Raw genomic sequence first — 57671 nt, 5'->3', positions numbered from 1 at the left:
GACACTCCATTCACTCATTTATTGATCAATCAGCTGAAATTTGCAGCGCTCGCTTCAGCATATCTTTACTTGCTTCCAATGCAGTAGCATTCGCTTCGTAGGTTCGCATCGTCAACATCATGTCTACCATCTCGTCTGCCATATTCACATTCGGTTTGGTGACATATCCATTCTCATCTGCGTCTATATGTGTCGGGTCATATTCCCGGATGACTGCTGTTTCATCGGAATCGATCGCAGTCGGGCGCACCCCGAAGCTCTTTTCTGTCGAACCGTTAAGTCCGGGATTCGTTGTCCTTTTTATGCTCTCCTCGAAAGAAACCGTCTTCTTCAAATACGGTCCGCCTTCCTCCGTTCGAGTCGTATTGACATTCGCTATGTTCGTAGATATGACATCCAACTTCAATCGTTCCAAACTAAGACCGCTTGAGTTGATGTGCAGAGAATCAAAAATGGACATTTGTTCGTTTAACCCCTTTCATTTTCTAACTGGATATTGCAGTATTAAGGAGTCCATACTTTGCATTCAATTGCGTCACAAGCGCGTTGTAGTACAGACTATTTTGGGCTTGATTCGCCATCTCCATATCAATATCTACGTTGTTGCCATTTTCTTTAACCGCAGTATCTGTCCTTTTTGTCACAAGCGGATCGATTTTAGATAGATCATCGAAGCCAATATGCAAGTCGTTCGTTTGTTTCATGGACAGACTTTGATTTGCCTGAACTAAAAGCGATTCAAATTGCACCTGTCCCACTTTATAATTATCTGTATTTACATTCGATATATTGCTCGAAATAACCTCTTGCCGTGTAGAAGCAGCATTTAATGCATTTCTAAGCAGATTGTAATTTATGTCATTCATTCAGCGCCCCCACCTCACGTATCATTTCGTTCACACTTTATTCACATTCATTACATCAATCTTATTCATTATACACCACTTTACAAATATTTAAACATCGTAATTTTATTCAATCCATTCTTCGTAAATTTTTTTGATAACCAACGATTTAATACTATTATCGATGCAAAGTACGAAGGTGTAGAAAAACAACCCTCAGAGAATAGCAATTCCAATATATTGTTTCTTCACTTTGGAACTTACCGCTTTCAAAGTACCTTACTTTTCGTATTTTAATTGAAGCATCTGTAGGTTATGGCAGAAAATTGATCTAACTTTCGATCCCATTTTTGGCCCTGCCCATATATTTCCCAAATACCAGTGGGAATACATAATAAACCTCAATCTGACATGATTAAGTCATCACAACACGACCATATCAGATTGGGGGTTCTATCAATGGCTACACAACATGATAAAAAGGTGAAGTTCAACTCTAAAATGACGGTTTCAAATACAGACGGAAATTTATTTAGCGACTCTGGACCGATTCTCGTCAAAAACTTTGCGGACTCCCCTAATTATTATGACCTAGATTTGTCAGAGCAGTGCGTTGATATTGTATTTTATGAACCCAATAAAAAAACAGTCTTAATTATAGCCAGATATTTTCAAAAAACGGCAATCAACATCCTTACGGGGCAGCAATTCTTTCTCTAAAGAAATATATTATTTGTTAATTAAATTATAAAGAAGAAAAATATAATCTAATTCAATTAGTCGTATAATACTAAGAAGACAATAAGGCGGAAACAACATACCCTTCTGCAGCTTGCCAATCTCGAGTAGGATAATAACCTTCCATTCATGTCACTGCCTCACATACACTCTTGGAAATTCGTGCAGTAGGAACTCGCTTTATTGCGCAAGATTGTTCATTTCCATGCTGTACGCACAAAAAAATAGAGTATGCGCGGGGCATCCTCTATTGCAATTTTTTTATTAAACTTCAATCCACGATGCTCTCAAATCTTGCATAATGAGGCAACACTTTTTCACTTGCTCCGCATCTTTATCGATGTTCGCTTTTATCAACGCTGCTTGAAGATGTCCATAAATTGCATCAAGTTCTTCAGCGATTGCTGCACCGTCTTCAAAATTCAAGGTTCCCTTTAGTTCCATAACGATGTTCTGGGCCTTGATCAGATTGATATGCGCATTTTCCATTTTCTTGTCCAGGATCGCTCGTTCCGCCAAATTCATGAATTTGATGCAGCCATCATAAAGCAGGACGATCAATTTCTTTGGCGTTGCAGTCATGACTTGGTTCTGAAGATAAACATTCTGCTTATTTCTGTTATACATTTTTCTCTCCCATTCACATGCCTCTATCAACAAAAACCGGCGTTTTCTTCAAGTATAAATAGCTTTCGATGATGCGGCTTTTTTGATTCACTTGTTTTGCTTGCTGAAGCAGTTCTTCTTTATTATTCCTTAAAGTATACAGCACTAATTTCTGTTTTTGAATAACCTTGATGAGCAAATCATTTTCTGATTTTGAAAATGGGCTCATGCCTTCGATACTATCGAATCTTTGGAGAGCAGCGGTATGCTCTTGGTTTTTTTCGATTATTTTGATTCCCTGCATCGCTGTGCCATCCCATGAATCAAATAATTGCTTCATTTCAAGTAAAATATCCAATCTTTCCTTAGCGAAATCTGCATCCTGCATCTTTCACGACACCCTCTCTCCTCCGTGATCATTAGTCATTGGAACTCGTTAGCTGGCTTGATAAGTAAGACATCTGCGACTCCGCTTGCATCATCGCCGTGTCCAAAGCCGTAAACATCTTGACGTAGCGTGCCCGCTGCGCTGCCATGCGTTCATTGAATGCTTCTATCTTCTTGGCGATGTCGTCCATTGCTTTATCATAGGTCTTGTTTTTGGCAGTGATCATCCCGTCTTTGGAATCGACAAAGCTGTTTACCACAATCTGAAGCTTTTCGGCCAAGCCGACTTTCTTCTTATCGGTGGTCCCGTCAACCGTAATGCTTCTGCTGAAGAACGAAGCGACACGTTCAGGTTCCTTGGTGATGACTTCCTTCAGTTTGGTTTCGTCGATGCTGGCTTTGCCGTAGCGATCGACCGAAATGCCTAGCGATCCGATAAAATCATATTTTTGTACTTCGTTCGGGTTGGAAGGATCTACTTTTTGGATTTCCACTCCGCCCGTCAGCATTTGTCTCAGGTTGGATTGCAGACGCAGCAATGTGCTGTCTCCGCTGAGCGCTCCCGACACATTGGTCTCGGAAGATGGATTGCCGACCGACAGTTTTTCCGTGATGAAGCTCACAGTCGAGTTGTATTGCTCGATGAAATCTTTCACAACCTTCAGGGTATTGTCTGTGTCATCGGCAACCGATACGGACACTGAGGAGCCCGCTGTAGTTGCTTTCAGATTGAGCGTCATCCCTTCGATCGCATCGGCGATCGTGTTGCTGTTGCGCTCAAGCGTGATCGTATTGTTGACGGTAACTCTGGCCGAAGTGCCGGTAACCAGGGTGGCTTGTGCGCCACCGGTCGCGGCGGGGTTCAGGGCTAATTTATCAGCCAAATCGGTCGCACTGGTAGCGGAAATCGTCCGGTCGCCCATCTGCGCATCAGTAAGCGATAAGCGGCCATCGATGATGGTGGCGGATATGCCACTGTCTTTCGTTGTTGCGTTGATTTTTGTGATTATGTCCTTCAATGTATCCGTGCTTGCAACAGTGATGTCCGCTTGTTTCAATGTCGTTGGACTACTTGAACCGATTTCGCTCGTGTCCTGACTCGCCAGCGTGAAGGTGCCCTCGAAACCTAAGGCTGTGGTGGTTGTTTGGTCGGTCGTCAGGATTTGTCCGGAAGTCAATCGAGAGGCGCTTGCCAACCTTTCTACGGTGATTTCATAATTACCGGAAACGGCATTTGTTGCGGCAGTCACCGCGAGTTTCGTTTCATCGGAACTCGTAGTTTTTTTTGAAAAGAAACTTTTTGGATCCATCAAAGCATCCATTTTTGTGTTCAGGTTCGTTAATCTTGTTTGGATGTCCGACCAGGCTGTTTTTTCTTTGGTTAAGGATTCTTTTTGGTTATTGTATTGGGTCAGTTTACCGGATTGCGCGGCAATCAAGGAATCGATTGTTTCAGAAGTGATTCCTGAATAGGAACCCAAAAAATTGATACTGTTGGATACACTCATTTTTTCACTCCGTTCTATACTGAGAGCATGGTCTTATTAGTGAAGCTGGCTGGTGCCGCTATACGACATGATAGTATTTTTATGCTTATAAAGCAATCAAAGGCCAGCCATATGGCCGGCCTTTGATCGGAAATGATTATTGTAGCAAAGAAAGAACTGATTGTGGCATTTGGTTCGCTTGCGCCAACATCGAAGTTGCAGCTTGCGCCAAAATGTTTGATTTCGTGAATGAAGTCATTTCTTCAGCCATGTCAACGTCAACGATACGAGAGTTTGCTTCAGACAGATTTTCTTTAGTAGTGGAAAGGTTGTTGATTGTGTGATCCAAGCGGTTTTGGTTCGCACCCAAACTCGCTCTTTGAGTTGACACTTTTTCAATTGCACCATCAATAGTACCTATAATTGTATCAAAACCAGCAGCGTCAGTAGGCACTGTAACATCTACTTTACCAGCAAGGTCAAGTCCTGCTGCCGCAGTTGACATATCAGAAATTGTAACAGAAATATTTTGATCCGCATTTGCACCAATCTGGAATGAAAATACTTTACCTGTAGCACCACCATTTAAAAGACTTTTTGTATTGAATTGTGTATCTGTTGCAATGCGTTCAATTTCTGAAGTTAGAGAAGTAATTTCAGTTTGAATTGCAGAGCGATCCTTATCCGTATTAGTATCGTTTGCTGCTTGCACTGTAAGATCTCGCATACGGTTTAGGATGCTGTGTGTTTCTGTTAGTCCGCCTTCAGCTGTTTGGATTAAAGAAATACCATCTTGTGCATTGCGTGTTGCTTGCGTCAAGCCGCTGATTTGGTTCTTCATTTTTTCCGAGATAGAAAGTCCAGCAGCGTCGTCCCCTGCTTTGTTGATACGCAAGCCTGAAGATAGTTTTGCTAATGAACCTGCTTTTGAAGAGTTTGCTGCTGTCAAGTTTGAATATGTATTCATTGCTGCTGTATTTGTTCCGATTCTCATGTGTATTTCCTCCTAGTGTGTTTTCGTTTTGTTAAGGCCTTGCCTATATATATGTAATCGGAGCGGGTCTGAAATAGTTAAGCATTATTTTGCTGAATTTCAAAAAAAAATAGACTATCTTAAAGATAGTCTAAAATATTGGTCTGGAGAATCTTGGTGCCCATGGACAGCGCTGCCTGGAACGCTTGCTGTTCCATCGTGAATTCCATATACTTCTCGGCCAGATCCACATCTTGTTTGTTGGAACGGATCGACTTGAGGTTAATGTTTTCGGAAGTGTTCCGCTCTTGCGCGGATTTCAGCCGGTTGGAGATGGCGCCGATTTCGGTCCGCATATTGACGACATTCTCGGTCTCCTTGTTGGAGCGCGCAAGCAGTTTTCCTGCGAGGGATTCGGTATCGTTCGCATCCAGAGCTTTCAGCGCATCCGCAAGAAACGTGCCAAGATCATCTTTTTCTGCAGGAGTGCCCTGTTCATTCATCAGCTGTCTGCCATCCGTCTTCAGTGAGACATCCACGCCGGTCGCGATTGTACGGGTTAAGTCGGCTTTTACCGGTATGACGTTTCCGTCTGCATCCGTCCCGTCCTGCGTTCCTTGATATTGGATGCCGGTCATCTGCCCATTAGCATCCCGACTGATTTCGAACGGTTTCGTGGTTGTGTTCATACCAGAGAAGACATACTTTCCGCCAAAATTCGTGTTCAATGAATCGACCATTGTACTGATTTCGTTTTCCATTTCGACTTTGATGGCTTGACGGTCCGAATCCGACATTGTTCCGGTGGAAGCCGACTGTATCAGTGTCGTGATCCGTCTGAGTGAATTGGTAGCATTTTCCAGCGCGGAATCCTGCATATTGGTCCAATCGACTGTGTCCGCAATCGTTACGGAAAACTCTTCATTTTGGATCAGGCTGTTGTTCAAATTCATGATCTGCGATGCCCTTAGTGGATCATCGGATGGTTTGCTGATTTCCTTCATCGAAGACAATTGGTTATTGTATTTTTCCAACTTGCCTTGGCTTCGATTAATGCTTTGGATCATGTTCGTTGCGGTTATTCTGTCCGTAATGCGCATGTTTTATACCCCCGTCCGATTGATCAAAGTGTCCAGCATCTCGGAGGTGACGGCCAACACCTTAGCGTTTGCCTGAAATGCACTTTGGAATTTCATGATGTTCACAACCTCTTCGTTGATGGAAACGCCGGAAATGGAACTCTTCCTTTGCTCAAGGAAGGAAACCACTTCATTTTGGTTCTCCATCATGAAGTCGGCCTGTTGCTTCGAAATCCCCACTCGGGTGATGATGTCATTGTAAGCATCTGCTGTAGTAGTGCCGTTGGGTTGCGCTGTAATCTTCAGTGTATCCGCATCAAATTCGAGCGCCTCTTTTGAGGAATACTGCAGTGCCTTCGACTGGATGTCGGCAATCGCCCGCGCCCGGGTACCGTCTCCGGCTATCTGGCCCGTAAGGGATTTCCCCGCAACAATCTTGTTTGGGTCCTCCGTGATGGCGGAATTCACTTTCAAGTTGGAAATGACATTATCCGGATCATCGCCTAAATCAAAAAAGGGAATCCCGATCCCGTTGTCGCTGTGGACTAAATTGACCGCTTTGGCAACAGTTGAGACTAGTTGGTTCAATTCTTTGATCCCACGGTCGATCTCCACCAAAGCTTCCTGCGAACCGCTGATGTGGCCGCTTCTGCTGGATAGCTCCGTAAACTTGGTAGCCCCGTCCTCTGCCGTTTGCTGCAGCAACAACGTTCCGGCTGGGAAAGATTCGGATGATTCGACCGTTTTCGCCGTGCTGCCATTGGTCGAGATGAGCGAGCCGTCATCGGAAGTGGCGCCGATTGCCACACTCAACACTTGGCGCTTATTTGCTCCGAGAATAACTTCTCCATCAATGCTGATGAAGGTACGCTGGTATGCATCCGTCTTCACTTCCACCGAAGTGATTCCTGAAATCTCCTCTACCAGCTTATCCCTTTGGTCCAATAACGTATTCGGCATCTCACCTTTTGTGACTACAGAAAAAATTTGCTCGTTGATTGATTCCAACTGCTCGACTTTAGTGTTGAAGTCCAAGACTTTTTTGGAAATAACCTGAACAGTACCTTCTTGAAGACTGTCCAGTTGCGAACCCATATGGGAGATCGTATCCGTCAGTGTTTGTGCCTGTTGACTGACCATTGTTTTGGAAGTGGTCATTTCAGGATTGTTTCCCAAGTATTTCCAAGATTCATAGAACTCCGTCAGTTTATTGTTGAGTCCTGTTTCAGAAGGCTCATTGAAAACAGATTCCAATTGGCCCAATACATCTGCTTTCTGCGTGAATTTTTCCAAGGAAGCATTTTCTGTGAAAGATTGCTTCACTAAATAATCGTCAACAATCCGTGTGACGGATTCCATTCGCACGCCTGTGCCAAGTTGGCCAACGCCGGAAAGCGTGTATGGGTTGCTGGCAACCAAATTCACCCGTTGTCTGGAGTAGCCATCTGTATTGGCGTTCGAAATGTTGTTGCCTGTTGTCTGCATTGCCGCCTGAGCTGCGCTCATGCCGTTCGTTCCTGCATTTAATATGCCAAATAACCCTGCCATGATACCTCCACCTTAAATTGATTGATTGAACAGACCTGCATTTTTGGAAGGGGACAGTTGTCCTTTCCTGGAATATGTACGGGAGCTTTTTTCCATCCCATCCGATAAAGCAGTCAAAATGCTGTCATGATAACTGATTGCTTGTTTTGTCAACAAAAGATTGCATTCCTGCAGCTCCTTTATTTCGTTTACTTCTTTTTCGATATCAACACGGCTGCATTCTTCAAAAGATGCTTCTTCCAAATGGGACAAAAAAACCTGCTTTTCGGTGACAATATTATTGAATGCAACACTATCATTCGCCATCAAAGCTTCCTTTTCACGCTGCAAGGTTTCTTTGAGTGCTAGCAACAACGATAAGCCATTTTGTCTGGTTTCCATTATTCCGAGCCAGCCCCTTGCTCTTCCATTGCTTTCATCATGCTCGCTGCAATTTTTTCGGCACTCACTTTATATGTACCGTTTTGGATTGCTGCTTTTATCTCTTGGGCTTTGGCGCTAGGGGCGCTATCGATTGTCTTTTCAGCCAAGCGTTTCGCTTCTTCAGAAATCTCGACTTTTACCGCCGCTTCATTTACTCTTGGTTTAAGCGGTTCAGCCTTTATTGTTTCTTTATGTGATGTGTCCTTTTGGATTGCTTTCAGGTAACTGTTATAGCCGTTGCCGATTTTCATGCAACTCACTCCTTTTTCACTGGTTAGTATGTATCTATCTTATTGTATCCACATCACTATTGTCGACCACTTTGCTGAAAAGTTAAGTCAAAATCCAGAAAAAGCCCAAGATTGACAAATAACAATGAAAGAAGGATGCTGACCAAACGTGGCTAATATGGAAACATCTCCTTTGCCTCATCTGTCGGGCGTTCGCCCAGGATGGTATCGCAAACTGTCGAGAGATCACGCATTTGTCGACTGAACGTATATAGAAAACCGCGAAACAACCGACAGATCGTTCCTCTGTCGGCTGTTCGCTCAGGACGGTTTCCCGAACTGTCGAGAGATCACGCATCTGTCGGCTGAACGTTTACCGAAAACAGCAAAACAACCGACATACAGCTACCGGTAAGGCCACAAAAAAAAGAAGAGTCCGGCTCATTGAATTACGAGCTGGTCCCTTCTCTTCCTATAACGTTTCGATGCGTTTTTCTTTGCTCAGAATGTTTGTGATGCGGATACCGAATTTTTCGTTGATTACTACAACTTCGCCTTCAGCGATCCGCTTGCCATTCACATAAATGCTCAAAGGTTCTTCCGTCAGTTTGTTCAGTTCGACAACAGAGCCCGTACCCAATGAAAGGATATCTTTGATCGTTTTCTTGCTTTCTCCCAGCATCACGCTGAATTCTAACGGAACATCCAGTATCAGCTCCAGATTTTGCGGAAGATGCTGTTTGTCGGATTTATGCAATTCTTGAAACGCAGGTTTTTGAATCGGAACCACATCTGCTGCTGGCTGCAAAGGTGGTTGCGCGGGACGCTCTTCGTGCTTCCGTTCGACTGGCGCAAGCACTTCCCCTTGATCCGCCAACATGATTTCAGTGATTTCTTTGACGGCGTCCATTGTGAACACTTGCATGATTTCACTCTGGAGAATGCCTTCAACTTCCAGTTGGAATGCGATCAGACAGACATCCGCATTCAGATTATCCACACCGATGTCAACGTTGAAATGCTCCTTATCATCAACCAAATGCACTTCCGGAGGCAAAATATCGATCATCTTTCCTAGCATAGTCGCCATGGCCGTTGCGGAAGAACCCATCATCTGGTTCATTGCTTCACCGACTGCGCTCAGTTCCAATTCTGTCAGTTCCGTGCTGGTTACTTGACCGTCACCGCCCATCATCAAATTGGCAATGATCACCGAGTCCTGCGCATCCATCAACAAGAGATTGTTCCCTGTCAGACCTTTTTTGAAGCCGATAGAGGTAATAATTTTAGGCTTGACAGCAGCATCTATCACCTGACGAATGCTTTTGACGAATACTTTGGGTGTTGTGATGTGTACTTTATGACCTAAAATTTCGGACAATGTCGTAGCCGCTTGGGACATAGAGATGTTACCGACTTCCCCGATAATATCGCTCTCCATTTGGCTGATGGTTGTGGATGCAGCAGCTGGCGCTTGGGTTAATTCACTCATCATGCGATCGATTTCTTCTTGTGTTAGTTTTTCCGTGCTCATTTAATCAATGTCTCCTCCGATATAGTGTAATACCTCAACCGCCATTTTATTCCCCAGTACACCAGGTTTCACCAAATAACTTGGCAGATTCTCGATGGACATGACCAATGGCTCGTGTGTGAGTTTATCCAAGGTGATGATATCACCCAACTCTAATTGTAAAAAACTATCCATCGATACGTTGGTCTTCCCAAGCAAAACCTCTACGGACACCGAAACAGATTGCAGATTTTTAGTCAAGTTGTCTTTGTCTGAAGGATCCATCGTGCGGCCTGAATGGAACCAATTACGAAAACTCAACTTTTCCAACATGCTCTCAAAAAAAATATACGGAATGCACAAGTTGATGAATGTCTGGTCCTCCAACAATTCAATGATGAACGTAGTCATGATGACAGGTTCATTGGGGGACATCGTCTGCAGCAGCTGTGCATTCGTTTCCATTGCTTCCATCTTCACGTTCAACTCTACGATATCCCTGAAAGCCAACTGTAGTGCATGGCCAAAATTACCGACCACTTCTTCCAAAATGGCAATCTCAATATCCGTAAAGCTGTCTTTGCCGTTTCCTGCATCCGATAGTCTTGTATCCGGACTGCCGCATAACAACTGCAATAACTGCAGACAAACTTGAGAATTGATCTCGACAATCTGCATACCTTCTTGTGGTTCCGAGCGGAATAGACCCATCAAAGTAAAGTAAGGAACAGAATGCAAAAACTCATCAAAACTGATTTGTTCAATCGAAGCAACTCGTAGCGTAACAGTTGAACGCACCTGAGTTGTTATTAAGTTACTTGCAATCTTAGCATATTCCTCGAGCAACATCGTTAAAGTCGTCATATATTCTTTCGAAAGCCGTGCCGGCCTTCTGAAATCATATGTCTTGATCTTAACGGGCTCTGTTTCCTCTACTAGTTCAGTGTCAATTTCTCCACTTTTCACACTTTCCATCAACAAATCTATTTCCTGTTGAGATAGAACTTTACTCACGCTTACCCCTCATTTATAGAAAATAATGCTTCCATACTTATTAAACTGATCATTTTGTTGTTTAATCTGATGATGCCTGCTACTTCCTTTGCATTCGTGTAGTCAGTCATTTGTATGTCGTGTGAATCAATTTCCGAAACAGATTCAACAGAGTCCACCGCAAAAGCAACTTTTTTATCGTTGTTCTTCAAAATGATGATACTATTGTAACACAGTTCTTCTGTTTCACTAGTGTTACTAAGTAATTTATACAAATTAATCAAAGTGATGGCATTCCCTCGGATATTGATCAATCCTTCCACCCAGTATGGTGCTTTCGGCACATGGCTAGAAGGCAATTCCTTGACTATTTCTTCGACATCTTCAGTAGATATAGCATAATACTTTTCTTTTAAAGTAAAGACGATTATTTGCATGTTGCCCTCCTGATCAAATGACTTTATCCAATGCTTTGATGACGCGATCTGTGTCGAAAGGCTTCACGATAAAATCCGCAGCCCCCGCTCGAATGGCATCCATTACCATACCTTGTTGTCCCATGGCGCTACACATCACCACTTTCGCATTGGCATCAATCACCTTGATTCCTTTTAATGCCTCAATCCCGTCCATTTCTGGCATCGTAATGTCCATTGTTACAATTTCAGGACGAACTTCTTTATATTTTTCGATAGCTTCGACACCATTCTGCGCTTCTGCCACGACACTGTATCCATTCTTTTCCAGAATATCCTTCAGTTTCATTCTCATAAATGCTGCATCATCAACAATCATTACACTTTTTGCCATAATCAATTCTCCTTTTCAGTTGTGATTCCATTTAATAATTGATCTAAAACGCCTTGCTTTGGGATAAAATACAAGGAGGCATCCAGGCGTTCTCCCAAATAAGAAAATTCATTCTTTATGATGAACAGATTTTCTTCATAAACACCTTGCTCCATGTAGATACTGCTGATGATCGCGCCAAACATATCCTCTATCATAAAAGGGACGCCTGTCATAACGGTCACATCAAACACTTGCGAAATTGCATTTAAAAAGGTGTTGACGATAATGTTGACCAGTTCGATAAAAGCGGAGGTGGCCATTTCGTGATCGCCCTGCATCTCACCCAGCATCAAAGACACCAGTTTGTCAGCTTCCTCTTCTCTGATCACAAACAAAAACGCGCCTTCCAGTTCTCCATGAATCATCGTAATCGCAGCATTCACGCTGCTCTCATCGGACATGATCCCTTCAAACAATTCGGAATAGTCCATTGTTTCCACCAACGGCATCGTCATTACGACTGGGTGATTGATCAACTGTGATAGACTTGTCGCTGCGTTACCTCCACCTATCGAGAAGAACTCGGTTATGATGTCCAATTGCATTTCTGAATAGTCATTATACATAGACGCCCACATTTCTTTCGTTGCATATTGCGGTGATATCCAAAATCAAAATGATACTCCCGTTCCCCATGATAGTCGCTCCCAAGTACTTATTGATATTTTTCAGTTCTTTGCCTAATTCTTTGATGACAATTTCTTGTTGGCGAATCAGATTATCCACTGTCAAAGCGTACAGGCGTTCATCTATTTTAACGATTATCAGATAAGGTTTTTCTTCCACTCCGGTATGGATGTCCAAACTATCCTGTAGGCGAATGACCGGAATCGTCTCATCTTCAAAATAGTATACCTCACCGGTGTGCGTCTGGACAATCTCTTCCGGCTCAGGGCGAATCACTTTTCTGACAACCCCCAGCGGCAAAGCAAACTGATCCGTTCCAATGGTAACAAGCAAGGCTTGGATGATCGACAACGTCAGTGGCAAACTCATCCGGAATGCCGTTCCTTTATCGACTTCACTGATGATCTCAATCGTACCGCCTAGCTCGTTGATTTTCTGCTTCACAACATCCATGCCAACGCCCCGTCCGGAAATATTGGTCACGTTTTTTGCGGTGGAGAAGCCTGGATGGAAAATCAATTGTTGGATTTCCTTATCGGATAAATGGTCAGTTTCGATCCCTTTTCGGGCAGCACTTTCTTTGATGACTGACGGATTCACCCCTTTGCCATCATCGGAAACTGTCAGGAACACTCTGTTGCCTTCTTGATACGCTGTTATCCGGATGATTCCTTTTGGATTTTTTCCTTTTGCGGTTCTGGCTTTAGGCGTTTCTACTCCGTGGTCCACCGCATTCCTTAGAAGATGGATGAGCGGCTCACCCAGTTCTGATACGACGGTCTTATCCAGTTCCGTATCATCGCCTTCGATGACCAAATCGATTTCTTTTCCGAGCTCGTTGCTCAGGTCACGGATCATTCTGCCGAATCGATTCGTGACGACACTGAGAGGTTGCATGCGGATCTTGAGCACCAAGTCCTGGAGATCCGTCGCAATCCGGCTCACTTGTTCCAACGGCTCGCGTAATTCGGACCTTTGTAAGTCATCATTGATTTCTTCCAAGCGTGTACGATAGATGACCAATTCGGATACGAGATTCATAAAGGAATCCAATTTTTCGATATCAACCCGTATCGACTGATTCATCGCGCTACTATGATTCGTTGTTTGTTTCGGCTTAGCTATAATTGTTGTCTTTATTTCTGTCTCTGCATTGTGCTCATCTGCTTCAACATCAGCAGTCTCTGTGTTGAGGTCCTCGGCCGTTATTTCGTGAATGACTACGCCTTCTATTTCACTGGTTTCCAGAATCTGTTCTTCGACAGCCGCTTTTTCTGTCTTAGTCAGGTAGACGATGGTGAACTCATTCCCAAAATCTTCGTTTTCCATCGTCACAACATCAGGCTCGGAATAAAGAATATCTCCGTTCTTCTCCAGTTTATTGATGACCACATAAACTCTGGCATTCTTCATCATGCTGGTCTCATCTAGCCTGACCTTGATAAATAATGCATGGTAGTTTTTCTCGTGGGCATCGCGGATGACCGAAATATCTGAGGAATCAAGTTTTCCCAATGCAAAATTCGGATCATCAATTGTCATCTCGTTTAAAGTGGGTTCGCTGACTGTCTTATCCTTTGGTTCTGCTTTTTTGATTGCCAAAAGATTGTCCAATTTGTTTTTGAGCGTTGCAGTATCCTGCTCCTCTTCATTCCCGGCTCTAAGATCTTCCACAATTGCGGAGAGCATATCCAGACAATCGAAGATCAACGTAACGATCCCTTCGTCTGCAGCTAACTTGCCCGTTTTGAGCAATTCAAACACGTTTTCCATTTTGTGCGTCAATTCCGCCATGGTTGTATAGCCCATAGTAGCCGCCATACCTTTAAGCGTATGTGCTGAACGGAAAATCTCATCCAAAATACTGACTTTTTCCGGATCGTTTTCCAGCTCCATCACTTGGTCATTCAAATTTTGCAGATGTTCATCGGTTTCTTCAAAGAAGAGTTCCCTGTATTTACTATTATCGTCCATTGAATCCCAGCCTTCCTCTCGTTAGTCCGCAGCTTTACTTATTTACATCTTTTCATATAGAAATGCAGCTACTTTTTTTAGTCCGTATTGTTCAGGTTTGTATACAGACTCAGTAGCCCCTATAAAGAACAATCCCCCAGGCACTAACGAATCCGCGATGTTTCGGTATATCTTTTCTTTCACTTCATTCTTGAAATAGATTGTGACATTTCTGCAGATGATGGCGTGGTAGCCTTTTTCGTAGGAATCCAGAATCAAATCATGTTTTTTGAAATGCACTGTTTTTTTGATGTCATCCGACAACACATAGCGGTTATTCTGCTCGGAAAAATAGAGTTTCTTTTCCGTAGGCGGAACGTTCTGTACTTCCAATTTGGAGTACGTTCCAGCCTTAGCTTTTGACAAAATGGTTTCATCTATATCTGTGGCGATTATTTTGCTGCTGGCAGTGAGCTTGTTTTTTTTCAGAATCATAGCGATCGAATAAGCCTCAGCTCCCGTTGAACAGGCTGCACTCCATACTTTCAAGGCTTTGAATTTCGAGGAGAGTTTGTTGATGAATACTTCTTCAAATTCTTCAAATATTTCCTTGTTGCGATAGAATTCCGTCACGTTGATTGTGATATAATCCAAAAAACTCTTTTTTATATTTTCATCGGTTTCGATCATTTTGGCAAATTGCTTCAAATCGGTTGCTCCGGATTTTTTCATGATGGTCTCAATCCGTCTTTGTAATTGTCCTTCTTTGTATGCTATCAAATTCAAGTGCAACGTTTTTTCTGACCAAGCATAAAACCAGTTAAAATCCAACATTTATTTCCTCCCGCCTAGTACTTGGTTTAGCGCATCTGTCAATTCTTCCAGATTGACTACTTCGTCGATCACCTTATTCTGGATGGCATTGCCGGGCATGCCGAAAACCAAGGAAGATTCTTTGTCCTGAGCGAAGGTATATCCTCCATTAGTCTTTATTTTCTTTAGACCTTCCGTACCGTCTTTCCCCATACCGGTAAGCACAACCCCAATCAGGCGGCTCCCGTAACTTTCGGCTGCTGAGCTGAAAAGATGGTCCACAGCTGGCCTTACGCCATGAATTTTATCAGTTTGCGACAGTTGAATGCGGCGATTTTTCACTGTCATATGATGGTCCCCCGGGGCTACATAGGCCTTTCCGCCCTCAACCGGCATGCCGTCGTAAGCCTCAACAACCTTTACTGGCGATACCGCGTCCATTCGTTGCGCAAATGATGCAGTGAATCCCTTGGGCATATGTTGCACAATAAAAATAGGCACATTGATCCCTTCCGGCAAGTCCTTCATCACTTGTAAAAGCGCCCGTGGTCCACCTGTTGATGCTCCAATCGCCAAAGCCCGCACGGCATTGGGACGGGATTTATTTGGATTTGATCCCTCATCGTTGCTCCGGGGAGCTGTCATTTCTTGTGTTCTGTTGAAGAACTGTTTCATGACAAATTCAATTTGCTTTTTAAAAGACTCTCCTTGATTTTTTATGTCCGCAGGCTTTTCAATAAAATCAATCGCTCCAGCTTCCAGCGCTTCAATCGTAATTTCTTTGCCGCTAAGCGAACTCATCATCATCACAGGTATATCGTAACTCTCTTTAATGACCTTCAATGTCTCGAGGCCGTTCATTCCAGGCATTTCAATGTCCAACGTGATCAGATCCGGATTGAACTGTTTTATTTTTTGAAAAGCTTCTTGGCTGTTCCTTGCTGTCGCGACAACATTCAGCCCATCGATTTCGGATATTTTCTCTTTTAATATCTGTCGCATGAATGCTGAATCATCCACTAATAAGATATTTATTTCCATTGCTGTTCCCCCCGTTGACTGTTATAGATCAAAAATTTCTCGATTCCCCATCCTAACTTTCACTTGAAGCGTGTGAAGATCGAAGAACATGGATCTCCCCATCGAACCTCCTGTATGATTTGCCAGAATAGGGATCCCTTGTTGTTTGAGGATGGTTTCAACAGCCGCTATATTGCGTAAGCCGATATTCGCTTGAGGCGTATTCAAAGAGTTTTTGAACATACTTGACCCTCCAGCTATTTTCGCAACCAATCTTCTTTTTGGTGTTTTTTTGGCAAGCTCTGAAACCATATGCGGAATGGCCAAATCGGCAAACTTTTCGATCTTTTTTTCCCCGTTGAACATACTGCTGTCCGGGAGCATAATATGGCTTAATCCGCCTACACGGGTAGTTGGATCATAAATCGCTATGCCTACACATGACCCTAGCCCGATGGTAAACAAAGACTGTGGTGCTTCCCCGATTTTGTAATCAGAAATCCCGACCTTTAGTTCTTTTTCCAAAGTACGTAATCAACCCCTTATTGAACTTAACCCGTTATCCATTTAATGCAACTAACTCTTCCATGCCATCAGAATGGAATAAAGCATTGATGTCGATATGGATGATGATGTCAGTATCCGTCTTGAATAGGTGCTCGATATATTGGACTTTATTTTCGACATTACCGTTTACGGTCGGAAGTTCTTCATCGAATTCACTAACTGAAACGACACTGTCCACCGCAATTCCAAATCTCAGTTCATTGTCCGATACCACAATGATTTTGGAGTTTTCCGTAATCTCCATATCGTTATCGAAGAGCCGCTTGCTCAGATCGATGATAGGCATGGTGGTCTCAGCGTATTGGATAACACCACTGACGTACGGTGAAGCTTCCGGAATTAGTGTTAACTTTCCTAATGGTAATATTTTCTCAATGATTTCAATTGGAATGGCGAATTGCTGTTGGCTACAGATAAACACGATAAATTTTTTCATGATGTGACTCCCATCAATTTTTTGGTATATGATTAATACTATTTATGATTCTGGTATTCTTATCTTAATCGGCAGACTTTTGAAATTATTTAGTCCTTCTGCATAATTACAGTTCTTCATAAAGAGCAAAAGAGAGGCAACTGTCTTATTAAGAACAGTTGTCTCTCTTTTCTAGGAATCAATTTTATCACTGGAACTTAAAATGGTTAACAATCGCATGCAGCATTTCTGCCAACCCGGAAATTTGTTCCGAATTGATGGATACTTCTTCCATCGAACTGTTGATCTGCTGTGTAGCTGCAGAAGTTTCTTCGACACCAGCTGCCGACTCTTGAGAAATGGAAGCTATTTCTTCTATTGCCACGCTCATACTTGCCGTATTTTCCGTCAGACTGGACATTTTGTCGGAAACAAGCAGAATATTCTGGATCATACTATTTAATGAACTTTCCATTTCATTCAGCACATCTGTTGTTCTTTGAATTTGTTCTGCTCCTGCTTTAACCTCCGTATATCCTTGCTCCAAGGATACACTCACATCTCTGGACTCGCTCTGAATCTTCCCGACAAAGCCCGTAATATCTTTTACAGAAACTGCGACTTGTTCCGATAATTTCCGGACTTCATCAGCAACGACTGCAAATCCTCGGCCATGTTCCCCAGCTCGGGCAGCTTCTATGGCTGCATTAAGAGCAAGCAGGTTAGTTTGATCTGCAATATTTTGAATCAATCTCACCAGCGTAGTGATTTCTTGCGTTTGGAATTCCAAAGATTGCATTTTGCTTACAGCTTGTTTCATGATTGTTTCTATTTTATCCATTTGTTGACTTGATAAATCCATCAACTGTTCGCTCTCATTTGATTGATCGATCACCTGACGAGAAGCATCCGCAATAATCAAAGAGTTTTCGTTAACGACTTTGAATTCTTCATTAAAAGTTTCCATCACATTTGCAAGTGCACTAGCATTGCTTGCTTGAGCCTCAGACCCCGTTGCCAATTCTTGCATGGTTAAAGCAACTTGTTCAGACCCAATTTTCACTTCATTTGCAGATTGAGTCAATTCTTGACTATGACCTGCCAGTTGTTCGGAAGAATCCAGAATATTTACAACAATTGCTGTTAATTGTTCATGCATCGTGTTGGTCGCAATCGCCAATTCAGCCAGTTCATCTCGGCCTGATATTTCTATCGGTTCGACATTTAATCTGCCATCAGCAATTGTTTCCATACGTTCCTTAATCAACTTGATTTTGCTGGAGATTTCATTTGAAAGTAAGAATGCAATTACAACACTCATAATTACAGCAGCCCCCGAAAGTAAAACAGCGAGTCTTAGCGAATTTTGCCCCCTCGTGATAATCTCATGGCCATTTTTATCAATCGTCTGAACTTTTTGATCAATCATGGCGCTTACAGATTCAATCTGCTCTCGAATGACAGGATCCGCAACGTTCACCATATTAAACACTGCTGCTTCTGTATTTCCTGCTTGATAAGCTGCAAGAACTTCTGATTCCATTACTTCTGCCCATTGGTCATTCGCTTCAAATAACGCGGTTATTTCTTTTGAATTGTCTACAGCCAGTATTTCTGCTTGGGCAACCTTACTCTCTTCAGTAAATTGTGTAAACATATCCTTGAAAGCCACATCTCCGGTCATTAAGTATGCCCGTGCTACCGCAATTCTTTGGGAAATCAGAAATTTGAACTCTTCACCGCTCTCTAAAACAATTATATCCTCTTCGATGATGTCCTTGGTGTTGTCATTGATTTCTTTCGTCGTTGCGTAACTATTGACTCCTAAGACTGCTATCAAAGTGATGATAGTGAAATACCCAGCTAACAATTTTATGCGGATACTTTTAAAATTCAATAATTTTGTCAGATTTATCTTCTTGCTGTTGCTCATGATATTGCTGATAAAAGTTTCTCTTACTTCCAAATTTCCCACTCCCATTTCTATGATACTTCTATTTCCCTATTATGTAATCGGTATCTTTTTGATTATGTTTATATCTGAATGGATATTTTATTGCAATAAAAAGATCCATAACCCTTAACGAGTATGGACCTAAGTAAAAATTCTTAAATTGTTCAATCTGCTTCGTCGTTCAATATCGCTTCCCTGCGCTGGAATTGATGCTCACTGAGTGTTCTGAAGTGGTGCTGCAGATCGGGATCATCGGTCCTGTCGGCCATCTCCAGAAGCAGGTGCCCGTTGATGTCGAGGTCGCAGAGCGTACCGAGTGCGGTCTGGACTTTCTTCATCTCTTTGATGATGTCCTTGTCCTTCTCGCCCAAGATCGGTGCGAGGTAGGTCGCGGCGTAACGCAGTTTTTTGGCGTTGATGCGCAGGCTGTGGGTCTGTTCATGGTTTGAGAAATCGACTTCTTCCCACTTGCGCATCAGGCGTTTCTTCATTTTTTCCAGCTTTTTGATTGTCGATTTTTTCTGCTGATCATCATCCAAGTTGATGGATTTCAAGTAATGGGCCGTAGCGGCTTCCGCATCGAGAATGCGTTCGGTGAGAGCACCGCTCGTGATCAATTCATGGATGCTGTCCTGTTCGCCTTGGCGTTCTTCCATCAGCCAAGTCATGACTTGGCCGTCCTCGGCCAACATGTCCGGATACAACCCGCGCAGTTCGCGGCATTCTTCCATCAGCACATCCAGCTCACGCAGATAGCCAAACGTGGTGGCGATTTCGCGCCAATCTTCGCCCGCTTCCCGGTAGTATTTCTCCTCGCCGTTCGCTTTGTTGAAGTTCAACAAAGCCCGCAGTTGGCGGATTGCGACGCGCAGTGCATGGGCCGATTCCGGCTCGACGGAATCCTGTTGGTAAGCGGCATAGGCGTGCTGAACCCCGGCTATTTGTTCGTTGATGATACCGGCGTACAACGTGTCTTCACCATCACACGGGTCGTATTTCGACGACCCTTCATGTTTATCCACGGCATGCATTTTGTCGGCGGTGGCTTCGTGTTTGCGTTTCGCCGATTTACCCGGCGCCAAAAGCCACTCCAGATTGCCGATCGGGTCTGCGGTCATGTCGACCGTAAAGAAAGCAACCGCCCCTTTTTTGAACGGAATCGCGGCACCGATCAATTCTTTCGTCCAGCTGCTCATATAAGGTTCGTGCCCGACAAGCACCAAATTGAAACCCTCGTCTTCCTGTTTCAACGCATCCATGAAGGCTACGAAATCGCCGGTCTCCAAAAATTCCTGCGGTTGGATCACTTCGACGGCAGTGGCTTCAGCCACCAATTCAGCAGTCTGACGCGCCCGAACCAATGGGCTTGTCCATATCTTCAGGTTTCCGCTCTCGGTCAGCAAGGGTGCGATGTCAGGCAGAAACGCAGTCAGTTCCTCCACGCCTGCTTCCGTCAGTTTTCTGTAGAAGTCATCCCCTTCAGGCGTACGCTCTTCCGCGATTCCATGCCGAATCAGTATCAGTTGTCCTCCCATACTGCTCATCCTCCTTTATTTTGGTGTCCCAAATACGGATATCACGCCCCGATTTGTAACCGTTCTCTCATTGAACAGTATACCATTTTTCGCCAATGCATGTGAAAAAAAATCCGTCTCTTTTTCAGAAAGAGGCGGATTAGCCGAGGCTTGTTGAATTATTTTGGGATGAATTTACGTCAGTTTCATCTTTTTCCATTTGCCGGACCGGAAGCGCATCGCAATCAGGAACCAACGGATGATCTGATCCAGCATGACGGCCAGCCAGGCCCCGAGGATGCCGAGTCCGAGCACCTGCACGAAGAAGGTGGCGGCTGCGACGCGGATGATCAAAATCCCAAGGAAAGTTGAGATCAGCGGGAAAATCGTATCCCCTGCCCCGCGCAATGAACCCGCGACGATCAGCTGGTGCGACTGGAAAGGCTGGGTGATGGCCGCAACCCGGATGGCGATCGCGGCATTCCGGATGATTTCCGGATCACTGGAATAGAAGCCGACGATGTACTCGGCGCCGAAAAAGAAGGCCACTCCGAGGATCGCACCCCACAAGCTGCCGATTTTACCGGTCCGCGAGGCATATTTTTCTGCCAGATTTGCGTCACCGGCACCCAATGCCCTGCCGACCAAGGCTGACGCCGCAATACCGAAGGCTTGTCCGAGGGTGAATGACAGGGACAGAATATTCATGCCGATGTTGTGGGCGGCAAAGACGACGGTCCCCAAGCCCGACACGATCTGGATGAACAGAATCATCCCGGCACGCAGCGCCAATTGTTCCAGCGCTGAAGGCAGTCCGATTTTCGCCAAACTTTTCATCGTTTTCATCGAAAACTGGAAAGGATGCGCGAAGGAAAAATTCAGCTTGCTCTTGCCGGATCGCAGGTAACGGATCAGCAGGAAATTGGCCACTAGGTTGGCGATAACGGTCGAAATCGCCGCCCCCTCGATGCCAAAAGCCGGAACCCCGAAAAGTCCATAGATCAGCAAGGCATTGCCGATGACATTCAGGAAATTCGCTTGCAGATTTACGCCCATCGGAATCTGTGTTTCGCCGATTCCGCGCAAGGAACCGGAAATGCTGAAATTGAAGGATTGCAACAAGTAACTGATGCAGATGATGCGGAAATAGAGCCTGCCGACTTCGACTGTATCGGACTGCGCGCCCATAAAGGCCATGATCTGATCGGAATAGACAAAGGCGGCCAGGGCCAATGGGGCGGAAAGGATCATGCTGATGATCATGACATGCTTCATGACGTTTTCCATCCGGTCGTGTTTTCCAGCTCCGAAATAGCGGGCGATCAAGGCTGTGCCTCCGATGTTCAACGCCTGCACTACGGCCAGCCCGAGGAACAGCGGTTGGTTCGTCACCCCGACCGCCGAAACGGCCGCTGCAGCATAGGCATGATCCGCGATATTCCCCAGCATCATCATGTTGATCATCCCGAACAACGAACTCAGGACCAGTTCGATCAGAACCGGCCACGCGATGTTCATGATTTCCTTGTTGATTGGACTTTTCAGCTGTTTTATGCCCGTTTGCTTCTCTTCACCCATAATCAACCTCCTACGACTCGTGCTCTGATGCAAAGTTCCGAACACTCACTTGTCCATCCTAATTCTTTCTTCAAGTATAGCATATTTTTGAGCAACTATTCTTCTCAAAAATTTCTATTCAATAAAGTTGCATAAACTGCCTATCCTTTTCATACGGGCAACGAGCGATCAAACAGCTTGTAATTTGCTTATAATCCGCAATGCACCCTTACTCCGATTCCGCTGCAGATTCGACAATCGAAAAAAGCATGCCGCTGATCCGATTCGGGACCAGCAACATGCTTTGGTGCAGGCTGTTTTGTTCTTTTTAGGCAATCTTGCCTTTGGAAGCGCCGTTCCCTTCCTTGCGTCGTTTTGCGAATTCTGCAGTCGCAGTGAAAAGGACATCGGTCGATGAATTGAGGGCTGTCTCGAATGAATCCTGCAGGACGCCGATGATGAATCCAACACCGACTATTTGCATAGCCACATCGTTCGGGATGCCGAACAAGCTTGCCGCTAACGGGATAAGCAGCAGGGAGCCACCAGCTACACCCGATGCCCCACAAGCACTGACCGCTGCCAGGATACTAAGGATGAGGGCTGTTCCGAAGTCCACTGGGATGCCCAAAGTGTTGACCGCTGCCAAGGTAAGGACGGAAATCGTAACCGCAGCGCCGGCCATATTGATGGTCGCGCCCAGCGGAATGGATACGGAGTAAGTGTCCCTGTCCAGTCCCAAGTCATCACACAGCGTCATGTTCACGGGAATGTTAGCAGCCGAACTTCTTGTGAAGAAAGCTGTGATGCCACTTTCCCTCAAGCATCTTAAGACAAGCGGAAACGGATTGGAACGGATATAGATGTATACGATGATCGGGTTAACGACCAAGGCCACGAACAGCATACAACCAATCAGTACCGCAAGCAGTTTCCCATAGCCCAATAGAGCGCCAATTCCGCTAGTTGCGATGGCATCGAAGACAAGGCCCATGATCCCTAAAGGAGCGAAGGCAATGACGATCCTGACCATTTCTGTCAGTGCATCAGAAACATTGGACAGCATCAGCTTGGTTGAAGCTGCGGCATTCTTCAAAGTAAAGCCGATCATGAGGGCCCAGGACAGAATGCCGATATAATTGGCATTGTAGAGCGCCTTGACCGGATTGTCCACTACGTTCAGGAGCAGCGCCTTCAGTACTTCCACCACACCGCCTGGAGCGGTGACATCCTCAACGCCGGCGCCCAATGTCAAGTTCACCGGGAAGATGAAGCTTGCGGTCACTGCTACGAGTGCCGCCGACAAAGTCCCTAAAAGATAGAGCCCGATGACGGATTTCATGTTCGTCTGTTGGCCTTTTTTGTGTTGCGAAATCGCGGATGCAACCAAGAAAAACACTAGCATTGGAGCGATCGCTTTTAAAGCGCCGACAAACAGAGAGCCAAAAATGGTGATTGGCTGCGCTATATCGGGAATTGTTACGGCAAGGATGATACCTATGATAAGACCGGCGATTATACGTTTGACAAGGCTCAGCTTGTACCAGTTATTCAATAATTTATACAATTTCTTATTCCCCCTGATATTTATGCAAAAGTAACAAAATAATGAGTACACAGAACTGTATATTACCATAATTTAATCCATCTAGGAACAAAACCTTTAAATTTTCGGGACAAGATGCTCATTCAACAGAACCAATTCCCGAAGCTGTTTCTGCATTTTATGATACTTTTTGAAAAATCCCCTTTTCCAAATCTTCAAAAAGCGTTATAATGTCATTTATGGAGAATTACTCAAGTCCGGCTGAAGAGGACGCACTCGAAATGCGTTAGGTGTCGAAAGGCGCGCGGGGGTTCGAATCCCCCATTCTCCTTAAAAACTTTTAAATATTGTCCGACAAAAGGCCAGCACTCCCGAAATGGGGTGCCGGCCTTTTGTTTTGTCGAAATAAACTTGTTTCCCTCTAATTTATGTTGACTTGGAGTCCACTTCAAGTGCTAGTCTGAAACAAATGCGGATCGATTCCGTTCTGAAGACTACCGAAAGAAGGTTGCGTAATGGTAGAAGAAATGAAATTGTCGATTGACGGCATCGCCTACACTGCCGACATACTAGACAAAACGGACACAGACTTTTTTGGCTTTCAAGGTCCGATTGAGCTTCAATTGAAAAGATATGCCGATCAGGAATACTACGCGCACCGTTGCCGAAGCCGTTCCCGATTTCGGGCGTGCCTAAGCGCACTGATAATCATTCCATCTGATTTTCAGTGCGCTTTTTTGTCCTTCCGTTCGAAATCGAATAATTAATAATGCTGTTACAGCAACGTTGGTAATAGTTATTTGATACTGTATAACTTATTCAGGTGGGATATAGCCTATTAATACAATTACGGTAGAAGTCGTTTATAGTCCTATAAGACTATAAACGGTGGGAATCATGATATCCATGGAATAATATAATTACATTCGAAAGTAAAACGTTGTTTTCTGTTTCCTTGTATTTTTCAACAAATACCAAATAGAGGGAAATTATTTTTTGATGAAATGGCATGCTCTGCATGACCTAAAATGAATGGAGTGGAATGATGGGGAAAAAAATAAGTCAAAAAAATCGGGAAACGCGGCGGAGAATCGCTAAGCTGATAGGCATACCATTACTGCTATTCGTATCCGGCATTACGTTGCTTTCCTTGGCTTTTTTTGATAATGTCTCCTACGCTTTTTACATATCGCGGATGTTTTTCCCACAAGAAGTCGCCATTGCTCAGACGAATTTGAGCGACAGCAGTACTGGTGTGGAGGAGACAACCACAGTGACCCAACTCTCTTTTCCGAAATACGGGGATGAATACGGGACGTTGAGCGTGGATGCGGCAGGCATCGTCTCGCCAATTTTCGTCGGCGACGGTGCAGCCCAATTGTTAGATGGTGCCGGCCAATATTATGGTTCCGTTTTTCCGGGGGATATCGGAAAAACCGTCATCACAGGGCACACCAATTCGGTCTTCAAGAGGCTGGATGAAGCGCAGATCGGTGATGAAATCCGCCTGGAGCTGACCTACGGAACCTACGTGTATGAAATCAGCAACATCGAAATCAAGAGCAATACCGACGAAAGTATTCTGGCACCTTCCGAAGAGCAAATTTTGACTTTGTACACTTATTATCCTTTCGATTACATCGGCAACACATCTGACAGATATGTCGTGACTGCAAAATTGATCGAAGGCAAACCACTATCGGAAATAAATTTTTAAGGAGTCTCGCGATGCAAAACATAAAAAAAATCAGCAGAGCGGTCCTCAGCTTCCTCCTGATGTTTGTAGTGGTTGCCTTGATCGGAGTCATCTTCATGAAACAGGTGCTGATGAGCGCAAGCGACCTCAATAAGCAGTTGGAAGAAAGCTCCTATTACATCAAAGTGGAAGAAAGCTTGACCGCTGAATTAAAGACGTTGAGCCTGGAAACTTCCATACCAGAGGAAGTCTTCGTGGGAGCCGCGATGCACCAAAATAGCCTGCAACAACTTGCCCGCACGAACACTGAACAAGTTCTCAACTACCTGATTGACCCCGACGCAACTTACTCTACGACGACCGCTCGCAGACTATTCGCGGAACCCGTGACGACTTATGTTGAGGGTTATGCCGCAGAGCAAAACCAGCCGTTCGATGAAAGCATGCAAGCGCAGACGGATTATATCATTGATGAAGCCACCGCCATTGTCGGTAGCCACACTATGCTGTTCAATCTGGATAACGTTATTGCTTTCCCGCAATTCCAGACCGCCCGAAAAATGTTACAAACCGTTCTTGCTTATTTCTATCTCGTTCCTTTGGCCTTCTTTTTGATCGCCGGGGCACTGGTCTGCTTGAACTGGAAACTGCCTCACCGCTCTTTGATCTGGATCGGCAGCGGTTTAGTTTCCGGATCTGCCTTCGTCATCATCCCAGCAATTGTAGCATTGAGCCTTGACATCCCGCAGCGAATCACAGTTTCAACGGATTATATCAACACCGCCCTGCGCGCGTTGGCTATGCATTACACTACATTTTTGTTGGTCACCGGGGCAGTGGTCTTCTTTTTGGGGATAGCCTGTCTTGTTGGCTACAATCAGATCAGCAAAGCCAAGCGAGCGGCCTACCGGCAGCATCGCGACTATGGGACCGAAATGAAACAATACTGATTCAGCATCGGAAGACAGATACATTGAAAGGAGGTGAAAAATATATGAAAAAAGTTATCGTATCTCTTTTGTTTGCATTCGTATTGTTTGTCGGAGCGCAACCATATGTTGCTGCTGCAACTGAAAATGATATCATTAAAACTTTGGTAGCCACCAATCTACCATCAAATTATGTGCAGCAAGCAAAAAATTATTTAAGGTCCAATGATGTGACTGCTGAAGAAGCGGATCAAATCAATGTCCACATAAATAATGCACAAGCTGTAGTGAATGCACGTGGAGCGAAAAGTATGAATCAGCTTACTAAAGCTGATAAACAAGCCATCCTGGCTGAGCTTACTGCAACTGCTGCTGTATTGGATATTACTGTTACTGTGACTTCAAAACAAGTCGTTTTCAGTGGTGCAGACGGCATTGTTGTCGCTGCTTTCCCGACAAAGGGAAATGGCGTAAAATAGAGTGGAAGCTTAGGCACACCTCGCTGAGTTTGCATAAACGCTTGTAAAATACCCCCGCATAGAACGGAGACTCCATCATGGGTCTCCGCTATGCAGGGGTGTTTTTTTTCGTGGTATGGATACAGTCTAGGGTCGAGGAACCCACCTCATTCAGAATAGCCCTCCAGAAAAATCCCGGTAAGCAGCCTTTATTTCAGCATAGAGATCTGGGTAGGCTTCACTCAAGGAGGACAGGATTCCGATCGCAAGCTGCGAGCTGTGGATCGTCTGGATTTTGTGGACGCGGATATATGAGACATCCGCATTCAGGCTCAGTTTGGGGTAGCGGTCCTTTTCGACTTTGATGTCGTGGACGGGATCGATGTTCTGGCTAGCGGACACTTTCGAAATCGGAAAGGCCGTGAAGTCGCACGGCAGCGTATCGTATTCGGCACCGATGATCAGGAATGGGCGCGATTTGAAGGCGATTTTGTCGGTTTCAAGGTCATGATAGGCAAAACGGGCCTTGACGATGGCACCGATGTAGGCTTGCGTTTCGTTCACGGCTCCAGCACCTCCCCCTTCGAATTCCTCCAGTTCATCCAGATAAACATCAAACAACGTATCATACAGCCGCACTTTTTTTGCATCCGCGAGGATATCCGCAAGTTCCAGCAGTTTGGGTTTGGGTTCGGTTGCTTCTTCCGCGACACCTGGTCTGCTGTTGCGCCAGGATGTTTCGCGGCGCGCCAAATCCGCCAAATACCAACCTTCATACTGTCCGTACGCAAATACGATGCGGTCGAGGATGAACTGTTCGCGCTCCGTCAATTTTTTCATTTCCAACGGTTCGAAGGGATCGTAGCCTTCCTCGAAGAAGAAATGCAGGTCCGGCAGCACCGGCCCTTCTTCCCAGCCTTCAATGCTTTCCTCGAACAACGGCTCTCCGACCACCGCCAGGCATTCCCGCTGCGCGAAATATAGCATCGTCTGCAGCTTCAGCTCGTTGTTGCCGAACCGGGCTGCCGTATGGTTTTCGTAGGAATAGACCAGATACCTCGCCAGCTGACTCAGTTTGGGCATAACGATTTCCCCTTCCCCACATCCTTTTTTTGTTAATGCGCCTTGTTATTCATTCTGCAAAATATTTTCCCCAGACGTCCGCCAAAAAAGCACCCGCATCGGTCTGGACGGCCAATTGGAAGGTCAGCGACTGCGGCACAGGCGTCCGGTTCAGCAGGACGGCGTAAGGGCCTTTGAAATAGCGGACGAAGCTCGCGGCCGGGTAGACGGCCAACGAGGTGCCTATGACGACCAGCATGTCTGCCGCGCCGATTGCCACGGCCGCGCGCTCCATCGCCTCCTCGTCGAGCATTTCGCCGTAGAGCACGATATCGGGGCGCACCATCTTGCCTTGGGGATTGCGTTGGATGCCTTCCGCGTCCATGCTGATTGCGGAGGCATCGGCGGGTTCGCCCGTGTCGAACGTCCGCCATCTCGCCCCGTTGCCGTGCAGTTCGATGATTGCGCTGCTGCCGGCGGACTGGTGCAGATTGTCGATGTTCTGGGTGACGATGGTGACTTCTTTCCCTGTATCTTCGAGCGCCGCAAAGAAGCGGTGCGCGGCGTTCGGAAGCGGTGCGCGGCGTTCGGAAGCGGTGCGCGGCGTTCGGAAGCGCCTGCGAAAAATCGAAATGCTCCGCATAATTGCGGAAGAAAAGCTTGGGGTACGTCTCCAGGAAACCGATGCTGAGCGTTTCTTCGCCAGTGAAATGGCGGCCGCTCAGCCTGTCGAACAGCCCGCCCGCCGAACGGAAATCAGGGATGCCGCTCTCTGTGCTTATGCCCGCTCCTGTGAAGGCGACGATGCGTTGCGATTGGCGGATCATCTCCGCGAAACGTTCTTTATCGTTATTCATGCCCGGGCTCCTTTCTTTTGTTGTTATTACTGCTTTTATTATAGCTTTCGGAAGGGTTGACTGGGTACTATTTCGCATTATGGGTAGGGTGGGATTTGTTGGGGTGTTCGGATTCGGATAATTGCTTGCCCTCTTGGCTGTTCGGCATTCATTCTCTCCACATCAGCCGACGACTCTATCCCGACGCACATAACCCTCTTCTTATTGGCCGATATATTATTACAAACGCATCCCCTTCCATCCGAATAACGTTTTCATCCGTTTGCATACTCCAACTTGCCGACTGTTCCCCTTGATTTATCCGGTGAACAGAATTAATATATATGGTATGAGAAACAAACCGACAGCACAACATCTAGTGTTTTCGCCATAAATGAAGGAGTGATTATTGTGGATGCAACAAAGACCACATTTAAAGCAGGATTCGAAAAATTGAACAAGGACATCGAGCGGTTCCCGCATGTGTTTCCGATCACCGAAGATATGCACGTGACTTATGAGGGCGTGTCCCGCCTCGTCATGCTGGATCGCTACTCCTACAAAGATTCCACCAAGGAGACCCTGTCAGAAGGGGATCTCGTGATTCTGACGGTCAAGGAGGATCCGAAATATCCGGCCCGCGGAACAGGAACCGTCCTTTCCGTAAACCACAAGGAACAGACTGTCCGCATCAAAGTTTCCGAAGAATACCAGCACAACATCGACGATTTTGAAGTCGAGGAAGGCGGCATCGTGACGCGCCGGATCCTGACGCTGGACAAACCGCTGGAGCTTTTCTACGAACAGATTGCGATGCGCAATGCCCATGGTCTGGCCGAGGTCGAAATCACGCCGGAACTTCGCCATGAAGCGTTCCTGAAGTTCTACGAAGAACAGAAAGCCTTGAACTTCATCCCGGCCGGGCGCGTGCTCTACGGCGCAGGCTCTGGTACCGATGTCACCTATTTCAACTGTTACGTCATGCCTTTCGTGCCCGACTCGCGCGGCGGCATTTCCGATCACCGCAAAAAAGTCATGGAAATCATGAGCCGTGGCGGCGGCGTCGGCTCGAACGGTTCGACGTTGCGCCCGCGCCACACAATAGTGAAAGGCGTCAACGGGCGCTCTTCCGGCTCCGTTTCCTGGATGGACGACATCGCCAAGCTGACGCATTTGGTCGAGCAAGGCGGTTCCCGTCGCGGCGCGCAGATGATCATGCTGGCCGACTGGCATCCGGATATCTTCGAATTCATCATTTCGAAGATGCAGAATCCGCGCATCCTGCGCTACATCATCGAAAACTTCGAGGATGAACAGATCCGCATGCTGGCGAAGGAAAAACTCCATTTCACGCCATTTTCGTCTAAGGACATCAACATGTACACAGGCATCGTCAACTACAAACACATTCCGGGCCATGGAGGCTTTGACGCCTCGGTCATCCATGAAGCCGAGAAAAAACTGCGCGATGGCGGCACCTACACTGTCAACAATCCTGAGTTCCTGACCGGCGCCAACATTTCCGTCTGCATCACCGACGACTTCATGGACGCCGTGATGAGGGGTGAAGAATATGCGCTGCGTTTCCCGGATGTCGAACATTACGACGCGGACGCGATGGCGCACTATGACGCCGAATGGACCAACTGCGGCGATGTCCGCGAATGGGAAGCTACCGGCAACGCTGTCCGCACCTACCGGACCGTCAAAGCCCGCGAATTGTGGCGGCTGATCAATGTCTGCGCCACTTACGCGGCAGAGCCTGGCATCTTCTTCATCGACAACGCCAACAAAATGACGAATGCGGTCGCCTATGGTCAAAAAGTCGTCGCGACCAACCCTTGCGGCGAACAGCCATTGGCAGCTTATTCCGTCTGCAACTTGGCCGCCGTCAATCTGGCTGAAATGGTGAACAAGGACCTGCAGATGGTCGACTTCGCCAAATTGGAACAGACTGTCCGCACCGGCATCCATATGCAGGACAACGTCATCGACTCCACCCCTTACTTCCTGGAGGAGAACAAAAAACAAGCGCTTGGCGAACGCCGGATTGGCTTGGGGATCATGGGCTTGGCGGACATGCTGATCTATTGCGGCGTCCGCTACGGTTCACTGGAAAGCCTGCAGCTGATCGATCAAGTATTCGAAACGATCGCAGTGGCGGCCTACGAGGAAAGCATCGAATTGGCGAAGACGCGCGGCAGCTTCCCGTTCCTGGTCGGGCAGACCGGAAAAGAGACGCAGATCCTGCGCGAGCGTTTCATCAACACTGGCTACATGAAAAAAATGCCGCAGCACGTCCGTGAAGGCGTCCTGAAATACGGCATCCGCAACTCGCACTTGTTGACGGTGGCGCCTACCGGATCGACTGGCACGATGGCCGGTGTTTCCACCGGTTTGGAGCCCTACTTCTCGTTCACGTATTACCGCAGCGGCCGTCTCGGCAAATTCATCGAAGTGAAAGCAGATATCGTCCAAGAATATCTGGATCGTCATCCGAATGCCGATCCGAACCAGTTGCCTGATTATTTCGCGACCGCCATGACGCTTGCTCCTGAAGAGCACGTCGATGTGCAGACAACGATCCAGCGCTGGGTCGACAGTTCTATTTCAAAAACGGTGAACACGCCGAAAGGCTATACCGTCGATCAAGTCGAGAAAATCTACGAACGTCTTTACTTGGGCGGAGCCAAGGGCGGTACGGTCTACGTCGATGGCAGCCGCGATTCGCAGGTGCTGACGCTGAAAGCCGAAGAAAACGTTTGGGATGACGAAGCCAAGCTTGAGGAAGAGAAAGAGCACGTCAAAATCAACAAGGACAAGACTTTCCTGGTTGATTCGATAGCCAATCTCGCATCCACCGATGTCACGATCGGCAACGAAATCGGCGACACCTGCCCGATCTGCCGACAAGGTACGGTCGAGGATCTGGGCGGCTGCAACACATGCACGAATTGCGGTGCACAGCTGAAATGCGGATTGTAAACTAATCAAATGAAGAACCCGTCTGATTTTGGACGGGTTCTTCTTTGTGGTTTGCCGACAATCGTGCTTTACTGCTCGTCTTGCGCTTCGGTTGTCCGATAAACGCAAAATATTGGACAACCGCGTCGCACTTGGAGCACTGCTTGTCCGATAACTATAAAATATCGGACAACCACAAAAAAGAGCTGCCCAATGCGGCAGCTCCAGTCTTTAGCTTCATTATTATTCTCCGTCCGAAGGTTCCGGCTTGCCGGCTTCCAGCAGGACCCGGTCGCGGATGGCAAAGAATGCCACGACCATCAGGAACACGCCCGATACGGCCATCAGGATTTCGATCGCCATCCGGTCCGCCAGCGGTCCGAAGATCAGCATCCCCAGCGGCATCATCGAACTAGAGACCATGCTTTGGACGCCGAAGACGCGGCCAAGGAAATCTTCCTCGACCTTTTCCTGCAGCAGCGTCATGCTCGGAGCGTTCAGGAGCGGGATAACGAGACCGACGAGACCCATCAGGAAAAGGTAAATCCAGAAATTCGGGATGACGCCCATCCCAAAAGTGCACAAACCCATGGCCCCGATTGCAAAAGCGATGGAATGGATCCGGTTCTTGAAGCCGCCCCATGACGCGATCCAGAGGCCACCGCCTATCATCCCGATGGAAAAGGCGATTTCGATCGCCGTCAAGCGCCAAACGTCCTCGCCGAATGAGCGCGCCACCTGCAGCGGTGACAGGAACGACACCGGAGCGGCCATCAGGAAAGCCAAGGAAAAATACAGGAACAGCCTTTTGATGAAGGCGTGGTTTTGGATGTAACGGAAGCCGAGCTTCATGTCCTGCAGGTAATTGCTGACTTGTTCATGGCTGGCTTTTGCATGCGTAGGGACTTTCAGAAAGAACACAAGGATGGCGATCGCCAATGCAGCTGTCACGATATCAATCAGGAAAATGCCCTCCATCGGCGCAAATTGGTACAAAGCACCGCTGATCATCGGTGAAACCAGCATGACGACAGCCTGGATGCTGCCGTTGAGCCCGTTGATCCGGGTCAATTCCTTTTCCAGCACAATCTGCGGCAGGATGGCGCCGACCGCCGGCATCTGGATGCCCGCCCCGACTGCGCGGATGGCCGAGGTCGCCAACAGGATCCAGATGGAACGCTGCCCCGCCAAGAACAGCAGGACCAGCACCAAGGTCGAGAGCGCGGTGATGCCGTCGGAAAGGACGATCAGGCGTTTCCGGTTATAGCGGTCGGCCCACACCCCGGCGAACGGCGAGATGAAGAAAGTCGGCAGAAAGCCGAAGATGGTCGATAAGGTCATGATGACGCCGGATTTTGTTTCCAAGGTCAGGTACCAGAATATCGCGTATTGGACAAGCGACGAGCCGAACAGGGAAATCGTCTGACTGCCCAAAAAGAGCGCGGTTTGACGCTGCCACTTTTCATATTTCATTTTGTTGATCACACTGTTTGCACTTCCTTGTTGCGGGGACGGTGATGTGTCCCCCAAAATGACTGCGTTTGCCGTCCTTTTCGGAATCAAACGGCTGAACGTATGTTTCCATCCATGTTATACTATAATTAACAAAAAGTAAAAGGATTGAAACGGATGAGCAGAGAAGAAATCAACCAAAAATTGGCGCTGCTGCCCGACTTGCCCGGCTGCTACATTATGCGGGACAAGGATGACGAAATCATCTACATCGGCAAAGCCAAAAATTTGAAGAACCGCGTGAAATCCTACTTCCACAGCAGGCACGAAGGCAAGACGCAGCTGTTGGTCGAGGACATCGACCGTTTCGAAACAATCGTCACCAAAACGAACAAAGAATCGCTGCTGCTGGAAATCAACTTGATCAAGCGTTACCAGCCCAAATACAACATCAAGCTGAAGCAAGGGACGATGTATCCTTATCTGAAGGTCACGAACGAAAAGGATCCGCAGCTCATCATCACTTCGACGGTCGAGGATGACGGCGGCCTCTACTTCGGCCCCTATCCGCACGTCTACGCGGCGACGGAGACGCAGGAGTTCATCCAGAAGATCTACCCGCTGCGCAAGTGCGCCAAAAATTCCAAACGCGCCTGCCTTTATTACCATATGGGCCAATGCATCGGCTGCTGCGACCACGAAGTTTCAAAAGAGGAATACGATGCCCAGATCAAGCGGATTGCCGCGTTCCTGAACGGCGAGGTCAAGGACATCAAAAAGGATCTGCGGGAAAAAATGCACCGTGCCGCCGACAGCCTGAATTTCGAACAGGCTGCCGATTACCGCGATCAGATCAGCTACATCGAGGCGACCGTCGAAAAACAGACGGTCATGTCCCGCGACTACACGAACCGCGACGTCTTCGCCTTCCATATGGACAAAGGCTGGTTGTCGATCCAGGTCTTCCTGTTGCGCCAGTCCTCGATCATCAAGCGCGAAGCCGCCCTTTTCCCTTGCTACGATACGCCGGAGGAAGAGCTGGCTTCCTTCATCATGCAGTTCTATCAGGACCCCAATCACATCCTGCCGCAGGAAGTGCTCGTACCGAAAGGCGTCGACACGGAGCTGCTGCAGGAAGCGCTGGGAACGAAAGTGCACACCCCTGTCCGCGGCAGCAAGCGCAGCATCCTCGAACTGGCGATCACGAACAGCGAACTGGCGCTGACGGAAAAGTTCATGCTGATCGAGCGCGACACCCACAAGACAGTCGGCGCCATCCAGGAACTTTCCGAGGCGCTCGGCATCGAATATCTGGAAATTATCGAGTCGTTCGACCATTCGAACATCCAAGGAACCAATCCGGTCTCGGCTATGGTCGTCTACAGGGACGGCAAGCCTGAACGCAAAAACTACCGGAAATACAAAGTCAAAACGGTCGAAGGCAGCAACGAATTCGCGACGACGCAGGAAGTCATCCGTCGCCGCTACAGCCGTCTGCTGCGCGAAGGCCGCGCCATGCCGGACCTGATCCTGATGGACGGCGGTAAAGTCCAGGTGCATGCCGCCAAGGAAGTGCTTGAGGACGAGCTCGGACTGGACATCCCGGTGGCGGGCATGGTCAAGGACACGAAGCACAAGACCTCCTCGCTCATCTTCGGCGAGAAGGATGAAATCGTGGAGCTCAGTCCGAACAGCCAGGCCTTCCATCTTGTGCAGAGGATCCAGGAAGAGGTCCACCGCTTCGCGATCACCTTCCATCGCCAAGTGCGCGCCAAGAACAGCATCGCTTCGCAGTTGGACCAGATCGACGGCGTCGGACCGAAAACCCGCACGAAGATCCTGAAGCATTTCAAAACGATGAAGAACATCCGCGAAGCCAGCTACGAAGACATCAAAGCGCTGGGCATCCCGGAAAAGACTGCATTGCTGATCAAGGAGGAACTGGGCGAACTGAACGATTGACCGACTTTTACGCCATCCGCTTCGTCCCACTCCATGAAGCCGTAGCGCTGAAATTTTCCAAATGGAGGAAACGTGCTATACTGTAGAGTAGTCCACGGAATATCCCGTGATAGAACTCGCGCTAGAGGAGGCGTTTATGATGAAAATATTTACCGATAGTGCTTGTGATCTGGCCTATGCCTATCTGCAGGAAAATGATGTGGAAGTCTTCCCGTTGACCACTTTGCTGGATACCGGCGAATACGAAGACATGATCGACATCCAAGCCGACAAAGTCTATGAAATGATCGCACGCGGCGGTCACCCGAAAACGAGCCAAGTGTCCTTGGAAAAATTCCTTTCCGGTTTCCGGAAAGCGGCCGAAGCCGGCGAATCGGGCATCTACATTTCCCTTTCCGCCAAGCTGTCCGGCACCTACCAAGCAGCCAACTTGGCTTACCAGCAACTGAAAGAGGAGTTCCCGGACTTCGATCTGCGGTTGGTCGACTCCATGAGCGCCTCCGTCGGTGAAGGCTTGTCCGTCGTCGAAGCGATCGAAATGCGCGAGGCCGGTTTTACTTTGGATGAGATCGAATCGCGTGTCCGTTTCACGGCTGCCAACGTCGTGTCTCTGTTTACGGTCAAGGATCTGAATTATCTTGCCGAAGGCGGACGACTTTCGAAATCCAGCGCCTTTTTTGGGGGATTGCTGAATATCCAACCGTTATTGGAAGTCATCAAGGGTGAATTGGTACCCGTCGAAAAACTGCGCGGGCGCAAAAAGGTCCTGAATCGGATGTATGAACGCTTGCGCGATGAAGCGGATATGATTCAGGAACAAAATGTCTTCCTTTGCCATAGCGACGATGCCGAAGCAGTCGAAGAAATGCGTCAATACATCGAAGAGCATTTCCATCCGCGCCGCGTCTATGTGAATACGATCGGTTCCACGATCAGCTCGCATACCGGACTTGGGACGCTAGGATTGTTCTTCCTGAAGAAATACGAATAAGTGCATTTGTACAAAAAAATAGTGAGGCGGAGAATCCGATTCGGATTTTCCGCCCCACTTTTTTTTGCTTACTTGTTGATGTACGTGCTGATGATCCGGACAAAAATCGGCATCAACAGGATGACCGAGAAGAGCCGGACGAGATGGATGGAGGAGACGATGATCGTGTCCGCCTCAAAAGCCGCCGCCAGGATGGTCATGTCCGTCAATCCACCCGGTGAAGTCCCCAGCAAGGCCGTGATCAGATCGATTCCGGCCACTTTATGCAGGATATAGCCTGCAATCACTCCGACCGTCAACAAAATCAGGACCGAAGTGACGGCAGGGAAAAATACCTGTTTCATCTCGGCCAAGCTGCTCTTCGTGAAGTTCATGCCGATGGTTCCGCCGATGATGATCTGGCCGATGATCTTCAGATTGGCGGGCATATAGCCCATCTGCGAAAAATAATTATAGATGGCGACTGCGACCAGTGAACCGATCATCCCCCCAGCCGGCACGCGGAAGCGGATCCCTGCCCAGCCTCCGATGAATGCCACGATCAATGTACCCAACAGTTTCCCAAAATTCATATATTTACTCTCCCTTCTGTCAATTTAACGCTCTCTTCCCATTTTCGACTATCCGCGAAAATAGTCAAGTTCATTTCCGCGCAAAAAGAGGAACACCCTGTTCTTTCGGTGTTCCTCTTTGTTCCGTTTTTCTTCTTATTCGTATTTCTTTTTCTTTGGCGGGGGGAACGGCAGGATGATGCCTTGGCCCTGCTCAGTCGGCTGCGCCTGGAAAAAGGTGCGTTTCAGGACAATGGTGATTTTCGGGCGTTCCATCTCGACTGTCGGCGATTCGAGGATTGCGTAAAGACGCTCCTCGGCATCGAGCAGACTGGCCAGGACGGGATTCTCCGAGCGCGGCACATAACCTAACATGTAGCCGGCTTGCGTCGCAACGGCGATCGCATTCGCGTCATAAGCATTGTCGGCCTCCCGGACGAGTTGCAGCAGGTCCCCCGGTTTCAGGAAATCGGCGACGCCGCTCAGCTCATGGAACTGCGTGCCGGCGATATACGTATGCAGCAATTCCTTGTCCGTATGGGCATGGCTCAAAGGCGGCTGCTTCACCTTCAGATAACGGCTTTCTTTTTGGTTTTTCAGATTTTCCGGCTGCAACAGTCTGTCTATTTGCCGCTTCAGTTTGATGTTCGGCTCTTTTTCAAGCGCAATCTGGAGTTCGGATTCCACTTGGTCTGACCATTTTTTTCTGTGCTGTTGCAGCACTTGCACTGCTTTTTTGCGCACGCCGGCATGGCGGTAATGGATGCCGCGGATGCACCAGGCTTCATTGTATTTGCGCTTCTCGCTCATCACTTCGAACAGGCGCAGCAACCATTCGTCGGCGCGCATCAGGTCCGTAACGCTCAGATTCTCCGGCTCTTCGCTTTCCAGAGGGAGCGTGTAGAGATCCGGGTTCAGGATCGCTTCCAGGTACTCGCAGACATCGTCGAAATAGAATTCGGGATTGATCTTCAGGAAGAAATCGAGCATGTTGAATCCCAACGGTTGCCTGCCCAACACTTCCATGAAAGCCGGAAAATCGGGATGCATGTTCAGATAGACGAGCACTTTCATGATCAGGTTATCCGATTCATTCGGGGCGGAAATTTCTTGATAAACGATATGGCGCCATTTGGGTTGGTGCAGGAAACTTTCAATTTTATGCACCAGCTTTTCGTAGCGGGCGATGCGGGTATCCCACATGGTTTTGGTGCGGCGGTATTTCGTCTCATTTTGACTGATGAAGTCGTAATCCTGCTGCCAAAAGTCGACTACCTGATACCAGATGCTGACGAGCGCGCCCAGATCGATGAAGCTTGCCGCATAGTCGCGCTTATCGATGAACTTATACAGGAAGTCCAGTTGGGCATCGATGGTCACGCTGTCATTGTTGTAGTCCGCATAACAGATCAGGTAAGCGAAATCCGTGAAATTGGCGGCCGTTATCTCCGTTTTTTTGAAATAGGCGCGCATATCCGTTTTCTGGATGCAAAGATTGGCATAAATATTGGCGAGGAAATCGCTTTTGATGCCTTCATGCATCATCCAGTGCTGCTGTTCCCACCTGACCGGCTTCAGCAGGAACATGGCCGCCAGCTTCCCGTAACCGACCGTGTGCTTGGCCAGTTCAAAGATGAAATTGTTCTGCAGAGGGAAAATGAACTGGATGCTCTCGAGCACATACAAGGTATACTCGCTGTGGTAACCCAGTGTGCGCATGATCTGTTTGGTCGTATCATACGGAAAGAAGCCCAAAAGGATGATGCCCAATTTCACCTGTTCCGGATCGGTACCGCTGCGTGCGAGCCGCATGCCGAGGTGATAAAGACGCTCCCTCGCTCCTGATTCCGCCTCCAAAGTAATGCGCACCCTTTCGCGCAATTCCAGGAAATAACTGCAGATCGGATAATGCTCCAGAAAATGGCGCAGGACAGGATCTGTCAGGATCGCTTCTTCTTTGTTGACGAGGTCCTTGAGGATGCCGCAGCACTCCTTCGCCAAGTCCTCTTTCCGCCAAAAAGGGATCCCTTCAGATGCAAGTACATAAAGCACATCTTTTTGCCCAGCCGTCCGCTCATCCTGGAATCGATAAGGCAGGCCAGGCTGTTCGTCCCGCAGCCGGCAAATCGTATCGAAAATGCTCTGGTTATTCTCCAATTGGCAACCCTTCTTTCCCGTTGACTCCGATGCTCTCTTTCTTCAATATTACCATATATTATAGAGTGTCACTATGTTAGTTTTAAAAATTATTAAATTAACATAAGTAAAATGCACAAAAAAGCGTTCGGCTTTATCCCCCGAACGCTTTCCTTCATTAGCTGATTATTGATGCATCTTAAAGCGGCATGACACCTGTGATGCCGTAAACGATGATGTAGATGAACAGGATAGGCCAAGCAAACTTGATGTAGCCTTTTTGGAAGTCGACAAAGTTGATTTCCGTGTATTCGCATAGCATGTACAAGGCTGGGATGACCGGGCTGATCAAGCGGAATGCTTGCCCTACCATCGAAGCGACGGCAGCCTGATCTGGTGTGATGCCGAACTGGCCCATTACGCCTGCCATTACGCTCGCAATCCCGAAGTAGAAAGCATCCTGCGGCAGGAATGTGATCGCTGGTGCAGAGATGATGGCATAGATCGGCGCCATATGCGTACCCAACGCTTCAGGGATGATTTTGGTGATCCCTTCCGCCAAAGCAGTAGCCATTCCGCTTCCTGTCAGGATTCCGGAGAAGACACCGGCTGCCAAAGTGGCCAAGGCAGGCGCCAAAGAATCGGCAGCAAGTGCATCCAAACGTTCCGTAACCAGTTTGGAAGAGCGGTAATTCGCAGTCAAAGCGATAGCCGCTCCCAGCATGAACAGGATTCCCCCGTGGGCAATATCCATGATCAGCATCGCCAAAATCGCAAGCGTCATGACCAGGTTGAACCACCACATTTTAGGTCTCTTTAATTCAGGTTCGTTATCGCGGATTGCGTTAAGCATAGCTTGAATCGTTTCAGGTGAGACATCTTTGGCATCTTTCGGATCAAAGTTCAGACGTTTTCTTTCCTTAAGTCCGATGATGTAGGCCATGAAGACTGCGTATACAGCCGCAACCAATAACCCTGGCAACAACGCCGCGAACAAGGTGCTGATTTCAACGCCCATTGCTGTGCTGGCCGCGATTGTCGGGCCGCCCCAAGGCAATTGGTTGAAGATGCCGATTGGCGTGACGATGATGACTGCTAAGTAAAGCAAGTTCATCTTCATCTGTTTCCAAAGTTCGATGAAGGCTGCCACACAGATGATGATCGTAGTTGTCGTATCGCCGTTCATGGTTACGACCAGCGAAGTCAAAACAGTAGCCAACGTCACTTTCAACGGGTCGCCTTTGGCTTTTTTAATGAAAAATTCGCACAGCGGATCGAACAGACCGACATTCAGCATGACGCCGAAGTACAGTACCGCAAACAGGATGACGATTGCGGGAGAGATTACCCCCATCGATACTTTCCCTGTTTCAGCATTGACGCTGTAGAATAGCCCTGTCTTGATCCATTCGAACATGTCCGTCAAAGGCACCTTGTTCACGAAAGTAGCGATAATACCGAAAATCAATGGGATTAAGGTCAAAGCCCCAAAAATGGAAAGTTTCTTTTTCGCCAGTACGACAATAAAGATAGTGATCATAGCGATCGCAAGGAATGTCAATATCATAAATAATTATGTCCCTTCTTCGTTTGAGTTGTTGGCTCGCATCAAAATGAACGAGCTTTTTTAAAAAGCGCTTACAAATAATAAGAATACGCTACTCCACTCAAATGCTGGGTGGCTTTCCCATTTTATAAAATACTAGCATAATCTCGTCTCATAAAAAAGATTATGCTAGTATTTCCAGTAACTTTAAGGAAGGATGATCGTAACGTTTTGGATTGGTATATCGTAAAACGGATCTTTCTTTTTGCGCAGAAACGGTTCAGCCAGATTCGGGAGCAGCGCATACGTCAAGACATCTTCCGTCGTGTCTGTGTAAGCTGCCGTTTCCTTTTTGAAGGCTGCCATCCCCGGTTCAATCATGTCTGCCGGCCGTAACGTGCAGGTTTCCTCATCGCCGATGATTTTTTGCTTGATTTCTTCGGATAGCGGCGCCGGTGATTTCCCATAGGAGCCTTTTACATAATCCTTGATCTCTTTTGGTACCATCTTGTAGCGTTCCCCGCTCACCACGTTCATGACAGCCTGTGTGCCGACCATCTGCGATAACGGCGTCACAAGCGGCGGATAGCCCATGTCTTTCCTTACTGCCGGGATTTCCTTCAGCACCGCTTCATATTTATCTTCCTGGTGCGCCTCTTTCAGTTGCGAAAGCAGGTTGGAAAGCATGCCCCCGGGAACTTGGTACAACAAAGTATTCGGCTCGACATCCATCACTTTCGGATTCAGGAGACCTTTGCTACGGAAGTCCTCTTTGATCGGACGGAAATGATCCGCAATCTCCTTCAGGACTTCCAGATCCAAGCCGGTATCATAGCCCATCTCCTCCAAGGCGATCGCCATCGATTCCGTCGCCGGTTGACTGGTTCCGCCAGAGAATGGTGAGATGGCGCAATCGATGCCGTCCGCTCCAGCTTGCGCGGCCATCAGGTAAGTCATTTCGGCAATGCCGCTTGTGCAGTGAGTGTGGACGTGGATCGGCAACACCGTGGATTTCTTCAGCGCGCTGACCAATTCGAAGACATTCTTCGGCGTCAGGATGCCCGCCATGTCCTTGATACAGATCGAATCGGCACCCATCGTTTCCATTTGCGCAACCAGTTTCAGGTAATAGTCATTGTTGTGCACTTCGCTGGTCGTATAACTGATCGTCCCTTGACAGTGTCCGCCATATTTTTTGATGGCTTTGAAGGACGTCTTCAGATTCCGCAGATCATTCAGCGCGTCGAACACCCGGATCACATCGATACCGTTTTCGATCGCTTTCTGGATGAATGTTTCGACGACATCATCGGGATAGTGCTTATAGCCCAACAAGTTCTGGCCTCTCAACAGCATCTGCAACTTCGTGTGCTTCACTTCGCTGCGGATTGTGCGCAGTCTTTCCCATGGGTCCTCGTTCAAGTACCGCAGGCAAGCATCGAAGGTCGCGCCGCCCCATACCTCAAGCGCATCATAGCCGGCTTCGTCCATTTTTTTCAGAATCGGCAGCATTTCCGGGGTCGACATGCGGGTCGCCACGAGACTTTGATGCCCATCCCGTAGGACTGTTTCCATAAAACGGATTTTTTTCGTCATTTTCATCAACTCCATCATTTTTCGGCCGGGAACCGTTTAATCAGTACAATACAAACTATATACAGGAGAAAAAGGACGAGAAAGATCCCTCCCATCCCAAAAAGCATCAGTTCTAGGGCGATCTGTAAATTTTCAAAAGTGCTCATGTCAATCTCCTTTCAAAAGAATAATAGGTTAGCTGAAGAAGCCAAGCACCAATCCACCGGCGATAACGGATGCGATCTGTCCGGAAACGTTCGATCCTACCGCATACATCAATACGAAGTTCTGCGGATCTTCTTCCGTTGCCATCTTTTGAATGCCCCGGCTGGACATCGGGAAGGCAGAAATACCGGCACCACCAATCATCGGATTGATTTTTTGGGTCCTGAACAGGTTCAGGAATTTTGCGAATAACACGCCACCAATCGTGTCCATGATGAAGGCGACCAGACCGAAGGCGATGATCATCAATGTCTGCAAGTTCAGGAACAATTCAGCCTGCATCTTGACGGAAATCGTCAAACCCAAGAGGATGCTGATGATGTTGACCAATTCGTTTTGGGCCGTCAAAGATAAGCGGTCCAATACGCCGCATTCGCGCAATAAGTTGCCGAACATCAGGAACCCGACCAGCGGCAAGGAGATCGGCGCGATGAAGCCCGAAATCAGCGTAATGATGATCGGGAACAGGATTTTCGTCATCTTCGAGACGCCTTCTGCTTTATAGGTCATGCGGATCTGACGTTCTTTTTTGGTCGTGACGGCTTTGATGGCGATCGGTTGGATGATCGGCACCAAGGCCATGTAAGAATAGGCTGCGACGGTGATCGGTCCCAAGAGATTAGGCGCCAACTGATTAGAAACAAAGATGGCTGTCGGGCCATCGGCGGCGCCGATGATGCCAATCGAAGCGGCTTCCCTGATGTCGAATCCGAAAAATACAGCTACCGCAATCGTGAAGAAAATCCCGAATTGGGCAGCAGCGCCGAATAATAGCATGAATGGGTTCTGTAGCAGCGGTCCGAAGTCGATCATGGCCCCAATGCCGATAAAGATCAATAACGGGAACAGTTCGGTGCTGATGCCGGCTTCGAAAAGGACGTCCAGGACGCCTTCCGATTCGCTTCCGTTGACCATCTGCGTCAAGACGCCGGTTCCCGGGAAGTTGACGAGGATCGTTCCCAATCCCATCGGTACCAACAAGGTCGGTTCATATTCTTTCTTGATCCCCAGATACATCAGCACACTGCCGATGACCATCATGATCAGTTGGCCAGGCGTGACGGATAAGATTCCTGCAACAATTTGTTCCAATTTTTATTTCCCTCCAAACGTTGTTTTTATTGAATGATTACGATGGTTTGTCCGACGTCGATCGGTGCTCCTTTTGTGGCAACGACAGCTGTGATGGTGCCTGCTCGTGGCGCCACGATTTCATTTTCCAGTTTCATGGCTTCCAATACGGCCAGCACTTGGTTTTCGGTCACGACATCGCCGACGTTCACTTTGATGTCCAGGATTTTCCCGGGCATTGGCGCAGTGATGGGTTCGCCCTCTCCGCTTCCGACAACCGGTGCAGGTGCCACTGGAGCGGCTGCCGCTACAGGTGCTGCGACTGGCGCTGCTTGTACGGGTGCTGCTTGAGCGGCTGCCGCGGCTACGGCCGGTGCTCCGAACTCTTCCATCTCCACCATGTATTCTTTTTCGTTGATTTTGATGCGGAATTTCCTTAACATTCTTTTTCCCTCTTTCCAGCTAATCTATTCTTGCGATACTTTTCAACCTAAATTGCGAAGCAGGATGATCTCCTGCAGCAATTGCGCCAATAATGGCCGCAGCTATTTCCTTTTCCAGATCGATTTTTGTGATACTCTTCACTTGGACAGTAACATCGGAATCGTCATGAACAAGTATCGCTGAGGCGATCGCTGCAACCAATTCTTTGTCCTCCTGTGAGACAGGCAAGGAAAAATCGACTGTTTCCAATGGTTTTGCTTGGGAAACGGGTGCGTTTGCAGCTGTTGTCGGCTGCACAACCTCATTTTTACCTGCAAGAAGTCCGCGTAATTTTGATAGTAGGGTCATAACTCTTCCTTCCTACATCCTTCGATGTGCAGTTCTTCACTACGATTACAATAAGTAAGGGAGCCCGAAAATCTGGTTGCTATCAAGGACTCCCGCTCATTGCATTTGACTGTTACTTAATGAAGCTTACTTGTTTGCTGATTTCTTCGATTGCTTTGTCTTTTCTTTCATTGAAGATGATTTTGTTTTGTTCAAATAAATTTCCGCCATGTGTGTCGATCGAAATGATTAGCGGACCGAATTCCTTCACGCGGCACACCCAAAGTGTTTCCGGCATTCCGAGGTCACGCCAGTGTGCTGCTTCGATCTCTTCCACTTCTGTAGCCGCCAACACTGCACAGCCGCCTGGGAAAACAGCGTGGATTGCTTTGAACTCTTGGCAACCTTCCATCGTTCTTTGCCCCATGCCGCCTTTGCCGACGATCAATTTGACGCCTGTTTCTTCGATGAACTCTTTTTCGAATCGTTCCATACGCATGCTGGTCGTTGGACCGACCGCAACCATTTCAAATTTGTCGTTCCCTAAATCACGGACGATTGGGCCCGCGTGGAAGATCGCACCGCCGTTCAGGTCAACTGGCAATTCTCTTTTTTCTTCGATCAATCTGCGGTGGGCAACGTCGCGGCACGTAACGATATGTCCGTTCAAGTAGACGATGTCGCCGATGTTGATGCTCTCCAAGTCTTCGTTAGTGATTGGTGTTGTCAGAATTTTTTTGCCGTTCATTTCGCTCACGCTCATAGTGATACCCCCGTATGTGAAGTGATTTCGTAATTCAGATTTTTATCAAAGATGATATGTCCGCGTCTGTGTGACCAGCAACCTGTGTTGACTGCCACTCCGATAGTGGATGGGTGGCGCGCCGAATTTTCGATATGAACGCCCATTACAGACTTCTTGCCGGATAGGCCTTGTGGTCCTAAGCCGATTGAGTTGATGCCGTCTTCCAATAATTTTTCCATTGAAGCAGCGCGCTCATTCGGGTTATGGCTGCCGATTGGTCTCATCAAGGCTTTTTTGGATAAAATCGCTGCTGTTTCGACGGATGTAGCGACGCCGACACCTACCAACAACGGCGGGCAAGCATTGATTCCGTATTCAGTCATGACATCCAACACAAATTTCGTGATGCCTTCATATCCAGCAGATGGCATCAATACCATTGATTTGCCCGGCAAGGTGCAACCGCCGCCCGCCATGTAGACATCCAATTCCAATTTGTCGCTGTTAGGAACGATATCCCAGAAGATGGACGGTGTGCCTTTTCCAATGTTTTTGCCTGTGTTGTACTCATCGAATGTTTCTACGCTGTTGTGACGCAGTGGCGAATTTTTGGTAGCTTCAAGTACGGATTCGGTCAATGCCTCTTCCAAGTCTCCAATGAAAGGGAAATTTGATCCGCATTTGATGAAGAATTGAATGACACCAGTATCCTGGCAAGATGGACGGTTCAGTTTCATCGCTTTGTCTTGGTTATCCATCATTGATTGATAAACAACTTTCGATAAAGGAGCAACTTCCTCTTTTTCCAACTCGACCAGCCTCTTACCCACGTCATCCGGTAATCTTTTGCCGATCAAACCTATAAATTTACCTACTGTTTCAGTGATTTTCTGTTGCGCTGTCACTTCATTGTTAAGCGTTTCCATTGTTCTTCCTCCTCGTAATCGGTAACTGAAGCAAAACAAGTTTCCCTTCGTTCCACTGTGATGCGGTATTGCTGGATTAAAGTCGCACATTCATGATATCGAATATATTTGATATCTGATAATGTATCCCTTTTACAAATAGAAATTTACCATATCCTTTTTTTGTTGTCAACACCAATGTGAATTTTTTATCATCTTTTTTGAAACGCTTACATTATTTTCGCACCATTACGGGATTCTGCTCGATTATTTTCGCCAAAAAAAATAAGCCTGCACTCCCTTAGCGTTTGAGAGTGCGGACTCGATTGATCATTGTTGTTTTATTGTGTGGTTTCTTCTATTTGAACCGCGTCAGGACATTCTCCATGCTACGGTAGATATGCTTCAGCATGACTTTGCGGGACAATTCCTCATCCCCTGCGATCAGTGCATTCACGATATCTTCGTGTTCCTGGATGGAAATTTGGGCATACTGCTCCTCGGTCTGAAGATCGCCCATCGACAAGCCGTTCCACAGATTGGAGGCCATTTCGATCAACCGCGCATTTTCGCTGGCGTTCCAGATCGCAAAGTGAAAGGCCTGATTCAGATCGGAATAAGAGCTGACATCTCCAGAAAGAATGGTTTCTTTCGCATCCTCATGCACTTTGATGATTTCGCTGATGTCCTTTTTCTTTCTGCAGATGATAGCGCAGGCTTCGCTTTCAAGGGAAGCTCGGATTTCATAGTGATCCTCAAGGAAGGTCGGAGTGATGCCCATTACGATGGCTCCCTTATTGGGGCGCAGTTGGATGAAGCCTTCCCGAGCCAAGATCTGAAAAGCCTCGCGGACCGGGGTAACGGAAACGCCAAGCATCTTCGCAACAGCATCCAGCATCAATTCATGGCCCGGCTCGAATTCCTTCAGGATGATTGCTTTCCGAAGGGAGGAAGCCACCCTTTCTCTTGCAGGCAATAGTTTGATCGGTTTAAGGATGCTCATTGTTCATTCCCTCCAATTTTTTCTTTAGGATCTCAACGTAATACTGAAAATAGTCTTCAAATCCATCCATCAATTTAGATAGATCGTTTTCTGCCAGTTGCTGGCTGATTTTTTCAATATGTTGGTAGTTTTCTTCAAAATCAAAGTCATAATTTCCGATTACGAACGTGAAGAAGCCGCTCAATAGTTGCTCATGTGCCCGCTTGATGGTCGGAATGCCGGTCGCTTCCGACAACAGCTGATGGAAATTCAACTCCAGTTTGCGACAACCTTCACTATCTTTGGCGACCATTTTCTCTTTGTATGCGTCCGCGATTTTTCGGAATGGCTGCGTGTCAGCTTGCTTCTCGGAAAGGATCAGGCAAATTTCTTTTTCCAGCGCCTTAATCATCCTGAATTGGGCTTTAGCCGATTCGAAGGAGATACCGTTGACTTTCATGTGTCTGTTTTCGAGCCTTTCCAACACGCCTTCCATTTCCAGCATCTGCAGGGCTTCCCTTACGGGCATTCTGGAAACGCCCATTGCGGCAGCGACTTCGGATTGTTTCAGCTTCTCGCCATCCTTGATGTTCCTTTTGAAGATTTCAGTGCGCAGGATATCCGCAATATAATCCTTTGTTTGTGTTCTCTCTAATGATTCCAAAGACTACAGTCCCTTTAATTTTTATAGATCAGTGCAATATTATGACAATAGTAGCTTCGAAGTTTACAGTTCCACTATTTAGCACCGATAAATCCTTGTCGTTTCTTGCTTCATTTATAGTTTACATGAAATCCTTCATTTTTCAACCTGTTTCTTTTAATGATGGACAGAATCCGTCCCTGTTCTTTCAGTTGATGTTCTCTAAAAAATCCTCCCCGAGTTGGGAAGGATAGTTAAACAGGATTGCCATTCCATCAAAGTGCGGCTGTATAGACGGCTCTTGCATCCTCTGTATTGAAGTCGCCGCGCTCGGAGATGTTCTCTTTCTTGTGGCGGACGAGTGCTTCCACAAGACGCGGGATGTCGGATTCATCCAGCTCGACATCCGAGAAGCGGATCGGTGCGCCAAGACTGGCAAAGAAGTCTTCGGTCTTTTTGATTGCCAAATCAATTTTTTCTTCATCATTAGTCAGATTGGAATCGCCGCGGATATCCCACACGCGTTCCGCATACTGAAGCAATTTGTCCCATTTCTGCTGCTTGCGGACTTTCATCATAGCCGGAAGGACGATCGATAAAGTGCGCGCATGGTCGATCCCGAATGCCAACGTCATCTCATGGCCCAATTGATGCGTCGCCCAATCCTGGGGAACACCTGGCGAAATGAAACGATTGAGCGCATTCGTGGCCGTCCACATGAAGTTGGCGCGGGTCGCATAGTCGTGGTTGTCCTCATCGACTACGTCCGGGCCGATTTCGATCAATGTCTGCAGCAGCCCTTCCGCCCAGCGATCCTGCACTTTTGCATCAATCGGATAAGTCAGATAGGCCTCCATCACATGGATGAAGGAATCGATGACACCGTTCGCCAGTTGGCGTTTCGGTAACGTGTAGGTCGCTTCCGGTTCCAGTATGGAAAATTGTGGATAAGTATGTGGACTGGCGAAACTGATCTTCGCTTGCTTTTCCACAAAGGTGACGACCGAATTGTTGTTCATTTCCGATGCAGTGGCCGGCAACGTCAATACCGTACCGAAAGGCAATGCTTTTGTGACCGGCAAGCCCTTGCCTACGCCGCTGCCGAACATATCGACGGGATCGCCATCGAACACCGCAGCTGCCGCAACGAATTTCACGCCGTCAATGACGCTGCCGCCGCCTACCGCCAACAGGTAGTCATAGCCTTCCGCTTTGATCTTGTCGACTGCCTGAATCAGCGTTTCGTAGGTCGGATTCGCTTCGATCCCGCCGAATTCAGCCCACTCGCGGTTGCCCAAGGCTTCGACGACGCGGTCGAAGGTGCCGAATTTCTTGACGCTGCCGCCGCCGTACAAAATCAATACTTTCGCATCCTGCGGAATCAAATCATTGATGCGTTTGATCTGGTCTTTGCCGAAAACTATTTTTGTAGGATTTTGAAACTCAAAATTGCGTATTCCGTTTTCCAATCTCATCACTCACTTTTCGTTTTTTATTCTTTTTTCATTGTAGCACAGCCATGTGGATAATCCGCTTGGGATGCTTTGGAAGGCGCGGATGCGGACGCCGGCGCCGGCTTACGTGAACTCCGGGGAACGAGAGCCTCGCCGGAGGACAGCATCCCAGCTAAGACCCCACCTCCGATGAGGACAGCTTCCCCGGAGTTCAACCTTTTTTTCTTCATCCAGCTACGGCGAGCAAGCCGCTCATCGGAGCTGACGCCCGTTTGCAACGCGGTGCTCCGGTGGACACCGGAGCATACAAAAAATAGGGGCCGCTGGCGGCCCCCACATATCTAAAGATTATTTTTTCAGGATGCGGATGCTGTTCAGCACGGCCAGCACGGTCACGCCGACATCGGCGAAGACGGCTTCCCACATCGTGGCGACACCGAACGCGCCGAGAATCAGGAACACCCCTTTGACTGACATGGCGAAAATGATGTTCTGCCAGACGATTTTGCGTGTTTCCTTCGCCACATCCATTGCGGTTAAAATCTTGGATGGCTGATCGTCCATGATGACGATATCGGCCGCTTCGATGGCGGCGTCGGATCCCAATCCGCCCATCGCCATCCCGATGTCGGAAAGGGCCAGCACCGGAGTATCGTTGATGCCGTCGCCCACAAAGATGACTTTTTCGCCTTTGCGTTTGCTCGCCAACACTTCCTCCAGCTTCGCCACTTTGTCCTGTGGAAGCAATTCCGCATGGACTTCATCGATGCCGATTTCTTTGGCGACCGCCTCGCCTACCGCACGGGAATCCCCGGTCAGCATGATGGTGCGGATGCCTCTCGCCTTCAAGCCGGCGACCGTCGCCTTCGCATCAGCTTTGATGGCGTCCGCGATCAGAATATAGCCGGCATAGTGTTTATCCACAGCGATATGCACAACCGTCCCGGTTTCAGGAGCCGGTGCATGTGCGATGCCGAATTTCGCCATCAGTTTGGCATTGCCGGCCAGGATCTCTTGCCCATCAACGACGACCTGCAAACCCTGGCCCGGGATATCATTTGTGGTGGTAATCCGGTCTTCAGCTATCGTTTTCCCGTATGCTTCCTTGATGGAATCGGCAATCGGGTGGCTGGAATGCAGCTCCGCATAAGCCGCCAGTTCCAGCAACCGATCCTCTGTCAGCTCGCTGGCGCTTTCGATACGGGTTACGGCGAATTTGCCTTCCGTCAAGGTACCGGTCTTGTCCATCACGACCGTTTTGACATCATTCAGGCCTTCGAGGAAGTTGCTCCCTTTGACGAGGATGCCTTTGCGAGAAGCTGAACCGATGCCGCCGAAGAAGCCGACCGGAATCGAAACGACCAACGCGCACGGACACGAGATGACCAGAAAGATGCTTGCCCGATAAAGCCATTCATTGAAGCTTTCGCCCGGGATGACGAGCGGCGGCACGACCGCCAGCAACACGGCTGCGACGACGACAACCGGTGTGTAATAGCGGGCGAATTTGGTGATGAAGTTTTCCGTAGGCGCTTTTCGGCCGCTGGCGTTCTGAACCAAATCCAAAATTTTGACGACTGTGGACTCCGCAAACGGCTTTTCGACAACTACTTCGATGACGCCGTTCTTGTTGATGAACCCGCTCAAAATGTTGTCGCCGACTTTGATGCCACGCGGAACCGATTCGCCGGTCAAAGCTGAGGTGTCGACAGCCGAGGTTCCGCTCACGACTTTCCCGTCCAACGGCACTTTTTCACCGGGGCGGATCAGGATGATGTCGCCGATTTTGACGGTTTCCGGTGCGACTTTTTCGATACCGGCTGCGGTTTTCACGTTTGCGTAATCAGGCCGGATGTCCATCAGTTCGGCGATGGAGCGGCGGGATTTGTCGACGGCGATGTCCTGGAACAGTTCCCCCAGCTGATAGAACAGCATGACCGCTACCGCTTCCGGATACTCCTGGATGTAGAAAGCGCTCAGGGTTGCGATCGTCATCAGGAAGTTTTCGTCGAACAACTGACCGTTCTTGATGTTCAGGAGCGCACTCCAAACGATATCGTAGCCTGCAACAAGGTACGCGGTCACAAACAATGCCAGCGAAATAGTTCCGCTGACCGGGGCGAAGATCGCCGCCAATAAAATCCCAAAGCCGACGATCAGGCGGATGAAGGATTTTCGGATTTCATCCTTATCCCCTTCGCCGTGCGCATGCGTGTGTTCATGTCCAGCATCATGGTCGTGATATTCGTCCACGTTTGTGGATAAGTCATCTTGGGGATGTTTCAATCCTATCGGCAACCCATTTGCTCCGATTGGTGCGCCGCTTTTTTTCAAAGTCGGATGGATATCCGGCTCCAGTACGCTGAGTTTTTGTTTCACTTTTGGCAAAATATCGGCCTCTTGATCCCCTTCGATTTCGATCCGCAATGTCTTCGTCATGAAGTTCACATTGCTATCGAGGATCCCTTCTATTTTCGCGATGCCGGTCTCAACCTTGTTGGCGCAATTGGCGCAGTCCAATTCATCCAAATACCATTCAATCTGCTTCACTTTCTCAGACATCTCTATCACTCCTTAACTATATGCATTCGTATTATTTATCCGAAAACGGAATGATTCCGCATTACATATGAATAACCATTCATGTGTTATTCACATTATAATCCTACAGACTGCTTGTGTCAATCGCATAGAAATACCTTGAACGCGAAAAAAGCCTGCCGCAGTGCGACAGGCTTAACAAAATTCATCATAAATTACAGTTCATCATAAGGGATATTGAACGTATCTCCGCCGCTCAGGTTGCCGATTTCAAAGCCTTTCGTAAACCACCGCATCCGTTGCTCGGAAGTGCCGTGCGTAAAGCTGTCGGGTACGACGTAGCCTTGGTATTCCTTCTGCAGGGTATCATCCCCTACAGCATGTGCTGCTGTTAAGGCTTCCTCGAAGTCGCCTTCCTCCAATACGCCCTGCTCCTGGACATAATTTGCCCAAACACCGGCCAGGTAATCGGCCTGCAGTTCCAAACGAACATTCAACTCATTGTATTCTGTTTCGCTCAACTGGTTACGACTGCTTTGCACCTGATCCATGATGCCCAGCAAGTTCTGGACATGGTGTCCGACCTCATGAGCGACGACATAGGCCATCGCAAAGTCGCCGGACGCGCCGTACTCTTGCGAAAGCTGATCGTAGAAACTCAAGTCGATGTATAATTTTTGATCGGCCGGACAGTAGAACGGTCCGACTTGGGAACCAGCCACACCACAGGCTGATTGCACCTGTCCGCTGAACAGCACAAGCGTCGGCTCGACATATTCCATATTGTTGTTGGCAAATTCCTGGGCCCAAGCATCTTCTGTATAGGCCAATACGACGGATACAAATTCAGCCATCTCGTCCTCGGTCTTGTTGCTCGTTTCAGTGATGCCTGTCTGTGGCGTTTCAGTCGGTGTGCTTCCTCCGCCACCGCCAAACAGGTCGCCCCCTCCGAACAGGGCAATGATGATCATGATGATGATCCCAAAAATTCCGCCGCCTGCCATACCGCTCACGCCCAGCCCGCCGCCACCTGTCGAAAAGCCGCCACTGCCGCGTCGATCTTCCACGTTGGAACTTCTTCTTCCACCCTTCCATTTCATACGAATACCTCCAATATTCTATTTTTCGCATCGCGGGCTCTGGTTCTGCCAACCCCACCCAGACAATCCGAAAATCGGTTTCATTTCATACCCTTATTATATAGTATCGACGGTTAATTTAAAAAAAATACACCTGAGTGACGTCTGTCTCGGTTCACATCCATTGATTGGCTGAAGCACTTGAATCCAGACAAGTCGCTCTGATTCCTATCCTGATTACACGCATATTGATCAAATTATTCCATTGTCGGCATAAAGGACATTTGTTCATTTTCTGTTCAAATGTTTAAACGAGCCTAAATGCGCGTTAATAATGCAAAGTTCACACCCACTCATGATTTTTTTGGAAGCACTTCATTTGTGAATAGATAAATATGCTGCAATAATATTGATTCCGATTCATTATAGGAATAACATGATTGTAAGCCTATACAAGTTATCCCAAACAATTAGGGAGCGGCAAAAAAAGAATCCAAAGGAGCTATCTACAATGAGAAAATTGGAAAACAAAGTAGCAATCATCACAGGCGCGGCGCAAGGCATGGGTGCCATGCACGCACGCAAATTCGTGGAGGAAGGCGCCAAAGTAGTCGTGACCGACATCAATGAAGCCGCCGGAAAAGCTTTGGTTGAGGAGATCGGCGAAAATGCCGTCTTCATGAAATTGGACGTCTCAAAATCAGCCAATTGGGAAGAAGTTATCGCACTTACAGAGGAAAAATTTGGTCCGGTTACGGTGCTCGTCAACAATGCCGGCGTCGGCATCTTCAAAACATTGGACCAATTGACGGAAGCGGATTTCCGTTTGACATTCGAAATCGACGAACTGGGCGTGTTCCTGGGCATGAAAACTGTCATGTCTTCCATGAAAAAAGCAGGCGTCGGCTCGATCGTCAACATTTCCTCTGTTGACGGGCTTGTCAGTGCGCCTACCGCCATCGCCTACAGCGCATCCAAGCACGCAGTCACCGGGATGACGAAGGGCGCCGCTGCGGAGCTTGGCCAGTTCAACATCCGCGTGAATTCCGTCCACCCGGGCATCATCGAAACGCCGATGGCTGAACAGGGAGACGTCTATGAATACATCAAACAACTGGAAAAGGATATTCCCTTGAGAAGGACCGCAAAACCGGAGGAAGTCTCCAATCTGGTCATCTACCTTGCATCCGATGATTCGAGCTACTCGACCGGCTCGCAATTCGTCGTCGACGGCGGCATGATTTCTGATCTATAGTATTCTTTATTAACAAAATAAGTTTCATGATACCGAAAAAAAACGCGCAAGCAACTGCCGGGACTGTCCTGGCAAACTGCTTGCACGTTTTTTCAATAGGTTAATCTCTGTGATCTTCCAAGTCTTCGACTTCTTCGATCGTCATGCCTTGATGCTCCTGCATGTAGCGTTCGCGCTCTTTGTTGCGGTACTTGTCCATCTTGCGTCGGAACAATTCGCCGTTGGAAGGTGGGGTCCAGCTGATGGCATTGGCACCGGCATTGATCGCATCCAGGATCGTTTCATCCGTCGGGCCGCCAGTCGCGATGATCGGAACATCCGGGAAATTTTCACGGATCCGGCTCACGATATAGGCCGTATCCTTCCCTCCGCTGACGTTCAGGATATCGACACCGGCGTCCAGTCGTTCCTGAATATCCATGTATTCCGTCACGATCGTACAAACAATCGGGATATCAACGGTTTCTTCGATTTGTCTGATGGTATCGATCGGTGTCGGCGCATTGACGACGACAGCCAAGGAACCCTGCGCCTCCGAAAACAAAGAGATGTTGGCGCTGCGTTTGCCTTGGGTCGTCCCCCCGCCGACACCGGAAAGGATCGGAATGGTTGAGACGTTGGCTATGCTTTGGATGACCGCCGGATGCGGGGTAAATGGATAAACCGCGATGACGGCATCCGCATCGTTATTCAGGATAATCGCAATATCCGTCGTAAAGATCAGGGATTTGATTCGTTTTCCAAAAATCCGGATTCCCGAGCAGTTCCGGATCACGCTAGGGACTTGCACTGTATCACTGCGCAAATCGGTTGTGATGCTTGGTGCTTCTCTTTTAATTCTTGGTTCCATTATTTCGCTCCTTTTCTGATGATTTTGATGATATTACGTGGGCTGATCAGCCGACGATAAGGTTTTCTTCCTTCAGGACTTCCGAATAGAAGACCGCACGTGCTGCTTTTCTTCTCGGTTCAACGATGAATGTCAGGATGCCGAAGACGGCGAATGCCGCCAACATCAATCCCATCAACAACAGCAGTTGGTAAAGCAAGGCATCCGGGTCAGCGGTTGCCGATCCGGCATACATGTTGAACGCAGCTATTCCGATACCCAGGAACAACGCCACTGGAATCAGGTAAACGACAAAGTAAGTCAGATCCAATTGGAAAAGTCTCATCTTCTTGCCTTTCATGAAGGCTTCGCTTTGTCTCAGGATATCCGTCGTTTTCATGTCAGGATTGTCGAAATAAATGAAGTTCGATAATGCCAAGGCGTACAGTTTCATTATGCCCGGTATGATCAGCAATACGGACCATAAAATGACATAGAAAGCCTGCAGCGCCAGAACGCCCAACGTCTTGAACAACTGGTTTTCAAACGGTTTGAGCAGATGGCCTGATGAAAGCGGCGTACCGTCCAGCATATCCAGGTAGCCCCATTCATTCCCCATCTGCATGGAGCCGATGATCAGCGCCACGATGATCGAAAGGACCACATTCAGGGTCGTTTGGAAAGGCGAGGATTGCATCGAGAAGACGGAATCCCAATTCGGCAAAGTTTCCCCTGTCATCTGCATGTTCAAGGCGCTTTCGCCCGTCAGCGTTCTGACCACCGATTGCATGGTACTGTTCGCGATCGTGATAAGAATCAGGTTGATGACCGCCATTTTATAATTGCCGCGTAAATATTCTCTGGCTGTGGATCTGATTTCCTTGTTCGTTAACATATAATTATGACCACCCCTTACAATTTTCGATAGTGATAGTATACCATAATTGGACTATTTGCAACGCTTTCAGATAATCGTCTTTCATTTATTTCATTGATGATACATCAGCGCTCCATTCCATCCACTTTCGCTCCGCAATTCGGGCAAAAATGTGCGCCCTGAGGATAGGAGGCACCGCAGTTGGGACATCTGCTTTCAAGAGGTTCGCCGGTCTGGTACATCTGGAGATCGCTGTCCCGGATCGAGACCCTTTCTTTCCGTTCGATCGCTTTGCCAATTTGTGGATCAAGTAAATACCAGGTGTCGCAACAGGTCGTGCGCACGAGATACTTTTTCCCGAAGGTGATGACCGGGATGAAAAACAGGCGGAAACGATTACCCACAAGAAAGACCTCATAGCGCCCAAAGTGGCCGCAGCGGCTGCACGTGATCGTCTGGTTGTATTCAAGTTGCTTGCGGAACGGCAATACGTCAAAAAATAAAAACATCAGTCAGTTCCCCTTTCCAATTCTTCGAATGCCTGCCCGTATGCGCGCACTGTCGCATCGTCAAAGCAGACAAAGGTTATTTCTGTGATGATCGTTTGCAGATGATTTTCCAGATATTTCCGGACGGTTCCGACAGCGATTGCGGTCGCCTGTTTCAGCGGGTATCCGTAAATGCCGGTGCTGATCGCCGGGAAAGCAAGCGTGCGGATTCCGTTGGCGTCGGCCAATTCCAACGATTTTTGGTAGCACGAGGCCAGCAAATCCGCTTCACCGTGCGTTCCGCCACGCCAGACAGGACCGACAGTATGGATGACATGAGCAGCCTTGAGCCGGAAGCCTGGTGTGAGCTTCGCCTCGCCGGTACGGCACCCGTTCAAAAGGTGGCAGGCGGCCAACAATTCCGGCCCGGCGGCACGATGGATGGCGCCGTCGACTCCGCCCCCGCCGAGCAGGCTTTCATTGGCGGCATTTACGATGGCATCGAATTCGCAACGGGTGATATCACCTTTCGCCAAGGACAATGTTGTTTGATTGATCTGCAATCTATTCATTACGATTCCTCCCTAAAGACCTGTTCAGTCCGGACATCTCAATATGTACACTTTACCAAAATTCCGGTTGATTATCCATTTGTCCGAATCTCGCGGAAAGGGCATGCCTCAGTGGTCGCTCTGCTAGACTTTTTACCCGAAAAGGAATTTAATGAAGATGACGAAATAATCGGAAAGAAGGTTTTCGAGATGGCGGGTAACCAACATAAAAAGAAGCGGATCCTCGGCGTCGAAAGCAATATTTTCTTTGTCGGCTTGACCAGTTTCCTGACGGATACGACGACAAAGATGGTCTACAGCATCCTGCCTTTATTTCTGACGACAATGGGCGCCTCGAAAACGGAAATCTCCCTGATCGAGGGGATCGCCGAAAGCACTTCTTCCGTCCTGAAATCCCTCTCAGGCTGGTGGAGCGACAAAATCGGCCGCAACAAGCCCTTCATGATCATCGGTTACGGCATCACCGCCCTCCTTTCCCCGCTCTTCGCTTTCGTGACGACGCCTTTGCAGGTCCTGTCGATCCGCTTTGTCGAACGCGTCGGAAAAGGCATCCGCACCGCTCCCCGGGACAGTCTTGTGGCCGGCTCATCTGAAGAAGACAACAACGCCGGCTTGAATTTCGGTTTCCATAAGGCGATGGACAACAGCGGCGCCATCGTCGGGCCGCTGATCGCTTTTGCCGTATTGGCCGCTTTCCCCGGCGATTACCGGCGCGTTTTCCTGTTCGCGGCTATCCCTGGATTTTTGGGGCTTTTGTCGATCATCTTTTTTGTGAAGGAAGCCAAACGCGCCAAATCGGAGCGGCTAGGAAAAATTTCCTTCCGGGATTTCCCCAAGGACTTCTATTTGTTTCTGTTCATCGTTTTCCTGTTCACGCTGGGGAATTCGACGGATGCCCTGCTCCTGATCAAAGCGAGTGACGTCGGCGTCAGCGATGCCTTCATCCCGATCATGTATCTGGTGTTCAATGCCGTTTCAGTCGCGTTTGCCGTTCCGCTCGGGAAACTGTCCGACAAAATCGGCCGCAAGCGGATCATCATCGGCGGCTACCTGATGTTCTCGCTGATCTATTTCGGTTTCGGAAAGGCCGCGACCCCCTTCGCCATCGTCGGCCTGTTCGCTTTTTACGGGTTGTACAGCGCCGCAACGGACGGCATCCAGAAAGCATTGGTATCCGACATCATCGGCAAGGAAAAGAAGGGGACCGGTTTGGGACTCTACAACGCGATTCTTGGGATGACGCTGCTGCCGGCCAGCCTGATAGGGGGTTGGCTCTATGATACTTTCAACAACCAGGTTCCTTTTTACTTCGGTTCCGTCATGGCATTGCTTTCCGCCTTTTTGATGTTCCTCTTCTATCAGCGCGGGAAACGCAATGGATCGATCCACACTTAATAAAATACTGCATGCAAAGGGGGAGGTTTAGCGGAGGAAAT

56 protein-coding genes, 1 tRNA gene and 1 pseudogene are annotated in these 57671 nt (G+C 47.9%); 11 read left to right on the top strand and 47 right to left on the bottom strand.

Features of this window, described 5'->3' with window-relative positions; translation table 11 throughout:
- Positions 1-25: 25 nt before the first annotated feature.
- On the bottom strand, positions 26-460 hold the full coding sequence (gene flgC, locus PH235_RS07780; RefSeq protein WP_272161795.1) for a flagellar basal body rod protein FlgC: 435 nt from the start codon (positions 458-460) through the stop codon (positions 26-28).
- 25 nt (positions 461-485) lie between these two features.
- On the bottom strand, positions 486-866 hold the full coding sequence (flgB, locus tag PH235_RS07775; RefSeq protein WP_272161794.1) for a flagellar basal body rod protein FlgB: 381 nt from the start codon (positions 864-866) through the stop codon (positions 486-488).
- A gap of 438 nt (positions 867-1304) precedes the next feature.
- On the opposite strand from flgB, the gene PH235_RS07770 reads away from it, so the two are divergent.
- A complete protein-coding gene (locus PH235_RS07770; RefSeq protein WP_272161793.1) occupies positions 1305-1565 on the top strand; it encodes a hypothetical protein in 261 nt (86 codons plus the stop codon).
- Positions 1566-1847: 282 nt separating this feature from the next.
- Here PH235_RS07770 and fliS read toward each other — a convergent pair whose 3' ends face one another.
- The 22 genes from fliS to sstT form a co-directional block, all read right to left on the bottom strand.
- Positions 1848-2210, bottom strand: coding sequence for a flagellar export chaperone FliS (gene fliS / locus PH235_RS07765; RefSeq protein WP_272161792.1), 363 nt, complete (start codon positions 2208-2210; stop codon positions 1848-1850).
- A 13-nt stretch (positions 2211-2223) separates the two neighbouring features.
- Positions 2224-2547, bottom strand: coding sequence for a hypothetical protein (locus PH235_RS07760; protein WP_272161791.1), 324 nt, complete (start codon positions 2545-2547; stop codon positions 2224-2226).
- A gap of 61 nt (positions 2548-2608) precedes the next feature.
- Complete coding sequence (gene fliD, locus PH235_RS07755; protein ID WP_272161790.1) at positions 2609-4084, bottom strand: flagellar filament capping protein FliD; 1476 nt, start codon at positions 4082-4084, stop codon at positions 2609-2611.
- Between the two features lie 136 nt (positions 4085-4220).
- On the bottom strand, positions 4221-5057 hold the full coding sequence (locus PH235_RS07750; protein WP_272161789.1) for a flagellin N-terminal helical domain-containing protein: 837 nt from the start codon (positions 5055-5057) through the stop codon (positions 4221-4223).
- A gap of 119 nt (positions 5058-5176) precedes the next feature.
- Positions 5177-6136: a flagellar hook-associated protein FlgL gene (gene flgL, locus PH235_RS07745; RefSeq protein WP_272161788.1), complete on the bottom strand. Its 960-nt coding sequence runs from the start codon at positions 6134-6136 to the stop codon at positions 5177-5179.
- Between the two features lie 3 nt (positions 6137-6139).
- Positions 6140-7663, bottom strand: coding sequence for a flagellar hook-associated protein FlgK (gene flgK, locus PH235_RS07740; protein WP_272161787.1), 1524 nt, complete (start codon positions 7661-7663; stop codon positions 6140-6142).
- A gap of 12 nt (positions 7664-7675) precedes the next feature.
- Positions 7676-8044, bottom strand: a complete 369-nt coding sequence (locus PH235_RS07735; RefSeq protein ID WP_272161786.1) for a hypothetical protein — start codon at positions 8042-8044, stop codon at positions 7676-7678.
- Positions 8044-8337 carry a flagellar biosynthesis anti-sigma factor FlgM gene (gene flgM, locus PH235_RS07730; protein ID WP_272161785.1) on the bottom strand — a complete coding sequence of 98 codons (294 nt, stop codon included), beginning with the start codon at positions 8335-8337 and terminating at the stop codon, positions 8044-8046. The genes PH235_RS07735 and flgM overlap by 1 nt, the downstream gene beginning before the upstream one ends.
- A 451-nt stretch (positions 8338-8788) precedes the next feature.
- Positions 8789-9850, bottom strand: a complete 1062-nt coding sequence (gene fliY / locus PH235_RS07725; RefSeq protein WP_272161784.1) for a flagellar motor switch phosphatase FliY — start codon at positions 9848-9850, stop codon at positions 8789-8791.
- Entirely contained in the window at positions 9851-10843 is a 993-nt protein-coding gene (fliM, locus tag PH235_RS07720) for a flagellar motor switch protein FliM (protein WP_272161783.1), read from the bottom strand.
- A 2-nt stretch (positions 10844-10845) separates the two neighbouring features.
- Positions 10846-11259: a chemotaxis protein CheW gene (locus PH235_RS07715; protein WP_272161782.1), complete on the bottom strand. Its 414-nt coding sequence runs from the start codon at positions 11257-11259 to the stop codon at positions 10846-10848.
- Between the two features lie 13 nt (positions 11260-11272).
- Entirely contained in the window at positions 11273-11632 is a 360-nt protein-coding gene (locus PH235_RS07710; protein WP_086985734.1) for a response regulator, read from the bottom strand.
- Positions 11633-11634: 2 nt separating this feature from the next.
- A complete protein-coding gene (locus PH235_RS07705; protein ID WP_272161781.1) occupies positions 11635-12240 on the bottom strand; it encodes a chemotaxis protein CheC in 606 nt (201 codons plus the stop codon).
- Positions 12233-14275 carry a chemotaxis protein CheA gene (locus PH235_RS07700; RefSeq protein ID WP_272161780.1) on the bottom strand — a complete coding sequence of 681 codons (2043 nt, stop codon included), beginning with the start codon at positions 14273-14275 and terminating at the stop codon, positions 12233-12235. The genes PH235_RS07705 and PH235_RS07700 overlap by 8 nt, the downstream gene beginning before the upstream one ends.
- Before the next feature lie 42 nt (positions 14276-14317).
- Entirely contained in the window at positions 14318-15088 is a 771-nt protein-coding gene (locus PH235_RS07695) for a CheR family methyltransferase (RefSeq protein ID WP_272161779.1), read from the bottom strand.
- Entirely contained in the window at positions 15089-16108 is a 1020-nt protein-coding gene (locus PH235_RS07690) for a protein-glutamate methylesterase/protein-glutamine glutaminase (RefSeq protein ID WP_272161778.1), read from the bottom strand.
- A gap of 21 nt (positions 16109-16129) precedes the next feature.
- Positions 16130-16612, bottom strand: a complete 483-nt coding sequence (locus tag PH235_RS07685) for a chemotaxis protein CheD (protein WP_272161777.1) — start codon at positions 16610-16612, stop codon at positions 16130-16132.
- A gap of 34 nt (positions 16613-16646) precedes the next feature.
- Positions 16647-17090 carry a chemotaxis protein CheW gene (locus tag PH235_RS07680; RefSeq protein WP_272161776.1) on the bottom strand — a complete coding sequence of 148 codons (444 nt, stop codon included), beginning with the start codon at positions 17088-17090 and terminating at the stop codon, positions 16647-16649.
- A 187-nt stretch (positions 17091-17277) separates the two neighbouring features.
- The gene (locus tag PH235_RS07675; protein ID WP_272161775.1) at positions 17278-19035 is read right to left on the bottom strand and encodes a methyl-accepting chemotaxis protein; all 1758 of its coding nucleotides are present in this window, start codon (positions 19033-19035) and stop codon (positions 17278-17280) included.
- A gap of 152 nt (positions 19036-19187) precedes the next feature.
- Positions 19188-20558 (bottom strand): CHAD domain-containing protein, encoded by a 1371-nt coding sequence (locus PH235_RS07670; RefSeq protein ID WP_272161774.1) that lies wholly within the window; start codon positions 20556-20558, stop codon positions 19188-19190.
- A 174-nt stretch (positions 20559-20732) separates the two neighbouring features.
- Positions 20733-22115 (bottom strand): MATE family efflux transporter, encoded by a 1383-nt coding sequence (locus PH235_RS07665; protein WP_272161773.1) that lies wholly within the window; start codon positions 22113-22115, stop codon positions 20733-20735.
- Positions 22116-22422: 307 nt separating this feature from the next.
- A complete protein-coding gene (gene sstT, locus PH235_RS07660; protein ID WP_272161772.1) occupies positions 22423-23661 on the bottom strand; it encodes a serine/threonine transporter SstT in 1239 nt (412 codons plus the stop codon).
- A gap of 220 nt (positions 23662-23881) precedes the next feature.
- On the opposite strand from sstT, the gene PH235_RS07655 reads away from it, so the two are divergent.
- The 5 genes from PH235_RS07655 (at position 23882) to PH235_RS07635 (ending at position 26744) form a co-directional block, all read left to right on the top strand.
- Positions 23882-23971: transfer RNA gene (locus PH235_RS07655), tRNA-Ser, on the top strand.
- Between the two features lie 184 nt (positions 23972-24155).
- The gene (locus PH235_RS07650; protein WP_272161771.1) at positions 24156-24407 is read left to right on the top strand and encodes a hypothetical protein; all 252 of its coding nucleotides are present in this window, start codon (positions 24156-24158) and stop codon (positions 24405-24407) included.
- Between the two features lie 278 nt (positions 24408-24685).
- Positions 24686-25357: a class D sortase gene (locus tag PH235_RS07645; protein ID WP_272161770.1), complete on the top strand. Its 672-nt coding sequence runs from the start codon at positions 24686-24688 to the stop codon at positions 25355-25357.
- 11 nt (positions 25358-25368) lie between these two features.
- Positions 25369-26286, top strand: a complete 918-nt coding sequence (locus PH235_RS07640) for a hypothetical protein (protein WP_272161769.1) — start codon at positions 25369-25371, stop codon at positions 26284-26286.
- 44 nt (positions 26287-26330) lie between these two features.
- Positions 26331-26744: a hypothetical protein gene (locus PH235_RS07635; RefSeq protein WP_272161768.1), complete on the top strand. Its 414-nt coding sequence runs from the start codon at positions 26331-26333 to the stop codon at positions 26742-26744.
- A gap of 150 nt (positions 26745-26894) precedes the next feature.
- On the opposite strand, the gene PH235_RS07630 is transcribed toward PH235_RS07635, so the two are convergent.
- The 3 genes and pseudogenes from PH235_RS07630 to PH235_RS14575 all read right to left on the bottom strand — a co-directional run.
- The gene (locus PH235_RS07630) at positions 26895-27806 is read right to left on the bottom strand and encodes a Panacea domain-containing protein (RefSeq protein WP_272161767.1); all 912 of its coding nucleotides are present in this window, start codon (positions 27804-27806) and stop codon (positions 26895-26897) included.
- 49 nt (positions 27807-27855) lie between these two features.
- Complete coding sequence (locus PH235_RS07625) at positions 27856-28428, bottom strand: SIR2 family NAD-dependent protein deacylase (protein WP_272161766.1); 573 nt, start codon at positions 28426-28428, stop codon at positions 27856-27858.
- Between the two features lie 58 nt (positions 28429-28486).
- A pseudogene (locus PH235_RS14575) lies at positions 28487-28612 on the bottom strand (Sir2 family NAD-dependent protein deacetylase); the annotation flags it as partial.
- Between the two features lie 417 nt (positions 28613-29029).
- Here PH235_RS14575 and PH235_RS07620 point away from each other — a divergent pair.
- Positions 29030-31606 carry a vitamin B12-dependent ribonucleotide reductase gene (locus PH235_RS07620; RefSeq protein ID WP_443080858.1) on the top strand — a complete coding sequence of 859 codons (2577 nt, stop codon included), beginning with the start codon at positions 29030-29032 and terminating at the stop codon, positions 31604-31606.
- A 222-nt stretch (positions 31607-31828) separates the two neighbouring features.
- Here PH235_RS07620 and PH235_RS07615 read toward each other — a convergent pair whose 3' ends face one another.
- Positions 31829-33070, bottom strand: a complete 1242-nt coding sequence (locus PH235_RS07615; RefSeq protein ID WP_272161764.1) for an MFS transporter — start codon at positions 33068-33070, stop codon at positions 31829-31831.
- 144 nt (positions 33071-33214) lie between these two features.
- On the opposite strand from PH235_RS07615, the gene uvrC reads away from it, so the two are divergent.
- The gene (uvrC, locus tag PH235_RS07610) at positions 33215-34999 is read left to right on the top strand and encodes an excinuclease ABC subunit UvrC (protein ID WP_272161763.1); all 1785 of its coding nucleotides are present in this window, start codon (positions 33215-33217) and stop codon (positions 34997-34999) included.
- 136 nt (positions 35000-35135) lie between these two features.
- The gene (locus PH235_RS07605) at positions 35136-35990 is read left to right on the top strand and encodes a DegV family protein (protein ID WP_272161762.1); all 855 of its coding nucleotides are present in this window, start codon (positions 35136-35138) and stop codon (positions 35988-35990) included.
- Between the two features lie 68 nt (positions 35991-36058).
- Here the strand turns inward: PH235_RS07605 and PH235_RS07600 are convergent, their stop codons facing one another.
- The 15 genes from PH235_RS07600 to ypfJ form a co-directional block, all read right to left on the bottom strand.
- On the bottom strand, positions 36059-36562 hold the full coding sequence (locus PH235_RS07600; RefSeq protein ID WP_086985711.1) for an AbrB family transcriptional regulator: 504 nt from the start codon (positions 36560-36562) through the stop codon (positions 36059-36061).
- A gap of 135 nt (positions 36563-36697) precedes the next feature.
- Complete coding sequence (locus PH235_RS07595; protein WP_272161761.1) at positions 36698-38698, bottom strand: HIRAN domain-containing protein; 2001 nt, start codon at positions 38696-38698, stop codon at positions 36698-36700.
- 178 nt (positions 38699-38876) lie between these two features.
- Positions 38877-40244, bottom strand: a complete 1368-nt coding sequence (locus PH235_RS07590) for a citrate:proton symporter (protein WP_272161760.1) — start codon at positions 40242-40244, stop codon at positions 38877-38879.
- Positions 40245-40430: 186 nt separating this feature from the next.
- Positions 40431-41819, bottom strand: a complete 1389-nt coding sequence (locus tag PH235_RS07585) for an oxaloacetate decarboxylase subunit alpha (RefSeq protein WP_272161759.1) — start codon at positions 41817-41819, stop codon at positions 40431-40433.
- A gap of 14 nt (positions 41820-41833) precedes the next feature.
- The gene (locus PH235_RS07580) at positions 41834-41965 is read right to left on the bottom strand and encodes an OadG family protein (protein ID WP_272161758.1); all 132 of its coding nucleotides are present in this window, start codon (positions 41963-41965) and stop codon (positions 41834-41836) included.
- A 28-nt stretch (positions 41966-41993) separates the two neighbouring features.
- The gene (locus PH235_RS07575; RefSeq protein ID WP_443080857.1) at positions 41994-43064 is read right to left on the bottom strand and encodes a sodium ion-translocating decarboxylase subunit beta; all 1071 of its coding nucleotides are present in this window, start codon (positions 43062-43064) and stop codon (positions 41994-41996) included.
- Between the two features lie 77 nt (positions 43065-43141).
- Positions 43142-43537, bottom strand: a complete 396-nt coding sequence (locus PH235_RS07570; protein WP_272161756.1) for a biotin/lipoyl-containing protein — start codon at positions 43535-43537, stop codon at positions 43142-43144.
- Between the two features lie 19 nt (positions 43538-43556).
- Positions 43557-43886, bottom strand: a complete 330-nt coding sequence (locus PH235_RS07565; protein ID WP_272161755.1) for a hypothetical protein — start codon at positions 43884-43886, stop codon at positions 43557-43559.
- Between the two features lie 112 nt (positions 43887-43998).
- A complete protein-coding gene (gene ttdB, locus PH235_RS07560) occupies positions 43999-44628 on the bottom strand; it encodes a L(+)-tartrate dehydratase subunit beta (protein ID WP_272161754.1) in 630 nt (209 codons plus the stop codon).
- A complete protein-coding gene (gene ttdA / locus PH235_RS07555) occupies positions 44625-45536 on the bottom strand; it encodes a L(+)-tartrate dehydratase subunit alpha (RefSeq protein WP_272161753.1) in 912 nt (303 codons plus the stop codon). The genes ttdB and ttdA overlap by 4 nt, the downstream gene beginning before the upstream one ends.
- Positions 45537-45873: 337 nt before the next feature.
- Entirely contained in the window at positions 45874-46518 is a 645-nt protein-coding gene (locus PH235_RS07550; protein WP_272161752.1) for a GntR family transcriptional regulator, read from the bottom strand.
- Positions 46505-47161, bottom strand: a complete 657-nt coding sequence (locus tag PH235_RS07545) for a GntR family transcriptional regulator (protein ID WP_272161751.1) — start codon at positions 47159-47161, stop codon at positions 46505-46507. Before PH235_RS07545 ends, PH235_RS07550 begins: the two co-directional genes overlap by 14 nt.
- 254 nt (positions 47162-47415) lie before the next feature.
- Positions 47416-48615, bottom strand: coding sequence for an iron-containing alcohol dehydrogenase (locus PH235_RS07540; RefSeq protein WP_334223635.1), 1200 nt, complete (start codon positions 48613-48615; stop codon positions 47416-47418).
- Between the two features lie 327 nt (positions 48616-48942).
- Entirely contained in the window at positions 48943-51156 is a 2214-nt protein-coding gene (locus PH235_RS07535; protein WP_272161749.1) for a heavy metal translocating P-type ATPase, read from the bottom strand.
- Between the two features lie 194 nt (positions 51157-51350).
- Complete coding sequence (gene ypfJ / locus PH235_RS07530) at positions 51351-52235, bottom strand: KPN_02809 family neutral zinc metallopeptidase (RefSeq protein WP_272161748.1); 885 nt, start codon at positions 52233-52235, stop codon at positions 51351-51353.
- A gap of 490 nt (positions 52236-52725) precedes the next feature.
- Here ypfJ and PH235_RS07525 point away from each other — a divergent pair, with 490 nt between their 5' ends.
- Positions 52726-53469, top strand: a complete 744-nt coding sequence (locus PH235_RS07525; protein ID WP_272161747.1) for a glucose 1-dehydrogenase — start codon at positions 52726-52728, stop codon at positions 53467-53469.
- Between the two features lie 100 nt (positions 53470-53569).
- On the opposite strand, the gene PH235_RS07520 is transcribed toward PH235_RS07525, so the two are convergent.
- The 4 genes from PH235_RS07520 to PH235_RS07505 form a co-directional block, all read right to left on the bottom strand.
- Positions 53570-54319 (bottom strand): hydrolase, encoded by a 750-nt coding sequence (locus PH235_RS07520; protein ID WP_106449172.1) that lies wholly within the window; start codon positions 54317-54319, stop codon positions 53570-53572.
- A 46-nt stretch (positions 54320-54365) separates the two neighbouring features.
- A complete protein-coding gene (locus PH235_RS07515; protein ID WP_272161746.1) occupies positions 54366-55193 on the bottom strand; it encodes a DUF975 family protein in 828 nt (275 codons plus the stop codon).
- A 107-nt stretch (positions 55194-55300) separates the two neighbouring features.
- Positions 55301-55684 carry a zinc ribbon domain-containing protein gene (locus tag PH235_RS07510; RefSeq protein ID WP_272161745.1) on the bottom strand — a complete coding sequence of 128 codons (384 nt, stop codon included), beginning with the start codon at positions 55682-55684 and terminating at the stop codon, positions 55301-55303.
- Positions 55684-56235 (bottom strand): O-acetyl-ADP-ribose deacetylase, encoded by a 552-nt coding sequence (locus tag PH235_RS07505; protein WP_272161744.1) that lies wholly within the window; start codon positions 56233-56235, stop codon positions 55684-55686. The genes PH235_RS07510 and PH235_RS07505 overlap by 1 nt, the downstream gene beginning before the upstream one ends.
- 189 nt (positions 56236-56424) lie before the next feature.
- Between PH235_RS07505 and PH235_RS07500 the strand changes: the two genes are divergently transcribed.
- Positions 56425-57630 (top strand): MFS transporter, encoded by a 1206-nt coding sequence (locus tag PH235_RS07500; RefSeq protein WP_272161743.1) that lies wholly within the window; start codon positions 56425-56427, stop codon positions 57628-57630.
- Positions 57631-57671: the final 41 nt, after the last annotated feature.

The sequence above is a fragment of the Trichococcus sp. K1Tr genome (assembly GCF_028309625.1).
Lineage (GTDB): Bacteria > Bacillota > Bacilli > Lactobacillales > Aerococcaceae > Trichococcus.
This window is presented reverse-complemented; position numbering and strand designations above follow the sequence as displayed.

Coding starts and splice junctions, on each gene's coding strand:
- ttdA (WP_272161753.1), bottom strand. CDS start 45,536: ATGGAAACGCTTAACAATGAAGTGACAGCGCAACAGAAAATCACTGAA.
- PH235_RS07750 (WP_272161789.1), bottom strand. CDS start 5,057: ATGAGAATCGGAACAAATACAGCAGCAATGAATACATATTCAAACTTG.
- PH235_RS07550 (WP_272161752.1), bottom strand. CDS start 46,518: ATGAGCATCCTTAAACCGATCAAACTATTGCCTGCAAGAGAAAGGGTG.
- PH235_RS07575 (WP_443080857.1), bottom strand. CDS start 43,064: ATGATGGTCATCGGCAGTGTGCTGATGTATCTGGGGATCAAGAAAGAA.
- PH235_RS07670 (WP_272161774.1), bottom strand. CDS start 20,558: ATGGGAGGACAACTGATACTGATTCGGCATGGAATCGCGGAAGAGCGT.
- PH235_RS07695 (WP_272161779.1), bottom strand. CDS start 15,088: ATGTTGGATTTTAACTGGTTTTATGCTTGGTCAGAAAAAACGTTGCAC.
- uvrC (WP_272161763.1), top strand. CDS start 33,215: ATGAGCAGAGAAGAAATCAACCAAAAATTGGCGCTGCTGCCCGACTTG.
- ypfJ (WP_272161748.1), bottom strand. CDS start 52,235: ATGAAATGGAAGGGTGGAAGAAGAAGTTCCAACGTGGAAGATCGACGC.
- flgM (WP_272161785.1), bottom strand. CDS start 8,337: ATGAAAATCGGCAACGGCTATAACAGTTACCTGAAAGCAATCCAAAAG.
- fliD (WP_272161790.1), bottom strand. CDS start 4,084: ATGAGTGTATCCAACAGTATCAATTTTTTGGGTTCCTATTCAGGAATC.
- PH235_RS07500 (WP_272161743.1), top strand. CDS start 56,425: ATGGCGGGTAACCAACATAAAAAGAAGCGGATCCTCGGCGTCGAAAGC.
- PH235_RS07590 (WP_272161760.1), bottom strand. CDS start 40,244: ATGATATTGACATTCCTTGCGATCGCTATGATCACTATCTTTATTGTC.
- PH235_RS07735 (WP_272161786.1), bottom strand. CDS start 8,044: ATGGAAACCAGACAAAATGGCTTATCGTTGTTGCTAGCACTCAAAGAA.
- PH235_RS07710 (WP_086985734.1), bottom strand. CDS start 11,632: ATGGCAAAAAGTGTAATGATTGTTGATGATGCAGCATTTATGAGAATG.
- PH235_RS07565 (WP_272161755.1), bottom strand. CDS start 43,886: ATGACCCTACTATCAAAATTACGCGGACTTCTTGCAGGTAAAAATGAG.
- fliY (WP_272161784.1), bottom strand. CDS start 9,850: ATGAGCACGGAAAAACTAACACAAGAAGAAATCGATCGCATGATGAGT.
- PH235_RS07700 (WP_272161780.1), bottom strand. CDS start 14,275: ATGGACGATAATAGTAAATACAGGGAACTCTTCTTTGAAGAAACCGAT.
- PH235_RS07580 (WP_272161758.1), bottom strand. CDS start 41,965: ATGAGCACTTTTGAAAATTTACAGATCGCCCTAGAACTGATGCTTTTT.
- PH235_RS07680 (WP_272161776.1), bottom strand. CDS start 17,090: ATGAAAAAATTTATCGTGTTTATCTGTAGCCAACAGCAATTCGCCATT.
- PH235_RS07650 (WP_272161771.1), top strand. CDS start 24,156: ATGGTAGAAGAAATGAAATTGTCGATTGACGGCATCGCCTACACTGCC.
- PH235_RS07630 (WP_272161767.1), bottom strand. CDS start 27,806: ATGCCCAAACTGAGTCAGCTGGCGAGGTATCTGGTCTATTCCTACGAA.
- flgK (WP_272161787.1), bottom strand. CDS start 7,663: ATGGCAGGGTTATTTGGCATATTAAATGCAGGAACGAACGGCATGAGC.
- PH235_RS07520 (WP_106449172.1), bottom strand. CDS start 54,319: ATGGAACCAAGAATTAAAAGAGAAGCACCAAGCATCACAACCGATTTG.
- PH235_RS07605 (WP_272161762.1), top strand. CDS start 35,136: ATGATGAAAATATTTACCGATAGTGCTTGTGATCTGGCCTATGCCTAT.
- PH235_RS07600 (WP_086985711.1), bottom strand. CDS start 36,562: ATGAATTTTGGGAAACTGTTGGGTACATTGATCGTGGCATTCATCGGA.
- PH235_RS07625 (WP_272161766.1), bottom strand. CDS start 28,428: ATGCGGAGCATTTCGATTTTTCGCAGGCGCTTCCGAACGCCGCGCACC.
- PH235_RS07690 (WP_272161778.1), bottom strand. CDS start 16,108: ATGGAAATAAATATCTTATTAGTGGATGATTCAGCATTCATGCGACAG.
- fliS (WP_272161792.1), bottom strand. CDS start 2,210: ATGTATAACAGAAATAAGCAGAATGTTTATCTTCAGAACCAAGTCATG.
- flgL (WP_272161788.1), bottom strand. CDS start 6,136: ATGCGCATTACGGACAGAATAACCGCAACGAACATGATCCAAAGCATT.
- PH235_RS07505 (WP_272161744.1), bottom strand. CDS start 56,235: ATGAATAGATTGCAGATCAATCAAACAACATTGTCCTTGGCGAAAGGT.
- PH235_RS07645 (WP_272161770.1), top strand. CDS start 24,686: ATGGGGAAAAAAATAAGTCAAAAAAATCGGGAAACGCGGCGGAGAATC.
- PH235_RS07715 (WP_272161782.1), bottom strand. CDS start 11,259: ATGCAAATAATCGTCTTTACTTTAAAAGAAAAGTATTATGCTATATCT.
- PH235_RS07635 (WP_272161768.1), top strand. CDS start 26,331: ATGAAAAAAGTTATCGTATCTCTTTTGTTTGCATTCGTATTGTTTGTC.
- flgC (WP_272161795.1), bottom strand. CDS start 460: ATGTCCATTTTTGATTCTCTGCACATCAACTCAAGCGGTCTTAGTTTG.
- PH235_RS07770 (WP_272161793.1), top strand. CDS start 1,305: ATGGCTACACAACATGATAAAAAGGTGAAGTTCAACTCTAAAATGACG.
- PH235_RS07525 (WP_272161747.1), top strand. CDS start 52,726: ATGAGAAAATTGGAAAACAAAGTAGCAATCATCACAGGCGCGGCGCAA.
- PH235_RS07510 (WP_272161745.1), bottom strand. CDS start 55,684: ATGTTTTTATTTTTTGACGTATTGCCGTTCCGCAAGCAACTTGAATAC.
- PH235_RS07570 (WP_272161756.1), bottom strand. CDS start 43,537: ATGTTAAGGAAATTCCGCATCAAAATCAACGAAAAAGAATACATGGTG.
- PH235_RS07705 (WP_272161781.1), bottom strand. CDS start 12,240: ATGTATAATGACTATTCAGAAATGCAATTGGACATCATAACCGAGTTC.
- PH235_RS07585 (WP_272161759.1), bottom strand. CDS start 41,819: ATGACGAAAAAAATCCGTTTTATGGAAACAGTCCTACGGGATGGGCAT.
- PH235_RS07665 (WP_272161773.1), bottom strand. CDS start 22,115: ATGGGTGAAGAGAAGCAAACGGGCATAAAACAGCTGAAAAGTCCAATC.
- PH235_RS07515 (WP_272161746.1), bottom strand. CDS start 55,193: ATGTTAACGAACAAGGAAATCAGATCCACAGCCAGAGAATATTTACGC.
- flgB (WP_272161794.1), bottom strand. CDS start 866: ATGAATGACATAAATTACAATCTGCTTAGAAATGCATTAAATGCTGCT.
- ttdB (WP_272161754.1), bottom strand. CDS start 44,628: ATGAGCGTGAGCGAAATGAACGGCAAAAAAATTCTGACAACACCAATC.
- PH235_RS07535 (WP_272161749.1), bottom strand. CDS start 51,156: ATGTCTGAGAAAGTGAAGCAGATTGAATGGTATTTGGATGAATTGGAC.
- PH235_RS07640 (WP_272161769.1), top strand. CDS start 25,369: ATGCAAAACATAAAAAAAATCAGCAGAGCGGTCCTCAGCTTCCTCCTG.
- PH235_RS07540 (WP_334223635.1), bottom strand. CDS start 48,615: ATGAGATTGGAAAACGGAATACGCAATTTTGAGTTTCAAAATCCTACA.